Annotated in this window: 40 protein-coding genes and 3 pseudogenes (1 of these 43 cut by a window edge); 23 read left to right on the top strand and 20 right to left on the bottom strand. The window is 62.8% G+C overall.

Going from position 1 to position 47,379, the window contains the following annotated elements; translation table 11 throughout:
* Window positions 1–141: 141 nt before the first annotated feature.
* The 6 genes from GGR40_RS19170 to GGR40_RS19145 all read right to left on the bottom strand — a co-directional run bounded on the left by GGR40_RS19170 (window position 142) and on the right by GGR40_RS19145 (window position 4,422).
* On the bottom strand, window positions 142–1,488 hold the full coding sequence (locus tag GGR40_RS19170) for an ABC1 kinase family protein (protein WP_429277852.1): 1,347 nt from the start codon (window positions 1,486–1,488) through the stop codon (window positions 142–144).
* Complete coding sequence (locus GGR40_RS19165) at window positions 1,485–2,183, bottom strand: SDR family NAD(P)-dependent oxidoreductase (RefSeq protein WP_429277851.1); 699 nt, start codon at window positions 2,181–2,183, stop codon at window positions 1,485–1,487. The genes GGR40_RS19170 and GGR40_RS19165 overlap by 4 nt, the downstream gene beginning before the upstream one ends.
* 41 nt (window positions 2,184–2,224) lie before the next feature.
* The gene (locus GGR40_RS19160) at window positions 2,225–2,395 is read right to left on the bottom strand and encodes a DUF2256 domain-containing protein (protein WP_429277850.1); all 171 of its coding nucleotides are present in this window, start codon (window positions 2,393–2,395) and stop codon (window positions 2,225–2,227) included.
* Window positions 2,396–2,745: 350 nt separating this feature from the next.
* Window positions 2,746–3,012 carry a DUF3253 domain-containing protein gene (locus tag GGR40_RS19155; protein ID WP_429277849.1) on the bottom strand — a complete coding sequence of 89 codons (267 nt, stop codon included), beginning with the start codon at window positions 3,010–3,012 and terminating at the stop codon, window positions 2,746–2,748.
* Window positions 3,009–3,281: a UvrB/UvrC motif-containing protein gene (locus tag GGR40_RS19150; RefSeq protein ID WP_429277848.1), complete on the bottom strand. Its 273-nt coding sequence runs from the start codon at window positions 3,279–3,281 to the stop codon at window positions 3,009–3,011. The genes GGR40_RS19155 and GGR40_RS19150 overlap by 4 nt, the downstream gene beginning before the upstream one ends.
* 232 nt (window positions 3,282–3,513) lie before the next feature.
* The gene (locus GGR40_RS19145; protein ID WP_429277847.1) at window positions 3,514–4,422 is read right to left on the bottom strand and encodes a LysR family transcriptional regulator; all 909 of its coding nucleotides are present in this window, start codon (window positions 4,420–4,422) and stop codon (window positions 3,514–3,516) included.
* Window positions 4,423–4,537: 115 nt separating this feature from the next.
* Between GGR40_RS19145 and GGR40_RS19140 the strand changes: the two genes are divergently transcribed.
* Window positions 4,538–5,335: a type 1 glutamine amidotransferase domain-containing protein gene (locus GGR40_RS19140; protein WP_429277846.1), complete on the top strand. Its 798-nt coding sequence runs from the start codon at window positions 4,538–4,540 to the stop codon at window positions 5,333–5,335.
* Window positions 5,336–5,406: 71 nt separating this feature from the next.
* Window positions 5,407–5,700, top strand: a complete 294-nt coding sequence (locus GGR40_RS19135; protein WP_429277845.1) for a putative quinol monooxygenase — start codon at window positions 5,407–5,409, stop codon at window positions 5,698–5,700.
* Between the two features lie 234 nt (window positions 5,701–5,934).
* On the opposite strand, the pseudogene GGR40_RS19130 reads toward GGR40_RS19135, so the two are convergent.
* Window positions 5,935–6,054 (bottom strand): annotated as a pseudogene (locus GGR40_RS19130) (IS481 family transposase); the annotation flags it as partial.
* 526 nt (window positions 6,055–6,580) lie between these two features.
* On the opposite strand from GGR40_RS19130, the pseudogene GGR40_RS19125 reads away from it, so the two are divergent.
* The 5 genes and pseudogenes from GGR40_RS19125 (at window position 6,581) to GGR40_RS19105 (ending at window position 12,858) form a co-directional block, all read left to right on the top strand.
* Window positions 6,581–7,375 (top strand): annotated as a pseudogene (locus GGR40_RS19125) (tyrosine-type recombinase/integrase).
* The gene (locus GGR40_RS19120; RefSeq protein WP_429277844.1) at window positions 7,372–8,445 is read left to right on the top strand and encodes an IS91 family transposase; all 1,074 of its coding nucleotides are present in this window, start codon (window positions 7,372–7,374) and stop codon (window positions 8,443–8,445) included. The pseudogene GGR40_RS19125 and the gene GGR40_RS19120 overlap by 4 nt, the downstream one beginning before the upstream one ends.
* A 627-nt stretch (window positions 8,446–9,072) precedes the next feature.
* On the top strand, window positions 9,073–11,052 hold the full coding sequence (locus tag GGR40_RS19115) for an alpha/beta hydrolase family protein (protein WP_429277843.1): 1,980 nt from the start codon (window positions 9,073–9,075) through the stop codon (window positions 11,050–11,052).
* Between the two features lie 480 nt (window positions 11,053–11,532).
* Window positions 11,533–12,363, top strand: a complete 831-nt coding sequence (locus tag GGR40_RS19110) for a 23S rRNA (adenine(2030)-N(6))-methyltransferase RlmJ (RefSeq protein WP_429277842.1) — start codon at window positions 11,533–11,535, stop codon at window positions 12,361–12,363.
* A 174-nt stretch (window positions 12,364–12,537) separates the two neighbouring features.
* The gene (locus GGR40_RS19105; protein ID WP_271181396.1) at window positions 12,538–12,858 is read left to right on the top strand and encodes a hypothetical protein; all 321 of its coding nucleotides are present in this window, start codon (window positions 12,538–12,540) and stop codon (window positions 12,856–12,858) included.
* Window positions 12,859–13,136: 278 nt separating this feature from the next.
* On the opposite strand, the gene GGR40_RS19100 is transcribed toward GGR40_RS19105, so the two are convergent.
* A complete protein-coding gene (locus tag GGR40_RS19100) occupies window positions 13,137–13,655 on the bottom strand; it encodes an aldehyde dehydrogenase family protein (RefSeq protein ID WP_429277841.1) in 519 nt (172 codons plus the stop codon).
* Window positions 13,656–13,725: 70 nt separating this feature from the next.
* Between GGR40_RS19100 and GGR40_RS19095 the strand changes: the two genes are divergently transcribed.
* Both GGR40_RS19095 and GGR40_RS19090 read left to right on the top strand, forming a co-directional pair.
* On the top strand, window positions 13,726–15,138 hold the full coding sequence (locus GGR40_RS19095; RefSeq protein ID WP_429277840.1) for an MFS transporter: 1,413 nt from the start codon (window positions 13,726–13,728) through the stop codon (window positions 15,136–15,138).
* Between the two features lie 235 nt (window positions 15,139–15,373).
* Window positions 15,374–15,688, top strand: coding sequence for a formylglycine-generating enzyme family protein (locus GGR40_RS19090; protein WP_429277839.1), 315 nt, complete (start codon window positions 15,374–15,376; stop codon window positions 15,686–15,688).
* On the opposite strand, the gene GGR40_RS19085 is transcribed toward GGR40_RS19090, so the two are convergent.
* From GGR40_RS19085 to GGR40_RS19070, 4 genes and pseudogenes are all read right to left on the bottom strand, one after another.
* Window positions 15,640–16,716, bottom strand: a complete 1,077-nt coding sequence (locus GGR40_RS19085) for a Gfo/Idh/MocA family protein (protein WP_429277838.1) — start codon at window positions 16,714–16,716, stop codon at window positions 15,640–15,642. The two genes, GGR40_RS19090 and GGR40_RS19085, sit on opposite strands and share 49 nt — an antisense overlap.
* Window positions 16,717–16,833: 117 nt before the next feature.
* A pseudogene (locus GGR40_RS19080) lies at window positions 16,834–17,468 on the bottom strand (MlaA family lipoprotein).
* A gap of 674 nt (window positions 17,469–18,142) precedes the next feature.
* Window positions 18,143–19,273 (bottom strand): Ca2+-dependent phosphoinositide-specific phospholipase C, encoded by a 1,131-nt coding sequence (locus GGR40_RS19075; protein WP_429277837.1) that lies wholly within the window; start codon window positions 19,271–19,273, stop codon window positions 18,143–18,145.
* A complete protein-coding gene (locus tag GGR40_RS19070) occupies window positions 19,273–21,909 on the bottom strand; it encodes a TonB-dependent receptor (protein ID WP_429277836.1) in 2,637 nt (878 codons plus the stop codon). The genes GGR40_RS19075 and GGR40_RS19070 overlap by 1 nt, the downstream gene beginning before the upstream one ends.
* Window positions 21,910–22,537: 628 nt before the next feature.
* Here GGR40_RS19070 and GGR40_RS19065 point away from each other — a divergent pair.
* The 3 genes from GGR40_RS19065 to GGR40_RS19055 all read left to right on the top strand — a co-directional run bounded on the left by GGR40_RS19065 (window position 22,538) and on the right by GGR40_RS19055 (window position 25,642).
* A complete protein-coding gene (locus GGR40_RS19065) occupies window positions 22,538–23,833 on the top strand; it encodes an MFS transporter (protein WP_429277835.1) in 1,296 nt (431 codons plus the stop codon).
* 2 nt (window positions 23,834–23,835) lie between these two features.
* On the top strand, window positions 23,836–24,654 hold the full coding sequence (locus tag GGR40_RS19060) for an alpha/beta fold hydrolase (protein WP_429277834.1): 819 nt from the start codon (window positions 23,836–23,838) through the stop codon (window positions 24,652–24,654).
* 79 nt (window positions 24,655–24,733) lie between these two features.
* Entirely contained in the window at window positions 24,734–25,642 is a 909-nt protein-coding gene (locus tag GGR40_RS19055; protein WP_429277833.1) for a LysR family transcriptional regulator, read from the top strand.
* A 9-nt stretch (window positions 25,643–25,651) separates the two neighbouring features.
* On the opposite strand, the gene GGR40_RS19050 is transcribed toward GGR40_RS19055, so the two are convergent.
* From GGR40_RS19050 to GGR40_RS19030, 5 genes are all read right to left on the bottom strand, one after another.
* Window positions 25,652–26,593: an alpha/beta fold hydrolase gene (locus GGR40_RS19050; RefSeq protein ID WP_429277832.1), complete on the bottom strand. Its 942-nt coding sequence runs from the start codon at window positions 26,591–26,593 to the stop codon at window positions 25,652–25,654.
* Between the two features lie 35 nt (window positions 26,594–26,628).
* Complete coding sequence (locus tag GGR40_RS19045; RefSeq protein WP_429277831.1) at window positions 26,629–27,996, bottom strand: LLM class flavin-dependent oxidoreductase; 1,368 nt, start codon at window positions 27,994–27,996, stop codon at window positions 26,629–26,631.
* A 34-nt stretch (window positions 27,997–28,030) separates the two neighbouring features.
* The gene (locus GGR40_RS19040) at window positions 28,031–29,299 is read right to left on the bottom strand and encodes an MFS transporter (RefSeq protein WP_429277830.1); all 1,269 of its coding nucleotides are present in this window, start codon (window positions 29,297–29,299) and stop codon (window positions 28,031–28,033) included.
* A gap of 49 nt (window positions 29,300–29,348) precedes the next feature.
* Complete coding sequence (locus GGR40_RS19035) at window positions 29,349–30,521, bottom strand: M24 family metallopeptidase (RefSeq protein ID WP_429277829.1); 1,173 nt, start codon at window positions 30,519–30,521, stop codon at window positions 29,349–29,351.
* A 74-nt stretch (window positions 30,522–30,595) separates the two neighbouring features.
* Entirely contained in the window at window positions 30,596–32,956 is a 2,361-nt protein-coding gene (locus GGR40_RS19030) for a TonB-dependent receptor (RefSeq protein WP_429277828.1), read from the bottom strand.
* Between the two features lie 450 nt (window positions 32,957–33,406).
* Between GGR40_RS19030 and GGR40_RS19025 the strand changes: the two genes are divergently transcribed.
* The 3 genes from GGR40_RS19025 (at window position 33,407) to GGR40_RS19015 (ending at window position 36,234) form a co-directional block, all read left to right on the top strand.
* Window positions 33,407–34,759, top strand: a complete 1,353-nt coding sequence (locus GGR40_RS19025) for an LLM class flavin-dependent oxidoreductase (RefSeq protein WP_429277827.1) — start codon at window positions 33,407–33,409, stop codon at window positions 34,757–34,759.
* Between the two features lie 26 nt (window positions 34,760–34,785).
* Window positions 34,786–35,985: a M24 family metallopeptidase gene (locus GGR40_RS19020; protein WP_429277826.1), complete on the top strand. Its 1,200-nt coding sequence runs from the start codon at window positions 34,786–34,788 to the stop codon at window positions 35,983–35,985.
* A gap of 105 nt (window positions 35,986–36,090) precedes the next feature.
* Entirely contained in the window at window positions 36,091–36,234 is a 144-nt protein-coding gene (locus GGR40_RS19015) for a hypothetical protein (protein ID WP_429277825.1), read from the top strand.
* Between the two features lie 103 nt (window positions 36,235–36,337).
* Here the strand turns inward: GGR40_RS19015 and GGR40_RS19010 are convergent, their stop codons facing one another.
* A complete protein-coding gene (locus tag GGR40_RS19010) occupies window positions 36,338–36,832 on the bottom strand; it encodes a hypothetical protein (RefSeq protein ID WP_429277824.1) in 495 nt (164 codons plus the stop codon).
* A 94-nt stretch (window positions 36,833–36,926) separates the two neighbouring features.
* On the opposite strand from GGR40_RS19010, the gene GGR40_RS19005 reads away from it, so the two are divergent.
* A complete protein-coding gene (locus GGR40_RS19005; RefSeq protein WP_429277823.1) occupies window positions 36,927–39,041 on the top strand; it encodes a TonB-dependent receptor in 2,115 nt (704 codons plus the stop codon).
* Window positions 39,042–39,191: 150 nt separating this feature from the next.
* On the opposite strand, the gene GGR40_RS19000 is transcribed toward GGR40_RS19005, so the two are convergent.
* Window positions 39,192–40,079: a LysR family transcriptional regulator gene (locus tag GGR40_RS19000; RefSeq protein ID WP_429277822.1), complete on the bottom strand. Its 888-nt coding sequence runs from the start codon at window positions 40,077–40,079 to the stop codon at window positions 39,192–39,194.
* A 97-nt stretch (window positions 40,080–40,176) separates the two neighbouring features.
* On the opposite strand from GGR40_RS19000, the gene GGR40_RS18995 reads away from it, so the two are divergent.
* Complete coding sequence (locus GGR40_RS18995; RefSeq protein WP_429277821.1) at window positions 40,177–40,926, top strand: sulfite exporter TauE/SafE family protein; 750 nt, start codon at window positions 40,177–40,179, stop codon at window positions 40,924–40,926.
* A gap of 540 nt (window positions 40,927–41,466) precedes the next feature.
* Here the strand turns inward: GGR40_RS18995 and GGR40_RS18990 are convergent.
* Window positions 41,467–42,615 (bottom strand): Gfo/Idh/MocA family protein, encoded by a 1,149-nt coding sequence (locus GGR40_RS18990; RefSeq protein ID WP_429277820.1) that lies wholly within the window; start codon window positions 42,613–42,615, stop codon window positions 41,467–41,469.
* A gap of 114 nt (window positions 42,616–42,729) precedes the next feature.
* Here GGR40_RS18990 and GGR40_RS18985 point away from each other — a divergent pair, with 114 nt between their 5' ends.
* The 6 genes from GGR40_RS18985 to GGR40_RS18960 all read left to right on the top strand — a co-directional run.
* Window positions 42,730–43,110: a c-type cytochrome gene (locus GGR40_RS18985; protein ID WP_429277819.1), complete on the top strand. Its 381-nt coding sequence runs from the start codon at window positions 42,730–42,732 to the stop codon at window positions 43,108–43,110.
* Between the two features lie 15 nt (window positions 43,111–43,125).
* Window positions 43,126–44,169, top strand: a complete 1,044-nt coding sequence (locus tag GGR40_RS18980; protein WP_429277818.1) for a sugar phosphate isomerase/epimerase family protein — start codon at window positions 43,126–43,128, stop codon at window positions 44,167–44,169.
* A 72-nt stretch (window positions 44,170–44,241) separates the two neighbouring features.
* Window positions 44,242–45,546: an MFS transporter gene (locus GGR40_RS18975; protein ID WP_429277817.1), complete on the top strand. Its 1,305-nt coding sequence runs from the start codon at window positions 44,242–44,244 to the stop codon at window positions 45,544–45,546.
* Window positions 45,543–46,469 carry a hydroxypyruvate isomerase family protein gene (locus GGR40_RS18970; protein WP_429277816.1) on the top strand — a complete coding sequence of 309 codons (927 nt, stop codon included), beginning with the start codon at window positions 45,543–45,545 and terminating at the stop codon, window positions 46,467–46,469. The genes GGR40_RS18975 and GGR40_RS18970 overlap by 4 nt, the downstream gene beginning before the upstream one ends.
* A 16-nt stretch (window positions 46,470–46,485) precedes the next feature.
* The gene (locus GGR40_RS18965) at window positions 46,486–47,313 is read left to right on the top strand and encodes a 3-keto-disaccharide hydrolase (protein ID WP_429277815.1); all 828 of its coding nucleotides are present in this window, start codon (window positions 46,486–46,488) and stop codon (window positions 47,311–47,313) included.
* Window positions 47,310–47,379, top strand: partial view of a gluconate 2-dehydrogenase subunit 3 family protein gene (locus GGR40_RS18960; RefSeq protein ID WP_429277855.1) — the 5' end (the start) only. Its footprint extends 500 nt past the window's final position; only the first 70 of its 570 coding nucleotides appear in the window; it begins with the start codon at window positions 47,310–47,312; the stop codon falls past the right edge of the window. Before GGR40_RS18965 ends, GGR40_RS18960 begins: the two co-directional genes overlap by 4 nt.

Below are 47,379 nucleotides of genomic sequence, written 5' to 3'. Positions count from 1 at the left end.
GCACGTCCGGTTCGATGAGCAGGGAGTGGAAACGGATCGTCTGGCAAGCCCCACAGGCGCGCCGCACGACACCGCGCCACTTCCTGACTCTACCGCTTTCACGAAAACTGGACTTTCCCAGCCATGCCCATCCGCTTGAGGTCAATCTGATGTGGTCTCGGTGCCCTCGAGCAACGCCATCTGCCGCGTGACCAGCCCCCGGACATCGACCCGGGCCTTCAGCCGGGCCGCCAGCAACGCGGTCCCGCTGATCTTGCGCTGGACGAACAGCATGTCGGTCGGCGGCACATGGCAGGCGGGGCGGTCGCCCGCGACGACCATCGCTTCCTCGCGCAGCACGCCAACGAAGGATCGATCACCAAAGTCGAACGGTCCCGGCCGGTCGAACTGATCGAGGATGACATCAAGTACCCGATTGATCGCGCCGGCGTGGCGGTCCGCCGTTGCGGGCATCAGGATGCCGCCGGAAATCGCGGCCTGTTTGAGGCTTTCGCGATCCCCTGCAAGGCCGGCCGATAGCAGGTCGCGGTAGGCTGCCTGCGCGCCCGGTCCCACGGGCCGCGCCGCCCCGAAGTCGAGCAGGACCAGCCTTTCCGTTGCCGGCTGATAACGGAAGTTCGCAAAATTGGGATCGGTCTGCATGACGCCGAATTCGAAGAGCTCGCGAAGGACCAGGCCGACCAGCATCGTCATGACCCGGTCGCGCACGTCCTGCGGCGCGCTTCCGAGCGTCTCGACGGCGACGCCTTCCTCGAAGGTCATCGCCAGAACGCGCGCGGTGGTTAGGTCGGGGTCGAGTGTAGGGACGACGAAGTTAGGCGCCCCGGCGAGCAGCGCGCCGAACCGCGCCATCAATGCGCCTTCGCGCAAATAATCGGCCTCGTCGCGCAGCTGCTGCTTGGCGTCGGCCAGGAGTGGCACAATGTCGAGGCCGGTCGGCAGAAGTCCCGAGACCCGCAGGAGGGTCGCGACATTGTCGATATCGGCATCGATGCTCTTGGCGACGCCGGGATATTGCACTTTGATCGCGAGGTCGCGCCCGTCGACGGTCGTCGCACGATGGACCTGGCCGATCGAGGCGGCGGCGACCGGTGTCGGATCGAACCTTGCATAACGCTGCTGCCAGTCGTGTCCCCATTCCGTTGCGAGAACTTGCTGGAGCTGGGCGGGCGGCATGCGGTACGCACGCTCACGCAGCCGTCCCATGATCTCGGTAAGTTCAGGCGGCAGCAGGTCACCCGCATCCATCGAGATCATCTGCCCGAGCTTCATCGCCGCGCCGCGCAGATGCGCGAGCTGGTCGGCGACGCGGGCGACATTGCCGGGCGTCAGCACCATGTCGCGCAGCCGCGGACGATCGCCGCTGGCGAGCCGGCGCGCGCCTTCCGCGACCATCCCGCCCGCAATCCCGCTCGCCAGTCGGCTGAACGATCCGAGCCGCGACAGCCGGCTGCTCGGTACGCGGCGTCCCTGCTCGTCGTTGCTCATGGCGCGATCTCGGCGCCGTCCCAGGCGAAGCACTCGCCGCTGTCGCTGGGCGTGAGGGTGGCGATGACGTCCAGGAACTGCGCCGCAGCGCGCTTGGGTGAAAAGAGCTTGCTAGCGGGCACGCCGCGCTGGAACGGTTTGCTCAAGCCGGTATCGACGGTGCCGGGATGCAGCCCGACGCAGACGCAGTGCCGCCGAATGCGGGCGAGCTCTACTGCGGCCGAGCGGATGATCATGTTGAGCGCTGCCTTCGTCGCGCGGTAGCCGTACCATCCGCCGGATCGATTGTCGGAGATGCTGCCGACCCGCGCCGACAGCAAGGCGATTACCGCACGGCGGTCGCGCGCTAGCAGCGGCGCGAAATGCTTCAGGATAAGGGCCGGTCCGATCGTGTTGATCGCGAAGCTCCGCGCCAGACGGTCAGGATCAAGCTCGCGCAAGGCGCGCTCGGGGCCGTGCTCGTCATCGTGGAGCATGCCCGTGGCGACGATCAGCAGGTCAATCGGGGCGCCGATCGCGGCCGCCGCCGTGCGCACGCTAGGCTCGCTGGTGATGTCGATCGGTGCGGTCGGGACGGCCCTCATGCCCGATGGAAGCGGTTGGCGCGACAGCGCGTGGACCACGCCGCCATGCGCCTGTTGGCGCAGTGCCTCGACCAAGGCCTGACCGATGCCGCCGCTGGCGCCGATCACCACCGATGTCGTGAATGCGGGGTCACAGTTATCCAACGGGTTGGTCATCCGGTGCTGCCGACCGCATTCGAGGGGGTCTTGCCGCGGCCTGCGCGGCAACGGTCCGAGCAATAGCGCACGGCTTCCCAATCCCTCGCCCATTTCTTACGCCAGACGAACGGGCGCTGACACGCAACGCAGATCTTCTCGGGAAGATGCGGTTTGCGATGCGTCATCGTGCCCGTCGCTGCCGCTGAGAAAACTGGGTGGCTGCGCAGATAGTGCGAGTGCGAGACGTCGTCGGTACAATCATCATGGTCAAACGATCGAGACGGCAATTTGTAACACAGCGCTGTCCGGCGGCAGCTTTCGCTGCAGCCAGCCGTTCGGAGGCTCCGTATCCGGTGACGTCAACTGGTCGGCATAGGCCACTGCCGCAGGTTATCTGACGGTCCGCTGCTGGGGATCTAAATTTAGCGGCGGAACGTCTTGGAAGGATCGGGAAATCGCGGCCCTGTGTATGCCACGGGCGCGAGTGACGGCAATGCGCCCCTCGCGGCGTTTCAAACCGCCCTTGACTATCTGATTACCTGCTTTCCGCCCAAGCGATCCGATATGGCCCCGATCGCACCGACAACGCTTTGCCTTTCCAACTCAGTCTAACTTTTTTCTGAGCTACCAGAAGATCGACTGCGGCATGGACAATCGGCGTCGCAGCGCGCCAATCTGCGTGCTCATTTCCCGACCCATCTGCTGCTATCTTTCGCGCGACTTCGCTTGGGCATATTGTCTCTTTCGGCTCACCATCGGCAAGCAGGCTCAGCAGGGCTGCGCTTGCGACGTCGATCTTCACTTGCGTTTCCGACCGGAGGTCATGAGATCGGGCTTCGGTGGCGGCTTCCAACCTGGCGGAGGAACGGGTCGCTGCCGGCTCGTGCCGAGCCCCATGGCGCCCGGCCGCTGGCGATCTAAACCAGTCGTATCGGCCCGTGCGGCCGCTGTAGCGTCCGCTCCCCCTCGAATGAGGTTAATGTGGTCGCGAAGGCGCCGCGCTTCCTCGTAATCCAGAGCGTTCGCTGCAGCTTCCATCTTGCGCTGGAGATCTTCGACGGTGTCAGTCATCTCCCTCTAACGCGGCACTACGATTTTGGTTTGCATTCTGCTGATGCCAGCCCGCAGCTTCTCCCTTCAAGCCGCCAGTCGTAAAACGAGGCGAGGAACGACATGAATGATTATCACTGGGTCAAACTCGGCGTGCACGTAAGTGTAAAGAGACGGTGGGTTCGCTAGAGAGGCGACACTTCCATGATCGGCCTTCTCTTCGATCAGTGTAGAGTCGCCGCACTTGGCGGGGTCAGTCCAAGGACGACACGTTCCGCACGATCTCGGAGACCAGCCCCCGCAGCCAGCGATGGGCCGGATCTTGCCGGTATCGCACATGCCAAGCCATCTCGACGGGGAACGTGCCCAGATCTACTGGTGCGGGGAGTATCTTTAGCCGCTTATCCAGTTGCAGCCGTCTGCAGATCATCGCCGGAAGCGTCGCGCAATAGTCGGTGACCGCCACCATCTCCGCGACCGCGAAGAAATTAGTCACCGAGATCGCGACCTCGCGATGGACCTGCTGCTGCGCGAGCGCCTGAAACAGGCCGGCGCGCATCCGCCCGGGCGGTATGATGTTAACGTGCTTGAGCGCCTCAAACTGGGCGCGGGTCATCGCATCGCCCACAGTGGGATGGCCCGCCCGCACTGCACAGGCGAGACGCTCGTCCATCAGATGCTGAACGACGAGGTTGTCGGGAGGATCGACGATGCGGCCGAGCACTAGCGCAGTGGTGCCGGAAACTAAGCCGGTCTCCACCAGATCGTTGCCATAAGGAGTAAGCCGTAGCTTGATCCCCGGCGCGACCTGCTGGAGCCGTGCGACGATGGCGGGGACGAGCACGAGCTCGACATAGCCGTTGGGCGCGATGGTGAAGACCCGCTCGGCTTTGGCGGGATCGAACCCCTGCTGGCCCAGCACCGCGTCATCAAGCTTCGCCAGCGCATCGGCGATTGCGGGTAAAAGTTCCAGTGCGACGGCAGTGGGCTGGACCCCATACCGTTCGCGGATGAACAGCTGATCCTGCAGCATAAGGCGCAGACGCGAGAGCGCGTTGGATAGCGCGGGCTGCGTCATCCCGACACGTTCTGCCGCGCGCGTGACGCTGCGCTCCTCCATCAGGGCGACAAAAATCGGTAGCAGGTTGAGATCGTATCGCATGCAGACATACTCTAGAGCGTATATCTGAAATCAAGACAATAAACTTCTGGAATATGTCGGGATGGGCCACTTTCCACTCGCCCGCAGCGATTGCGGTGAGACAATGGAGGCCCAGATGACCAATACGAAAGTGCTCTTCCTCGGATCCAATGCGACACGGATCGAACTGCGCGGCGGAGGCTCGGCCACGATCGGCCAGTACCTGAACGAAACGGTTGTGCCCGCAATGGCGCTGATTGAGGCCGGCTACGATGTCGTACTCGCCACGCCCAACGGCACCAAGCCGCACATCGACGAAGCATCGGACACGGCGCAGCATTTTGGGGGCGACCAGGTCGCTTATGAGCGCGCCCGGCACTTCTTCGCGCAACACCCCGCCATGAACGAGGTTCGCACGCTGGCCTCGGTCATCGAACAGGGGCTGGACGAGTTTGCAGGCGTCTTTGTCCCCGGCGGCCATGCTCCGGCGGTAGACCTGATGCAGGACCGTGATGCGGGCGCGATCCTGCGCCACTTCCATGCGGCGGCCAAGCCGACCGGGTTGCTCTGCCATGGTCCCGTCGCGATTGTTGCCGCCATGGCCAACCCGGCCGCGTACAGGGCGGCCCTGATCGAGGGCGAAGATGCCAAAGCAGCCGACCTGGCCAAGGACTGGATATATGGTGGCTATCGTATGACGGTCTTCTCGGCGAGCGAGGAGAAGATCGCAGAGCACCTGCTGAAGGGCGAACTGTACTTCGACATGCCTAAGGCCCTGCGGCTGGCAGGGGGCGAAGTTTCAGCCGCTCCTGAAGATTTCGCCGCCAACGTGGTCGTCGATCGCGAACTGATCACCGGCCAGAACCCGGCCTCCGATCACGCGGTCGCAAAGGCAATGATCGAGGCGCTGGGCGGTCCGCAAACGGCGGCATGAGCACGCGCATGACAGGTGGCGCGCTGCGGATGCGCGCTACCGCTCCCAACCATTCGTCGGGGATTACACTTATGACCACCCCTGTGAAGATCGTCGCGGTCCAGACCGCCCGTCCCGGTGCCGTCGACCAGCTCCGCACCCTGCTCGACAGCATGCTCGCGCCGAGCCGGGCGGAAGCCGGCAATTTGCGCTATGATCTCTGGCAGGACCAGAGCGAGCCCACGCGCTTCGTGCTGGACGAACTTTACACCAGCTCCGACGCGGTTGCCGCGCACCGCGCAACCCCGCACTTCCAGGCCTATCTTGCCGCGATCGGCGATCTGGCCGAGCGGAGCGCCTTCGTCCTCGATGCCGTTTCGGCCTGAGGAGGCCGCGATGCGCAACCTGAAGTACGGATCGGCACCGCGCTCCTTGTGCAGCCTTTCTACGCAGCGGAAATCCAGATGACAGGATTTCTGGCGCAGACATGGCGTTTCGGGTTGCTGCAGCGTCTGTGAACGACGCGTTAATCCTGCAAGACCACAGTCGACCATCGCCTCCCCGCCGCGCTATCGGACCGGAAAGAGCTATGCCGTGCGCCCGCGAAAGGTACCGGCTGACTAGGTGTTTAGTCCCAGCACGTGATGGTGTGGCTTTACGATAAAGATATCTGGCTTTGATTTCCGGAGTCCCTCAACGGCTTCATTGGGCGTTTTGAACCTGAGAGCCTTGAGTTGTTGCATTAATCACGCTGGGCATCCTCAACCCGCTGCGCCTTTAACTCGGAAACGAGGTCGGCTCCCGGTTCGATATATTTGGAGAGCCTAGCGCGGATGCGCTCGAGGGCCTTGGAGAGGCGCCGCATCACAACCTGACCATCCTGCTCGAGATCAACCGTGTCACCGGCAGCAAACCCCAATTCACGGCGAAGCTACGCAGGGAGCTGTATGCGCCCGTCTGCAGTTATTCGGGTCCGCTGGATCGTCATGCGTTTCACTTACACTATGCCTGAATGGCGATGCTCGCACGTGCATAGCATTACGCGGCGAAGAACACTAATCGGAACCAAATTTTTCCTGGCCTAGTATGTCCGAGAATCCCCCCGTTTCGGTCATCAGCGAACGCCAAGCAGGCCCTCGCTGCACGAACCCGCTGCGCGGGAGTGGTGCCCGTGGTGAGCTATAGGTGACAACGGGAACGTCCCGCCTGGATTGAGCAGTGCCATTAATGGGCGGACTCCTCGGCTCCTTCAACATGAGTCGAACGATGAACGAGCTTGTTCCGATTGGCCCGATCAGCCCGCTACACCAGCGGCTGATCGACGACATGACGATGCGCCGGTTCGCACGCGAGACGCAGCGCAACTACCTGCGCGACGTCGGTCGGTCTGCGACCTGGCTGGGGCGCTCGCCGCATACCGCGACCGCCGAGGACGTCCGGCGTTTCAGATCGAGCAGCAGGACGCCGGCGTTCCGGCGCCGACCATGAACAGCATCGTTGCGGCGCTGCGGTTCTTATTCACCCACATGCTCGACCGACCCGAGCTCGCGCAAGCTGGTCCGCACCGTGCATGCCCGTAAGATCCCGGTGGTGCTGACCTTGGCCGAGGTGAAGCGGCTGCTCAGTGCCACGACCTGCCTCAAGCATCAGGCGGCACTGTCGGTCGCCTATGGTGCCGGACTGCGCGTTTCCGAGGTCTTGGCGCTCAAGGTCAGCGACGTCGACAGCAAGCGCATGCTGCTACGGATCGAGCGCGGCAAAGGCGGGCGGTACCGTAACGCCATGCTACCCAAAGGCTTGCTCGTGTTGCTACGTGAGTGGTGGCGCGCTGGTCGGCAGCAGGGGATCATGCTTCCGAACGGCTGGCTCTTCCCGGGCCGGAACGCGACAGTGCCGATCAGCACGCGGCAGCTGTATCGCATCGTCGTCCAGGCGCTGCTCGGTCAAGCCAAGCTCAACACCACCGCCTTTTACACCCAGGTAGCGACCAAGACGATGCGCGCGGTGACCAGTCCGCTCGACCGGCTGATGATCTCGAGCGGGGGAACTTCCGACGGTTGAGGCGAGGTGGGCACCTCCATCAAGGCCGCCGATATCTTCCGAACGGCAGGGTCGGCGTATCGGACTGCGGCCATTGGCGTGTCGCCTATAAAAGCTGTCGCAACCGGCACTGTCCAAAGTGCCAGGGCGCTGCCGCGCGCACCTGGCTCACCGATCGCGAGGCCGACCTGCTGCCGGTCGGCTACTTCCACGTGGTCTTCACCTTGCTGGCCGAGGTCGGCGCCATCGCCTTCCACAACAAGGCGCTGATTTACGATCTGCTGTTCCGCACGGCGTCGGACACGATGCAGATCATCGCCGCGGACCCGAAGCATCTCGGCGCACGGATCGGCATCACCGCCGTGCTCCACACCTGGAGCTGGGCGCTGACCCACCACCCGCACGTCCACATGATTGTCCCCGGCGGCGGCATCGCGCTCGACGGCACGCGCTGGGTCTCGGCGCGTCCGGCGTTCCTGTTGCCGGTACGCGTGCTCGGCGTGCTGTTCCGCCGCCTGTTCCTCACGACTGCTCGCGCTCTACGATGCCGGCCAGCTAGCCTTCTTCGGCAGCATGGCGCAATTCGCCGAACGGCGCGCATTCCTGCGCCACCTGTGGCCGGTCCGCAAAAAACACTGGGTGGTCTATGCCAAGCCGCCATTCGCCGGGCCCGAAGCGGTCCTCGCGTCGCCATCTCGAACAGCCACCTTCTCCGCTTCGACGAGGGCGGCGTCGCCTTCCGCTACAAGGACTATCGCCGCGGCGGCGCCGACCGGCAGCAGGTGATGACGCGTGGTGCCGACGAGTTCATCCGCCGCTTCCTGCTCCACGACTTGCCCACGGGCTTTCACCGCATCCGCCATTATGGCCTACTCGCCAGCGGTACGCGCAAGGACAGTCTCGAACGGGCCCGCCAACTGCTCGCGGTCGCGCCGCCTGCTGTCGATGACATGCCCGCCGAACAGTCAGATGTCCGGCCGCCGCGCTCGTGCTGCGGTGGACGCATGATCGTCATCGAGATCCTGGAACGCCGGTACCAGCCTCGCGAGCCTCCACGCTTCGCAGCATCATCCAAGAGACAGGGGTCGTGACCCGGCACGGCACATCATCGACAGACCCCGTGACGACCACGCTCCTGGGAAGGCCCGAGTCTGCTTCTCGCCTGTCGAAGAGCGGACGCCAACTGCCCGAAAGCGGACCGTCAGACTGTGAGCGACCTTCGCGACCGCCGGAAAGTAGACCGTCCGCTTTCAAATACGTCCGCTTATCCGCCGCGCCCGCCACCGCCCAAAGCCCCCAAAGTCGAAATCCCCATAGACCATCGCGCAGGGCTGGCGGGTTCGGGCACCGCCGACTTTCCGACGCTTCTCGGCGTCCGAAACTTTAGACGAGTCGCGACTTTCTGCTTCGGAGTAGCCGCTAAGTAAGCGGACCTAGCAGACCGCTTCCGGTTCACGCCAAGTCTGCCGAGAACGGGTACATCGCGAAAACCCCTCCTTCGGCGCTTCGCGCTGCCACCTTCCCATCGCTACGCGAAAAGGGAGCGCCTGATCGATAGCCGCCACGCGCAATTGCCGGCGGGACGATCCATCCTGCCCCGTTCATTCTTCCTCCCGTTTCCGGTGCGATCGACTGTTAATTATTTGAGATGAATGGATTGATTTGTTGCCGTCACATTCTAGTCTGATTTTTTGGAACAATCTGGGATCGGGGGATTCATGTCTTTTGCAACGTGGCTGTCGGGTGCAGCTCTGGCGGCGCTGGCGGTGCAGCCCGCTTCGGCCGACGAGATCGATGCGGCAGCAGCGCAGTTCGGTGCCCGGCCCGCGGTGCTCGACCTTGGTATTTCGCCTAGTGGCGACAAGATCTACATGGTTGGCACGCGAGCGGACGGCGGCGAGAATGCGATCGTCGTCGATCTCGCCACGACCAATGCGGTGCCGATCCTGTCGTCGCGCGGAGGCACCGAGAAGCTGACGCATTGCCAGTTCGTGCTCGATAACCGCGTCGTCTGCAGCCTCTACATGTTCGACCGCACTGGCGGGCGGGTGAACGCGGCGACGCGCCTCGCGACGATTTCCGCCGACGGCAAGGACATGAAACCGCTGACGCCGCCTACGCGCAAGTCTGCCTACTACACCTCGGCCTATGGTGGCGGCATCATCGACTACAATGTCGCGGGAGATCCGAAATCGGTGTTGATGGTGCGCTGGGTCGCGCCTGAAGTCACCACCAGTTCGCTCACCGCGCGCACGGACGAAGGGCTGACGGTCGAGGCGGTCGACCTTTATTCGCTCAAGCGCCGGACGATCGAACGCCCGCGCGACGCGGTCGGGTTCCAGACAGACGGCAAGGGCAATGTCCGCCTCATGGAAACGATGCCGGTCAATGCCTCGGGCTATGCAGAAGGGCGAAGCAACTATTCGGTGCGCCCGACGGTCGGCAGCGGATGGCAGGCGCTTTCGACCGTGACTTACGATGGCGGCAAGAGCAAGGGCTTCGATCCTCAGGCGGTCGCCCCGGAGCGTAACACCGTGATCGGCTTCCAAGACTACCAGGGGCGCAAGGCGCTCTTCGAACAGTCGCTTGGCGGCGGTGAGCCGCAGCTTCTGCTGGCGCACCCGATCGCCGATGTCGATGGTCTGGTGCGGATCGGCCGCGATCAGCGCATCGTTGGGGCAACTTACGCAACCGAGAAGCGCTTCGTCCAGTACTTCGACAAGGAACTCGACGCGCTCGCCAAGTCGCTGGCCAAGGTGCTTCCCGGCAATCCGCAGATCAGCATCATCGATGCCACGAAGGACGAGAAGAAGCTGATCCTGTTCGTCGGGAGCGACGTCGATCCGGGGCAGTACTACCTGTTCGACAAAACCACCAGGAAGCTCGCGCCGATCACCGGCCTGCGCGAAAATCTGGCGGGGATCAAGCTCGGCCAAATGAAGCCGATCACCTTCCCCGCTGCCGACGGGACGATGATCCCCGGCTATCTCACGCTGCCGCCGGGCAGCGACGGCAAGAACCTTCCGGCGATCGTCATGCCGCACGGGGGACCCGCCGCGCGTGACGAATGGGGCTTCGACTGGCTGGTCCAATACTTCGCGACGCAAGGGTACGCGGTGCTGCAGCCCAATTATCGCGGGTCGACCGGGTACGGCTCGGGCTGGTTCCAGAAGAACGGCTTCCAGTCGTGGAAGACCGCGATCGGCGACGTCAACGACGCCGGTCGCTGGCTGGTGGCGCAGGGCGTGACCTCTAAGGACAAGCTGGCGATCGTCGGCTGGTCTTACGGCGGTTATGCCGCGCTGCAGTCGGCAGTGCTCGATCCCGATCTCTACAAGGCGATCGTCGCGATCGCGCCGGTGACCGATCTCCAAGTGCTCAAGGACGAATCGCGCTATTACAGCAATCACCGGATCATCGAGAACTTCATCGGTGCCGGCTCGCACATCGCGGAAGGGTCACCGGCCCGCTACGCCGACCGCTTCAAGGCGCCGGTGCTGCTTTTCCACGGCGATCTCGACATGAACGTCGGAGTAGAGGAATCGCGGTTGATGAACGGCAAGCTGAAGGCGGCGGGCAAGTCGGTCGACTACGTCGAGTTCAAGGACCTTGAGCACCAGCTCGACGACAACGCGGCGCGCACCCGCTTGCTGTCGGCGAGCGACCGGTTCCTGCGGCGGACCCTCGGCATCAAATAAGGGGCTCCTAAATCCTCCCTGTTGCGGAGCAATGGGGGCAACAGTCTAGGCGTTGCTCCGGGCTTTGTTGTCGCGCAGCATGGCATTCAGCGTGGTGACGAGCTTTCTTATGGTTGCCAATATGACGAGTTTTGGCGTTTTTCCTGCACTACACAGGGCGGGAGCTGGATGTGCGATCCTTCCCCTCGCGATGCATCGTTCTGAGCGACGGAACAGACCGCCACGACAACGAACGTCGCTCCATCATCCGGTGCTGGTAAGGGGGGCGCCAGGAAACAGCTTCATGCTGCACGGATTTCGCGCAGGAGATCGTGCCAGTCGCACGCGATGTAGGACGCAGTATACGGGTACCCGATTGGTTACTTCCATTGCATTGCTCTCCGCTTCCGCGACTAACGAGAAAAGGCACGATTATAACTTCGCTTTGCAGAAGGTTCAGCAGTTCGTTTAAAGGCTGATCATCAGGATTTTTGAACCACAATGAATTATCGTCATTCCTTCCATGCTGGCAACAGCGCCGATGTCGTCAAACACAGCCTCCTCATCGCCTTGGTGCGGGCCTTGCAGCAGAAGCCGGGCGCGCTGACCCTGATCGATACCCATGCCGGCTGCGGGCTGTACGATCTTGGCGGTGACGAAGCTCAACGCACTGGTGAGGCGAGGCAGGGCGTCCTGCAGGCCTTTGCCGACCCGAACCCCTTACTGGACGACTACCGTGCCGCCGTGCAGGCGGTGAATGTAGGAGGCGAACCTCGGCTTTACCCCGGCTCGCCGCAGTTTCTGACACAGCTTTTGCGCCAGCAGGATTTCCTGATCCTCAACGAAAAACACCCGGAAGACGCTGACACCCTGCGCAGCGTGATGCGGGGCACTGGCGCTGCCGTGCATCAGCGTGACGCTTACGAACTGTGGCTGGCTATGGTGCCACCCCGCACAGCGCGCGGCGTGGTCGTGGTCGATCCGCCCTATGAACAGACAGACGAGCGCGCACGTATCACCGCCACCCTCTCTGCCGCTCACCGGAAATGGGCGCACGGCGTGACGGTGATCTGGTATCCGCTGAAGGAGCGCTCCATGCATGAGCAATGGAAGGCGCAGCTGCGCAAGCTCGACATCCCGAAATTGCTTGTGGTGGAGCATTGGCTCTTTGATAGCGAGCAGCCGGGCATCTATAACGGCGCGGGCCTCTTCATCGTCAATCCGCCCTACGCTTTCACGCAGACACTGGCGCCACTGCTGCAAGCTTTGCGCGCGGCGTTAGCCCCCGCAGGGCACGAGGGCGAGATTATATGCGATTGGTTGGACGACTGAAATGCCCCTTTTCTCCTTCTTCCAGAGGGGAATTGCCGGGCGTTGAAGGACGTTCCCTGCACAGGCAGTCACGCTATGATCGCAGCATGCCTCAAGGAAGTGGACGCACATCAGGCTACGAGCATGAGTGAAGGGTGGGGTGCAGCGCCGCCGCTGGTATGCTAGAGGCATGTCATGCTTCATAAACATGGCCGTGGCGGCACTGTCGAAATCGATGGCTTCAAATATGACTGGGAACTCCTCACCGACCCTCAATTATCCTCTTCCGATGGCTGGAAGGGCATGACGGTGTCGCTGCGTCAGCACGACATGCCACGTGAAGCAGTGCTGGAATTTCCCGCACCAAAGCGCCTGCTGAAGGGATTGCCTAAAGGGCGTTTGCATATCAACGACACGATTGCTTCGCGCGGCGTGCGGGCAGCATTATCTGCAGGTTGGGATCCGACGTCGCGAGGCAAACCAATTGTATTCATGGTCGACGCCAACGGCGATTGAATGGACGCAAATCCTGGAGTTCCACACGGCAGACAGCGACTTAGTCGGGCAATATCGGACCTTCCTACTTGGTAATTCACGAAGCGGACGGGCTGCACCTTGGGAATGAAGATCGGTGATTGAGAAGCAACTAGGGGCGATCGATGCGATGTTGAGGGTTATAGTGCTAATCTTCTGACGGCGTTGCGGGGCAAGATCACCGACAGGCCCTTGGTAGACGATTGAGGGAATAGCTTTAGAGTATCCGTGATGATCAAGCCCGAGATTGCGCCCGGCACCTATCGGCCTTGAGCAGTGCGTTTGCGGTAAACGACCAGCTTTCGCATGACGGCGGTCCAGATTGAACCGGTAAGGCCGTAGGGACCGGCATAGATACTGGCGACAACATTGCTCGGGTCATCGTAGGTGACCACCGGTATGACCGGGCAAAATTGTTCGTCGTCCATCAGCCCCGCTTCGCCAGCAAGGCCGGTGCAGGCGGCGGGTCGCATGAAATAGCCCGGGCGCTCGAACATTTCACCGCCTGCAATCACCTGCCCACTCGCAGCTTTTGCAGCGGCTACAAAGCCGCGCAGCTTGTCGAACTGCACCTTGTTCTGGTTCGGCGCCATCGTCACGCCCGGCGGAACCGTACCAAGCACAAATCCGTCCGCAGGGGCTGCCAGCTTTCCGACGACCTCCTCGACCAGTGCCGAGGGTGCGTAGATACGCTTCACGGCGGCGCAGAACTCGCCGTTTTTGTGAAGCCCGCTCCGGCGAAATGTTCCAACTTGACTTGGTGAACTTCGTCGGAGCATTACCCACCGGATTAAGTGTTCTGATAATAGGCACACGTACCTACCTAGTGACCAAATATGATGCGGAAAGATGGCAAAGTACTTTGCGGGCCTACATATCTTTGCCCCCAAATTTTTTCGAGGCGTTTCAATGTATGCCCCCCGCCTGACCAGACATCTGCTCCCCACGCATACGAAAGCGCTTTACGGCTTTGGTAACGTCGGAAACCAGCTATTCCGCGACGCACCCATGATCCTTTTGCTGTTTTACCTGACAAGCATCGTAGGAATTCCGCCCGCTATCGCCGGTGCTGCGATTTTCGTTCCCAAAGTGGTGGTCGGAGCCTTGAGTGACTTTACGATCGGGGTTGTCTCAGACCGCAATCTCTATCGTTTTGCGCGACGCAACTGGCTGCTGGTCGGAGCATGCCTCGCGCCGTTCGCGATGATCGCGACGTTCTTCGTTCCTGATGTCACGATGAGCCTGCAGGTCACGTATGTGATAGGGGCCTTTTCGTTCTACATGATTACGTTTGCCAGCTTTTCAGTTCCGTTCCTGGCCCACTTCTCTGAGATCAGTAGCGACCCGCAGGAACGTACCGTCTTGATGGCGTGGAAGCATGCCTGGACCGGGGCAGGGTTGCTGCTGGGCTCGGCGCTGGTGCCATGGTTGATTCATGAACTGGGCGCTGATCGCAGCGCTTACGTATCTGGAGCGGCACTCTTAGGTGGAATTGCCGCGATCAGCCTTGTCACCGCCTGGAACGCGGTGCGGAAGGTGCCGGTGTCGGTGCCGCTGGAGCGGGATCTGTCGCTACGCGGTCTGCTGTCCACGCTTAGGTTTGGCCCGTTTCGCATCCTGTGCCTTTCGGCCGCTGCCATGACGATTGCGGCGGGTACGTGTTCGGCGGCGATGGCGTTCTTCATCACGTACAACATGGGCCGCAGCGACGCGCTGGTGCAACTGGGCATTCTGGTTGCGATAGCGGGAGGTGTGGTTATGGTGGTGTCGCCGTTCTGGGTCATGATGGCGCGGATCATGGGCAAGCGTAATGCCTATGTCCTGGGCGCAATGGGCCATGTAGCGACGATCCTGATCTGGTCGAACCTGGGAACCGGCCCCATCTGGGTAACGTATGTATGCTCCGGTTTCATCGGCCTGTTCAACTCAGGATGGGGTCTGGTGGCTTTGTCGTTGCTGACTGATGCGATGGCGCAGGCCCGCGAAGAGACCGGGCGCGATACTGCCGGGTCCTTCGCGGCAATCTGGTCGATCGTGGAAAAAGCAGGGATCGCGCTTGGCGGCACCCTGGTGGCCAGTTCCATTCTGGCCCTTGGCGGCTTCGATTCAGCCGCCGCCAGGCGAGGAATTGCCCAGAGCGTCGAAGCGGTCGATGCGATCCGTTATGCTTTCGGAATTGTGCCTGCAGCGCTGATGGTCGTGGCCGCCTTCATTATCTGGCGCTTCGTGCCCGCTCGCGCAAATGGCGGGCCGGGGCAATGATCTGCCAAGGAAGTGCATGATTGCATTCGCGGTGGCCTGCGGGTTATCTTGTACCGGGAAGCCGCTGGCGTCCGGCATCGCAACCGTACGCACATTTCGCATGGCAAATTCCGGCACGGCACGGCACGGCACGGCACTTAAGGAAGAAGTTGTCCCGCGCCCCGTAAGGCAATGGCGTAGGCGCCTTGACCTGCTGCATCAGTGCAATAAAGTCGGTGTAAACGACGCCGCGTTCGTGCGGCCTGATCACGACATCACCGGCAATGTGGCGGAGTGGGTGGCCGACTGCCATCATGTCGATTTCATCGGCGTACCGGCTGACGGTTCCGCCTGGCTGGCCGGACCTTGCACCTTGCGCAATGTTCGCGGGGCGGGATGGAGCCTGATCGACTGGACCACCCGGGCCGCCCAGCGCATCGGCCATCCTTTGCAACAGCGCCCCAGCCACCTCGGCATGCGGCTGGGGCGGGACTTGCCTCCGGATCAAATCGATCTGCGGCCTTACTCGCGCCTTGCCGCTGCCACGATGGCGCGATTAAGGCGTGTCTGACGTAACGCCGAAGGATGCAACACGCTACGGTGGGGCTGACCGCGAACCGCCAAGGCGAATTCTCGAACCTGCATTTCGAAGTAGTGGGTAATGCCATCGTTGAACAACGCGGTGTCACCCGCTTCGGGACGGGCTGGCATCACCACGGGTTCGTCATCGATCCACAATTCTTCGCCGTTTTCGATGCGCACGGTCGCCTTCTCGAAATGAGCGACCTTGCGATTCATCATGCGGCGCTGATTGTACGATACATGGATGGAGGCGAGCACATCGTCCGGGTAGCGCAGCAGGATCATCGCTTCGTCTTCTGCCTGCCATCCGGGTTGATGGCGCGCTGCCTCCACTTGGATACGTACAGGGTCAACCTCACCCACGACGAGTTGCAGAAAATCAATCGCGTGCGGTGCGAACAGAGACAGCACAAGCCCTTCGTCCGCCGAACGCGTGGCCCACCAAGGTGCCTGCGGTCCATCCCAGAAGACGCACATTGAAATACTCACCGCGCGCAACCGGCCAAATTCCGCGCGGCGATCCTGCAAGGTGCGCACGGCCTCGACATGGCGGAAGGTGTGCCCCGCCGCCAGCACCAGTCCGGTCCGGTCCGCCAAGGCGGCAATTCGCTCTGCATCTTCCACCGTCTCTGCGAAAGGCTTCTCGACCAGTACGTGGCGCCCTGCAGAAAGCCCCTGCTGCGCCTGCATGGCATGAAGCGCATTGGGTGTGCATAGTATCACCGCGTCCACCGTATCGAGGGCAAGCGCTTCATCCAGAGATGTAAGAGCATGTTGCGCACCGAACTCTGCCGCGAATTGTGCCGCCAGCCCCGCATCCGGATCGGCCACTGCGATGAGACGCATAAAATCAGGATTGCGCACGATCGCCTTGAGGTGCAGCGGCGCAATGCGGCCGCAGCCTATGACTGCGATACCGCATGGTTGGTCAACGGCCACCAGAGCATTCTCCGTAGAGTTCAGGGTTGCCATTACGGTGATCAAGATTTGCCTGCCGAGCCACTCTCCGCTGGTCATTGATCGGCAGGTGGAAAGCCAAGAACCAAGTTCGTTTCGCAACGGGCTTTCGTCTCGACCGGGACGCTCCAGGCTTTGAAACTGTCGGTCCTTCAAGGTATTTTCTGGCCAGTAGCCTTAGAAAAGCAGATGGTCTGTACCTGAGGCGTAGGGACGCGCGTCTGAGCGTCTCATATGATGCCCTTGCGCGCGGTACTCCGAGCTGTGCAAGGCGTCGATCCCGGCCTTGCGGCGTTTCAGGTAGAAGTCGCGGGGTGCCACGTAAGGGGCGGCCGCGGCACGGTTGGCTTTGATCTGTCCGTCGAACTCGACGCGGTCGTTCATCGATTTCACGATGCCGGTGCTTAACCCGTAGGCAGGCGAACTGAACGGCTTAACGAACAATATGGGGAGCACTGACAAGTTCAGCACGCGCCCTATCAGGTCTCGCGCGGTCGTCGGCCCCAGCGCCGGCACGAACAGGTAGGGCCATTGCCGATGCCGTGATAGGCGAAGGTGTTGGCGAAGCCGTTCTGGCGATCGGGCAGCTTGAAGCGCTTTCGCTTCGCCATATCCAACAGCCCGGCGACGCCGATGGTGCTGTTGATGCCGAAGCGGCCCAGCGTTTCCATCGCTTTACCGGGCTTGAATCCCGGCAGGTAGTTCACGAAGGCGATCGGCTCGGCCAAATTGACTAGGAAATTGCGCAGGCCGTTGCGGATAGGCTTGGGCATGATCTTTTCGTATGTCCCTGCGACGGAGGCGAGCACCATCTCGTCGACTGCCTCAACCGCCGCGAAAATGGGCGCGCGGATTACGGTACGAATCCCCTGCAGCGAACCGCGACCTCCATCATCTATAAGGCCTTGAGAGATCTGCGCAGTCCAGATACCGCTGGGGCACACATAGATTAAAAGAACGGGCAGATATCTCGGCGTAGATGTGGAGGAAGACGCCTTGAGGTTGGCAGAAGCGAGGGTAATCTAAAGCTATCTGGCTCCTCGCTAAAGCGGGGAGCCAGAACCAATTGATAAAGGCTAGCCACGCCCGTTTTGCGAATGATGGATGGAAAGGACTGTTACCCACATCTGGGAGGTCGCGATCAGCAGCGTCGGTACCATCCTCCCGGGTGAGACGATGGGAGAGCTGCCGGCCCGCACCTGAAGAGCGAAATTCAAGCGCTGAGTGACGGCATGGGTCGATTTTGTGAAGTATGGCGGCCAACTCCAGGCACCTTGCCGTGCAGCGTGACGATGCTATGCGAAACGCAGCAGACCGGCCAGGGCCAATCGGTGCGCCTTCCCTCGGGCACTCCGCCGTCAAGCGGCGCACGGATGCCATGGCGCATGACCAGCACCGCCCGCTCCGTCACCAGATCGCTCGGTGCGCCGTAAGCCGCCGCCGGGATCAGCACGCCCGCACGACTAAGATGGCGCGGATGGCAATCTCAGGGTTTTACGGCACAGGGTCCGGTCACGCGCACCGGACTGCACCCCGCCATCGCGCCGTTTGGCAGGGTGACGGCGAAATGCAGGCCCAGCGGGTCGGGCGCACCGGGATAATAGTCGGTGCTCACCGCCTGAGCGCCGCTCTCTATCGCGGCGCGGACCTTGGTGAAGTCGTGGGCGCGCGCCTCGACAGTGTTGGCGTCGGTGCGGGTGCGCACGATCAGGCCGGCCTTCACCCATTCGCGGATTTTCGCGCCATCGACGAGCGGGTCCTGCACGATCTGGATCGCGCTTTCCGGCTCACCATCGGGATACCATCCGAACATCGCGCGTCCCCGCAGCGAGGGATGGCCGCCGCGGTACGCGTCGGAGACCGCCTGGCGCACGTCGAACAGGACGTAGATTCGCCCGCGCGCCGCCTTCAGCGTGGGCCAGCCCTTCGTCTTCACCGCCTCTGCGAGCGTGGCGGCGTCGCCGCGGACTTCGTCGGGGGTGATGAGCCGTTTCCCGGGCAACGCCGTGCGGATTTCCGCGTCCAATGCATCGAGCAGGCGCGCATCGTCGAGCGGCAGCGGCTGCGTGATCTCGTGCGTGTTCGCGGTATCGGCGGCGTTGAGAGTCAGCATGATCGGCAGGTGGCCGGGGTGCGCCCGCGACCACGCGTCCACTTCGGTCAGGCAGGCGACCAGGGTGAGGCACACGGCGCGATAGTCGACGTCGGGAATGTGCAGCACCTTGTAGCCGGGCTTGCGCATCGCGGCCTCATCGAAGCCCTCCTGCCTTGCGCGGACCCGCTCGGCCGGGGAAAGCAGCGCCTCGCCCCTGGGGGCGGCATAGCGGCCGCCCTCGGGATCGGCGAAGATGTCGATCTCCAGCTGACGCACGCCGGCATCGAGCTGGGCGGACAGCGGCAGGTGGTAGTAGTCCAGCGCCTCGGCCATCTTCGGATCGCGGCGGCGCAGTTCCTCCATCACGGCTGCGGGAATTCGCGTCTTGAAGCTGTTGTGCGAACCGACGACCTGGATGTCGTTCATGCGCAGGGGCCTGAAAGCCGCCGCGTCCTTCGCCGATACCGGGGAGGCCACGACCGCCCCGAGCATCAGCGCCGCGAGAACCGCAGGGCGCAGCATCAGAATTCCGCCCGCGCGCCGAACAGGATCGTGCGGCCGTAGTCGTTGATGTCGCCGTAGCGGATCGGCAGGTCGTTGTAGGTGTACTGGCGCGCCTTGGCGATGTTGATCGCCTCGAGGCTGAGCGTGACATTGCTGGACAGGCGATAAGCGATCGATCCGTCAAGCGAACCGAATGCGGCGGTATAGGTGGGCGCCTGCGTGGTGCTGCCGGTGCCCGACAGATAACGGTCGCGCCAGACGTAGGACAGGCGTGTCGAGATCGGGCCCTTTTCGAAGAAGCCGACCACGTTGAAGCTGTTCTTCGACAGGCCGATCATCTCGTCCTTGATGACGCGCGAACCGGCGGTGTAGTTCGCCTTGACCGAAGTGCGGGTGTAGGACGCCTGGAGACCCAGGCCGTCGAACGGCTGCGGCAGGAAGGTGAACACTTGGCTGTAGGCCGCTTCGAAGCCATAAACCTTGGCGTCACCACCGTTGACCTGGGTGCTGAGCTGCACCGTGCCGCGACCCGGAATGTCGATCGGGACGTTCTGCTGAGTGATGTAGTCGTCCATCGACTTATAGAACACCGCACCGGTGAGCGAACCGGACTTGTTGAAGTACCACTCCAGCGACCCGTCGAACTGGGTGGCGAGGAACGGCACGAGGTCCGGGTTGCCGCCGCTGGCGGTCGGCGCGTCGGTCGAGATGGTGATGCGGGGGGCGCTGTCGGTGACGTTCGGACGGGTCAGCACGCGGCTGGCGCTGAGGCGGCCGACGAGAGAGGGCGTCAGTTCGGCGCGCAGGTTGAAGCTGGGCAGGACGTTGTTGAACGTCTTGGGATACTTGACCGGCGTGATCGCGTTACCGCTGCGCAGGTTGCCGCCCGCGACCTGGTCGGTGTGGACGTAGCGCACGCCGATATTGCCGGTAACCGGCACCGAACCCAGTGAGAAGTCGTAGTCAGCGCGGGCGTAGGCGCTCAGGATCTTCTCGGTTGTGCGGAACGAGGCGGCGAGGTCGGCCGGAGTCAGCGCCGAGTTCTCGACCGTTGGGGTGAAGAAGGCGTCGAGATAGGCGCTTGTCACCGGCACCAGGAAGTTACGCGGGATGTTGTCGCCCAGGCCCTGCAGATAGTCGTCGAAGGGCAGCTGTTCATAGGCACCCGAACCCAGGCTCGACAGCGGGGTGCCGGCAACCGGGTTGACGATGAAGTCCCGGCGCGAATAGTCGCGCTTGCGGAACTGGTACTCGCCGCCGACCGCCAACTTGGAGATGAAGCCCTCGAAATCGTGGGCGACATCGGCGCGGGTGTAGAAGTTCCAGTCCTTGCTGTTCTTCGGCGCGATGTTGAACTGGTAGAGCTGGTAATTGGCCGGGTTGGTGGGGTCGACCGTGGTGTTGAAGTCCGGTACTTCCTTGTAGCCGCGCGTGGCGTCATACGTCAGCGGCGCGAAGAACATGGCGCGGCTGCGCACGGTGCCGACGTCGTAGCTGGGATGGTAGCTGTGCGCATAGGACCAGTTGACGGTGCCGGCGACATGCCAAGCGTCATGATCCCATGTCTGGCGCAAGCCGACGTTGAACAGGTCGTGGCGGTTGAGGCTGTACTCGCGTGAGGCCATGAAGCGCACGTCATTGATCGTGGCCTTCACCACGGTATCGCCGTCCAGCACCACGCTCCCCGGCACGATGGTGGGCCGGTGACCGGCGACACTGGTATCGTCGGGATAGATGTCGAGGCCGTATTCGTCGTATGCGACGTCGAGGCGGGTGGCGAGGACGTTCAGCGTCGTCGTCATTTCCGGATTCGGGCGCCACTGCATCGACAGCATGCCTGAGATGCGCTCGCGCTTCTCGGTCTCAACCGTCGCGCGGGTGCGCGTGGGCAGGTAGAGCCCGGTCTGGCCCAGTTGCGAAGCGAAGCGGTCCTTGTACCAGCCGGCGTTGTACCAGCGGTCGTTGCGCACGTCCTTGGCCCAGTACTGGCCGCCGACGAGGATGCCGAAAGTGTCGTCGTTGTTGACCCAGCTGCTGATGACGGTGGCGGTCGGCTTAACCTTGTCGGTCTGCTCGGTATACGTACCGCGCACGTTGAGCGTGGTCTTGGTGCCGACGTCGAACGGCTCGAAGGTCTTGACGTTGATGTTGCCGCCGAGCGCGCCCTCGGTCATGTCGCCGGTGGGCGTCTTGATAACGTCGATGCTGGAGGTGAACTCGGCCGGGAGCATCTCGAAGCGGAACTGGCGACCGGCGGCACCGCCGTTTTCGATCACTTCGTTCACCGCTACCGGGCTGCCGTTCAGCAGGGTGTTCTGGAACTGCGGGCCAAGGCCGCGCACGCTGACGTTCAGGCCCTCGCCACGCGGGCGCGTGATCGCGACACCGGTGACCAACTGCAGCGCCTCGGCGACGTTCTGGGTGGGGAACTTGCCGATGTCGGTCGAGTTGATCGAATCGACCTGGTACGATGCGGTGCGCTTCGCCTCAGTCGCGGCGCGCAGGCTGCGGGCATAGCTGCCGGTTACGACGATGTCCTCGCCATTGACGCTGGCCCCGGCATCGGACGCGGTTTGCGCGGATGCCGGAAGCACGATGGCCGCGAACAGGATAGCCGACGTCGACGACGCCAAGGCCCGCTTGGTGATACGCATGTGGGATGTGCCCCGAAGAGATTTTTATGTCCGGGGCCCACTAGAAACCACGCATGACGTTTCACCTTCAAAACCGTGACGGTTCGATGACCTTTGCAATTTTATGGAAATATATTTCAAAGTGCAGCGTCGAGGCTCCGACTTCTGGGTCGAGCGGATAAATGCTGAATGACGGGTATAGGAAGCCGTTCGATGAGCTGCGTTCCCGCTGAATGTGGTTTCGCGGTTCTAAATCAGCATCCTAATAGTCTCCCGCCGATGCGAGGGGAAGTGGGTGAAGCCGCCTGCTAAACGATCGGCGGAAGAAGGGTTGTGATCGACACGGTCGAGACAGCGGACTGTCCGCACCTGGGAATTAAGAATTGACCTGCAAGCGGCAGATCAGGGTCGGTCGAAGCAGTCCTGCAGCCGACGTGGCGATTGGCGGACAGCGGTCGAGATCCCGTCGGTTCGACAGGTTGCCTATGCGCAGGAGTGATAAGCTAATCGGCGATTTCTTCCCTCTTCCGCGCAGTGGATAATCGCTCTGTTTCTCGTGATCTTCCACACGGGTGGACTAAATCGGAAACCTTCCGATCCTACGAGAGCGACAAGGATGACGCATACCGAATTGCGCTGCGCCCGAACGATGATTAGTCCAACGGTTGCCTGGCTTACTGTCGTCACGCTGTTTGCGGCTCAAATCGTCTCCACGGTTGACCGGGGAATGCTGGCGCTGGTGATTGATCCGGTTCGTCAGGATTTAGCCATCAGCGAGATGCAGATCGCGCTGCTGCAAGGCTTCGCGTTCTCGATCTTCTACGTGACGGTTGGCTTGCCGCTGGGTGCGGTGGCGGATGTGGTAAACCGGCGGCGGCTGCTCATCGCGGGTATCCTTGTATGGAGCGCCGCGACGATTGCGGGCGGCTTTGCGCAAGGCTTCGGATCGATGTTCGCATCGCGCCTGTTCATCGGCGTGGGGGAAGCCGTGCTTGGGCCATGTGCCGTCACGATGATCAGCGATCTGTTCCCGGCGGAGCGACGCGGCAGGCCGATGGCGCTGTATGTCTTCGGCAGCATGATCGCTTATGGTCTTGGCTCCCTTGTCAGCGGGGTGATCCTGGATCTTGCTCCCAAGGGAGCCTTCGCGGCAATCCCGGTAATCGGCGACATGGCTCCCTGGCGGATTGCCTTCACGCTGGTGGGCAGTTCCGGTTTGCTGATCGTGCTATTTCTGTTCCTGCTGCGCGAACCTGAGCGACGGCTGAACCATAACGTTGACGGTGCGGCGGCGCCCAAGGTCACTTTTGCCGAGGGCCTTGGCATGCTGGCGGCGCGCAAGTCCGTGTTTCTGCCGCTTTACGGTTCGCTGGCGCTGTTCGCGATGGGCGGGTCCGTGGCGACGGGGTGGGGCGCGGTGTTCCTGACGCGGGCCTTCGGGTATCAGGTGGGCGTGGCGGGCAAGGGCCTTGGCACCAGCCAGATCGCATGGTCGGTGATCGGCGCCCTTGTGGCAGGCATCGTGGTCGACCGGGTCGGCGCGCGATCGGGCGCGGCGGGGCGCATGCGGTTGGCGGGCGTCCTGTCGCTGACCGGCATCCCGTGCAGCCTTCCGCTTCTGGCGCCAAGCGGCTCGGTGGCGACGGTCATGCTGGGCGAGGTCATGCTTGTCAGCGCGATTTACGGCACGACGATGCTGTCCGTCATTTCCGAGATCGCGCCTGCCAAAATCCGTGGGTTCGCAGTGGCGCTTTATGCCTTCGTGATGACGGTCATCGGCGGATCGCTTGGTCCCGTGGCTGTCGCATGGCTGACCGAGTCCGTCTTCGGCTCTCCTTTGGCAGTCGGCAATTCGATGGCGGTCGTCGGCCTGTGTGCCTTCGTGGTTTCGGCGCTGCTGGCGTTTCGCGCCGCATCGGCCTTTTCCTTCAAGGAGTTGTCCTGACCATGCCCCATATCCTGCGCGGTTATGCGCCCAGCCGTTTCGGCCAGCTTCATTACCGTGTAGCGGTGTGCGAGGCTGTCGATGCGCTGCCGCCGCTTCTGTGCCTCCACCAGACCCCGAGCAACAGCGGAGACTGGCTGCCGGTGATGGAGCCGTTGGCAGCCCGGCGCACGGTGATCGCCGTCGATACTCCCGGCTACGGCATGAGCGATGCCCCGCCCGAGCCAGTGGCGATCGAGGACTTCGCCCAGATCATGGCCCGGTTCATGACCGACCTTGCCGAGCAGGGGCTTGTCCCGTCCGGGCCGTTCGACGTCATGGGCTTTCATACCGGATCGCTGATCGCCACGGAACTGGCGCGCAGTCTGCCGAAACGGGTGCGGCGGGTGGTCGTGTTCGGACTGGCGGCCTACCCTGCCGAACTGCGTGAAGAGAAACTGTCGAACCTGCTTGGCGCTTTCCCACCGCCGGGGCCGGATCTTACCCACGTCGAAAAGCTATGGGCGATCATCGGCCAGTTGAGCGATCCGCGCATCTCTTACGAGGAACGGCATATCAGCATGGCCGAATGCCTGCGTCTGGGCGTGCGGATGCCGTGGGGGTATATTTCGGTCTACCGCTACGATTTCCTGGGTGCGATGGCGCAAGTGTCGCAGCCGGTGCTGGTGATGAACCCGCAGGACGACTTGTGGGAGCCGACCCTCGCCCATTCACATGTATACCCGAACGGTCGGCGCGTGGACATCGAAGGCGTCGCCCATGGCGTGCTCAAGCTGGAGAACGCACGCGTCGTTGCGGAGATCGACACATTCCTGCACTGACAGCCGGCCATAGGGGCTTGAGCACGCGCGCAGACCTGACACAGTGTGCCTTGCCAGTGGTCGGGGAGCAGAAGAACTCGTGAATCTCGTACAGCTCAAGCGGATGATCGCGATCTATGAGAGCGGCAGCTTGCGCAAGGCGTCGAAGATGGTGGGCATTACCCAGCCTGCGCTGACGCTCAGCATTCGGCAGTTGGAGGAAGAGTTCAACGCCAGCCTGTTCGAGCGCGGCCCGAATGGCGTGCGTCCGACCGAGATGTGCGAGAAGCTGGTCCAGCGCGCACGGCTGATGCTGATGGAAGAACAGCGCATTCTCAACGATCTGGCAACGGCGAACCGGGTGCCGAAGATTTCGATCGGCGTACACCCGATCGTCATGAACGACATGATGAGCCGGGCCGTGCGTCAATTCGTGGATCAGAGCGGCGCCGTCGATGTGTGGGTGCGCGAAGGATACACGACGTTCCTGCTGGACGTGCTGGCCGCAGGAGAGCTGGACTTCGCTTTTTGCGGGTTGCCCGAAGGCTATGCAAGCGAGGCTCTGACTTTCGAGCCGCTTTTCAAGCACGAATATGCTGTCGTGGCGGTTCCCGATCACCCCGTATTCGCGATGACGCCCGATGAGATGGTGCGGGGAACGGATTTCGTATGGGCGCATGTGCGCGCTTATGAAAAGGTCGATCCTCTCGACAACGACGAGGTTGCCGACAACCTTCGCCAGTTCGGATTTTCGCGGCAGAACAGGTCGGTCGCAACAACGTCCGTGGCCTTCGTGAAGACGATGATCCTGCATTCGGGCATGATCGGTCTGGTCGCGTGCGAAGCGGTTGCAGATGAACTGGCGGGCGGCGTCCTGCGGCGTCTGCCGGGGTCGGTCACACCGGCGCTGGCCTTTGGCTTCATCACGCTGAAGGACCGCTACGAGACGCGCACTGTACGCCAGCTAAAAGCCATCATACGCCAGTGCTGCGCCCGTAGATCTGATTGACCACAGCCCTCAAGTCTCGTTCAGAAACGCCTTGAGCACGCGCCCGGTGACGGGCGGATTGTCCTGCATCACGAAGGCGCCGGCATTCTCCACCACCGCGGTCTTGCCGCGTTTCAGAGTGGCTTCGGCGGCGGGACGGAACTTGGGATATGCCTTGTCGAACTCGCCATAGACCAGCAGTGTCGAGGCTTCGATCCGGCGCATGGTGCCAGCGATCTCGGTAATGGCGACGCCACGCTCCGAGGGCTGAATCCACTTGCCCGCCGCCTTGCGGCTCAGGATGCCATCGGCGTTGATCGGCCCGGTGTTGACGATGCCGAAGATCTGCGAAAGCAATTCGGGCGGAGTGGGAACGGGATCGCCGTTGCTGTCGAACAGGGCGCCCTGCTTGTCATCGACCGCAGCCTTGATCTCGGCCAGAGTGCGGCGATGGCCCAGAGCACAAGACACCAGCGCCAGCTTGTTGATCCGCTCTGGCCAGAACGCTGCCAGTGGCACGGCCAGGCAACCGCCCAACGAGGTGCCGATGAGGTCCACTTTGTCGAAGCCCAGTTCATCGAAAGCGCCGACCAGCAGGGCTGCCGTTTCGCCCAGAGACTGAATGTAAGGCGCGGGGCCGTCCCATCGGGAACCGCCGTGGCCGGGCAGGTCGAAAGCATAGACCTGCCGCCCCTCGGCAAGCATCGGCGCCACGAAACGCCAGTCCGACAGCCAGCCGCCCAGCTTGTGCAGCAGAACAACCGGAGGTTGCCCTGCCACCGGCTCACCGATCACCGCGTAATGCAGGACGCCCCCAGCGCGCCGCAGATCGCCTTGTCGGGTCCACGGACCTTTCGGCGGAAGCGGGGCAGCTGTTGGTTCAGGCGCTGGTTTCGGGGCCGCAAGGGCGGGGAGCGCGGAGGCCGCCCCGGCAAGCCCGATGGCGCTGGCGATCTGACGACGGCTGAACATGGCGGTGTCCTCTTCTGGGCAGGCGATGGATACGATCAGGCCCACATCCGGGGTTCGCACCCCAGCGCAGGATTGGTGACGAAGGCATTTTCCGGATGGGGCAGGCCAAGGTTCTCGCGCAGCGTATCGCCTTCGTACTCGTTACGGAACAGGCCGCGCTTCTGAAGGATGGGGATGACCTGATCGACGAAATCCTCCAGCACGCCGGGCTGGTAGTTCGGGGAGAGGGAGAAGCCGTCCGCAGCGCCCGCACGGAACCAGTCTTCGCACAAGTCGGCAACCTGTTCGGGCGTGCCGGTGTAGGAAAAGCTGGCTCGTGACACGACTACCCGGCGGGCAAGCAGGCCGATCGGCAGATCCTCTTCACGCGCCATACGGATGATCGATTGCTGCACCCACTTGCCGCCATTCGTCTCGGGCAGGTCCGGCAGCCTGTCGTTCACCGACAGGCGCGACAGGTCGACGCCAAGCTGCAGGCCAAGCGTGCGCAGGGCGAGTGCTTCCGGAACCAGATCAAGCAGTTCCTCGTCCGCCCGGCGGGCTTCGGTCTCGCTGGCGCGGACCATCAGCTGGACCGAGGGGATGATCTTCACATGATCGGGATTGCGACCCAAAGCGGCGGCGCGGGCGCGCATGTCGTCTCGAAATTCCTTCGCCACGTCCAGCGAACTGGCGGCGGTGAAGATCATGTCCGCCGTGCGTGCGGCCAGCGCGCGGCCCGGTCCGGAACCGCCCGCCTGCACGATGATCGGATGGCCCTGCGGGGGGCGGGCGACATTGAGCGGCCCGGCTACCGTGAAATGCTCCCCCTTGTGATCCAGTTCATGGACTTTGGCCGGATCGAAGTAGCGGGCGGCTTCGCGGTCGCGCAGGATGGCGCCGTCCTCCCAGCTGTCCCACAGGTTCCGGCAGACGTCCACGAACTCTTCGGCGCGGGCATAGCGGGCGTCGTGATCCATATTGAGATCGCGCCCGAAATTGCGTGCCTCTCCATCGCTGGCCGAAGTGACGACATTCCAACCCGCACGCCCTTTTGAGATGTGATCCAGCGAGGCGAAGCGGCGGGCGATGGCGTAAGGTTCGTTGTACGTGGTGGAGGCAGTGGCGATCAGGCCGATATGCTTCGTCACCACGGCCAGCGCGGCCAGCAGGGTGGTCGGCTCCAGCTTGCCCGCATAATCGGTGGCCGCAAAGGCATGCTTGCCGGAAATATGCGGGAAGCCCTGGGAATCGCCCGAGAAATAGCAGTGCATCTTGCCGCGCTCTGCCGTCTGGGCAAGATGCGCGAAGTGAGCGAAGTCGTGCTGGTCGACGGCAGGGGCGCCCGGCCAGCGCCAGCCTCCGGGATGCGCGCCGCTGTTGTGGATGAAGGTGGCGAGGATCATCTGATTGGGGTCGGGCATGGTACAGGCTCCGAAGGGATCAAGAGTAGCGGCATCACGAATGGCTGGCGCCAATCACGCGCGCCAGTTCGCCGTCCGCCGAAGCGGTACGATAGACGCGCGAGGCAGCCGCAAAGCAGGCCGCTGCCAGCAACAGGCAAGGCAGCACGACGAGGACGAAGGATGCGGCGATGCGCGAAGGATCGCCCAGCACTTTCTCCGATACGAAGGCGATGGCGAACGGCCCTCCCGCGCCCGCTGGCAATGCCGCGACGACGCTGAGGAAGGCGTAGGAAAAGCCACGCATGTCATTGGGCACGATTTCCTGCACGGTCGCGTTCATGGCGACGTTCAGCATGGGCGTGGTCAGGCTGATGGTCGCCAGCGCCGCGATGGCGAGGCCGACGCCGGGCGCGTAGCCTGCGAAGGCGGTCGGCAAGGCGATCAGCGGTAGCACAGCCATCAGTCCGATGCGCCCGGACTTGCGACTATCGGCAGCGAAACCGCCCAATATATAGCCGGAAATGCCCGCGATCATCATGCCCAGCCCCAGCAGGTTGGCGATTTGTGGCAGGGTCAGCCCATAGGTCCGCATCAGCAGCGGAGCCGTCCACGATGTTACGCCCACGAACGCCAGATAATAAAGGCAGAAGCCGCCGAACAGCGGCGCGATCAACTTGCGTTGGCGCAGCAGGTAAGCCAGCTTCTCGCCAACCCGTGCGGGAGCCTTGCGTTCGGGGGATATCCCCCGGCGCACTGGTTCGCGGATCGTCAGGAAAGCGATGCCGACGATGGGACCAACGATCCCGCATAGCAGGAACGCACTGCGCCACGGGATAACCAGCCCATAACCGGGCAGCGTAATATGCAGGTTGGTGGCCAGAATGGCACCGGGAACGACAGACGACAGCGCCGTGCCGATCGTCGCGCCGATCAGGTACGCGCTCAGCGCACGCCCACGCCGCTCGGGCGGAAACATGTCTGCGATCAGCGACATCGCGGCAGGGGCGACAGCTGCCTCGCCAAGCCCCACAAGCGCGCGGAAGACGAAGAATGTCGCGAAGTTGGGGGCCAGGCCACCCAGAGCGGTGGACAGGCTCCACACGATGATGGCGCCGCCCAGCACGCGCTTGCGGATGTGCCGGTCGATCAGTGAGCCAAGCCACAGCCCGCACACGCCGCTTAGCAAGGAATAGGCAAGGCCCATGAGCAGGCCCATCCGAATGTCGTCGATGCCGAGGTCGGCCTTGATCGGATCGGCCAGGACGCCGACGATGGCCTTGTCGATACTGTAGAAGATGGCTGCCAGAAACAGTAGCAGCATGGGCCAGAAGGTCTGCCGTACGGGCGGGAAGGGGGGCATCGCAGCAGCCTCAGTCGACACGGACGGTACGCCCGTCGATGCAGGCCATAAGACGGCCGTCGGCATCGTTGAGAATTTCGACCCTGTCACCGTCGAGGTAGATGATGTCCTCGAAATGGAACTTGCCGATTTCGGGTCCGATCCATGGCAGATCGCAGCTCAGAACCATGCGGTCGACCAGCTCGAAGCTGTGCATGCCGCCGCCGGGATGGGGGTGATCGGTATGCTCAAGGCCGACCGAGTGCAGCCCGCAAGCCCGAAATTCCAGATTGCCGTGCGCCTGGATGGAGGCGACGACAGCCTTCTCCACATCGGTGGACAGGCGCCCTGCGCGAAATTCCGGCAAAGCGGCTTTCCAGCCAAGGCGCGTGGCATTGTATCGCTTCAACTGTTCGGGAGATGGTTCGCCGATCACGGCAGTACGGCCGATATCGCTGGTGTAATGGGAGAACTCCGCGGTGGCGTCGAACGTCACCATATCGCCCTGTTGCAGCTCCGCGATCTTGGGCAGGCGGCCAAAGCCCGGACGGTACGGGGTGATCAGCAGGAATACCGGGCGCCCACCGGCCAGAGCGGCGGCGGACCAGAATACGCGCTCGGCCTCGGCGCAAGTCGCACCGGCGGCCAGCGCTTCGGCGGAAATCTGCAACGCGAGTTCGGTCTTGCGCGCGGCGGCCCGCATGTGGGCCATCTCAGCCGACGTCTTGACCATACGCATGTCGCGCAGGAGGTCGCGGGCCTGAACGACATCCGCGGTACCGCCCAGCACAGCATTGACGTCCAGGCCCAGTCCGCGATCCTCGAAGGCGATGCGGGATTTATCGAGGCCCAGCTCTCGCAGGTATTGCGCAACGGCTTCCTGATGATTTTGCGGCAGACCTTCTGCGGTCAGGGCGCCTTGCACGCCGCCAGCGCCGATACCCGGCTTGCGGGCATAGCCGCGCACCGCCATCCATGTGCCTTGTCCCTGCTGGGGCTGGCCCATGTCGACTTCGACGGTCAGCACGGCCGCGTCCAGCGCATGGTCGCGCGGCAGGATGGCCAGAGCCAGATCTGCGAAGCCCCAACTGGCGTCCGTGGCCCAGCTTGACAGGTAGTACGTGTTGATCGGCGTGGACGCGACGATGGCGGCAATGTTCTCGCGGTCCATCAGGGCGTCGGCGCGATCTCTGTTGATGAGCATGATCTCTTTTTCCGGTTTGGGAATCATCTGGCGCGCGGGAGGGGAAAGGCCCTGGCCCCGCGCGCCGGTGCTCATCAGAACTTCACGGTCGATCGCACGCCGAACGTCCGCAGGTCGCGCAGTGCCACCGCAACGCCGGAGAACGGCGAGAGATAGGCGTTGGTGCGGTCCAGCAGCGTGAAGTCGATACCCGCCGGATAAGCCTTGTTGTTGAACACGTTGGTGACGAAACCTTCCAGCGTGAAACGATCGTCGCCGAAGCCTGCGCGCAAGTTGACCTGCGTCATGTCGGGCGTGCGCGTCAGGTTCGAGGCATTGGTGTAGACCCCAGATTTGTACGTGAAATCGGCACGACCAAAGGCTTCCAGATCCCCGCGCAGAGGGGCGGTGTAATTGGCCGAGACCGAGCCGGACCAGCGCGACGCCAGCGGATTGTGCTTGCCGCTGAAGTCGCTGATGCCGGTAAGGGCAGTAACGGTCGGCGCGCTGAGCCTGCGGATATCGCTTTCGTTGTACGATCCGTTGGCGGACAGTGTCAGGCGATCGCTGAGTGCGAACGAGAAGTCACCCTCAAGGCCATACATCCTGACCTTGCCGGTGTTGAGCTGTGCCTGGATGTTGTAAACCACGCTGCTGGCCGGATCGATCAGGGTGATGACGTTGGCGTTCAGCTGGTCCTTCCAGATGCCGTAATAGGCGGACACGGCATAGCGCAGGCGATTGCCCATCGCGCGGCCCTTGGCGCCGATTTCGAAGTTGTCCAGCTTCTCGGGCTCCACCGCGATGCGCAGTCCCGCATCGGCGGCCAGGATCTGTGCCGCCGGGCTGAGGTTGGACAGGAAGACGGTGTTGAACGCTGCCGGGTTCACGCCCTTGGAGTAGGAGGCATAAACCATCATGTCAGGCGTGACGTCGTAATTGACGATCACGCGCGGGGTGAAATTCTTGTAGGTCTGCTTGGCCAGAACAGAGCCTTCGGCGTAGAAACCGGGCGTCGCGAAAGCATCCGACGCAATGGTCTGTCCACCCGGACGGGCATAGGCATACAGCGTATCGATCTGATAGCGGCCATCGAAGTTGATGCTCAGGCCCGGTGTGATCTTGTAGCCAAGACCGAAGAAGGCGCCGAACGTGCGGTTGCGGGTCTTGCCCGAAACGACGCTGAACTGGCTGATGCCCAGCGCGCCGTTGTTGCCGCCGCCGCCGCCCTGGAAGGTGGCGTTCAGGTAGCTGCCGCCCAGCGTCGCGGTGAAAGGTCCGCCGTCATCATAGCTGGCGCGCACTTCCTGCGAGAAGTCCTTGCTGATCGCTTCAACCAGATAGGGATAATCGAAGTAGCTTGGCGCTCCCGGAGCCGTGCCGACTGCATTCGATGAATTGGGTGCAGTCGTGTTGTAGTACAAGTCGAGGTCTGACAACTGGCTGCGCCGCTCGTTGTTGTAACCGGTCAGCGATGACAGCGTTACGCCGCTGCCGATCTCCCAGTCGACATTGAAATGCAGATGGTAGAAGCGGCTGCGCAGGCCATATCCCTGTACGCCGTCTTCCGGGTTGATCAGCCTGCCGCGCGGGTTGGCGAGGAAGTCCTGAATGAACGGTGTGTTGACCGTGTTCATCGAAGGCGCGCCCGCAGGCAGGCCGGGCAGGGTGCCGCAGAAGTAACGATTGCGGCCGAATGCGCAGTTCGAGGAATCGGGGACGATCACCGCGCCGTTCGACGGGTTGGTAAGAGTATGGGCTGCAAGCAGGCCAGTTGCGTTCGGACCGTCATCGTTCTTTGAGATCATCGCGAAGGCTTTCGCCTTCAGGTTAGATGCAGGCGTGAACTCCATTGCCAGCGTGGCTGCGCGGGTGCGCTGATCGCCCAGGGTCTGACCGGGAACGCCCTGGTTCTTCCATGACCCACCCTTGGCGGTTTCCTGCACCGTGGCGCGCAAGCCCACCAGCCCTTCGATCAGCGGAGCGCCGATGGATGCCTGAATTTCGTGGTTGTCGCGCGTACCGATCATGCCGGTGATCTGGGCTTCAAGCCGGTCCGGCGTGGACCTGGTCACGACATTGACCGCACCTGCAAAAGTCTGACGCCCGAAGTAGGCGCTTTGCGGGCCTTTCAGGACTTCGATGCGCTCAGGATCGGAAATGGTCTGGATCGCAGTCGCGGTGGAAACCGGGACGCCGTCGATGAACATCGATGCCGTCTGCACCGTGCCACTGGAAGGCGTGAAGCCACGGATGATGACCTGCTGGAAAGAACGGTCGTTGCGCCCCGATGCGCTGGACACGATTTTCATGCTGGGCGTGAACGAAGACAAGTCGGTGATCGACTGCACGCCGCGCTGCTGCATATCCTCACCCGACAAGGCGGTGACGGAAATCGGCGTCTTGAGGATGTCCTCGCCACGCTTGCGCGCCGTTACGACAATATCGCCCGGCATGCTGGGCGCCGTCTGTGCGGCATCGTCCTGCGCCTGCGCACTTGCGGAAAAACCAGTTACTGCAAATGATGCACAAGACATAAGAAGGGCGCCGCGAAGCGCCACCTTGCTGGTCATGATTGCTTCCTCATTTCGATCCCTGACCGTTATTGGCCTGAGTATTTGAGATCGTTCTTCCTGCGAGAATTAGGATTTTGTTTTCTGCATTCTCAATTTTTGTGGCGGACTGTCATCAATTCGCCGTTCGACGGGTGCACCGTAACACTGGTTTTTTTCGCTTCGGAAATCAGAACCCCTTATCACCTTCAACAAATCCTGATTGGCGTATTCCGCGCGGGCGTGCTGGTTAGAAAGCCCGTTCCGATGGACGCGATGTGGTCCACCTGTCGCCTCTGCGGGGACGGGTCAATCGAACACGCACAATTTGCTGATGAGGCGCGAAAAGACGTCATGAAACTGCTTGCTTTCCTCATGCAGACCGGCGGCCATATCGCAGGCTGGCGCCATGAGCGTGCCGCCGAGAATGCCCTTTGCGATGCAGACTATTTTCGCGCGCTTGGCCGCACGGCGGAGAAGGGGCTGTTCGATGGCGTATTTCTGGCGGACTATGTCGGTTACCACCCGGTCAAAGGCGCATCGGTCTTTGCCGGGCTGGAGACGCCCAAGCTAGATCCGCTAGTCGTGCTCGCCACGATCGCAGCCGCAACCAGCAAGCTTGGCCTGATCGGCACGGCGTCCACCACGTACAGCCATCCTTATGATCTGGCGCGTCGGTTTGCCTCGCTCGACCACATGAGCGGCGGGCGGGCGGGGTGGAACATCGTGACGTCGACGATGGAAAACGAAGCGCACAATTACGGTTTCGATGCGCATCTTGCCCATGCCGACCGGTATGCCCGCGCAGAAGAATTCGTCGCACTGGCCCGCAAGCTCTGGGATAGCTGGCAGGAAGGTGCCGTCATCGCGGACAAGGCCAGCGGCGTTTACACCGATCCGGCCCGGATCAGCGGGGTGAACCATCAGGGCACCCATTTCCGCGTCGCCGGTCCTCTGACGGTCCCGCGCCCGCCGCAGGGACATCCGGTGCTGGTTCAGGCGGGCGCGTCCGCTACCGGGCAGCAGTTCGCTGCTGCGAACGCGGAAGTGATCTTCACCTCGCACCCGACAATCGCCACGGCGCAAACATTCCGAAAGGACATGCACGCGCAGCTGGAGCGGTTTGGCCGCAGCGCGGGCAGCCTCAAGATCATGCCTGCCGTCACTCCGGTCATAGGCCGCACCCGAACGGAGGCGGAAGATCTGAAGCGCCGGTTAGACAGCCTCATCCCCGCAAGAATTGCGATAGCGAAGCTGGAGGCCCTGTTGGGCAACATCGACTTGTCCGGCGCAGACCCGCAAGCTCAGCTCCCGCCTCTGCCCGCCGAAGCGCTGGAAGGTCAGAATTCCACACGCGATCGCGTGCTTGAACTTGCAGAGCGTGAGGGATTGGCCATTGCGGAACTGGCGCGAAGGGTTGCGGCCGGGCGGACCGGTCACACGATCGTGGGCACGGCACAGGATGTCGCCGAAACGCTTATTGCCTGGAAAACGGGCGGTGCGGCAGACGGGTTCGTGATTTCCGCGCCCTTCCTGCCCGGCGGTCTGGAAGACTTCGTCGATATGGTCGTACCGATACTGCAGGAGCGTGGCCATTATCGCCGCGAATACGAAGGATCGACGCTGCGCGAAAATCTGGGGCTGTCGCGGCCGGTAAACTGCTTCGAGGCCGATCCCGCTTCGCGTTCGCAACCGGAAATCTGGTGAGGCTTATGAATACGCTTGCTCCCCTAATGAACCGTATCGAGGCCGAGCGCGTGCTTGGTGCAGCCGGTGTATCGGCGCTTGTTCTTGCGGACCCTGTGAACGTCTACCATGCCACCGGTTTCTGGCCGCAGATGGTGACGATGGGGCAGTCGGGCGCCGTTCTTGCCGTGGTCCCGGCATCTGCCGATGAACCGGTGGTGCTCATCACCAGTCAATTCATCCACTATCTGCACGATGTGGATGACGTGGCGCGTGAAGATCCGGTCCGCATTCTGCTGTATACCGCGCCGGATGGACTGGAGGGCGCCGCTGCGCCGATCTTCCTGAACGAAGCTCCGGGCGGCAGACCCGATCCCCTGGACGCAATCAGCCGCGCCGGGACGAAGCGCGTGCTGGAACGTCGTCCTGCTTACCCGACTGCCGCTGCGGCAGTGAGAGCGGCAGCCGCTCCATATGCCGGACACATCTCCGTCGACACGTTGAATGCGGCGGCTGCGCTGGGGATGGACGGGCCTTGTCGCCCCGCCGAGCCATTGCTGCGCTGGATCCGCATGATCAAGTCGCCTGCCGAGATCGCCCTGATGCGTCATGCTGCAGCCAGCAACGCCGCTTCTGCGCGCGAGGCGATCCTTTCGATGCGGGTGGGCAACACTTACGAAGACCTGCGCCTCGCCTTTTTCGAGGCTACGGGCCGGCGAGGCGGTATTCCGCTATTCATGTCAACGGACAGCATGGCGATGCGCCGCGATGGCGTCTTGCACGAAGGCCGCAGTTTTCAGATCGACGCCGTCAGTAGCTATGCGGGCTATCATGGTGATTTCGGGCGGACGGTATTCGTCGGACAGCCCGAAGCTATCGTGGTGCGTATGGTGGAGGCGGCGGCATGTGCGAATGACGCCATCGCCAGCGCTCTTCGGCCTGGACTAAGCTATTCCGACGTTCGCCGCATCGGGCACGATGCGGTTGTGCAGGCGGGTTACGACGTGGCGGTCGCCTGCGGTACGCACAGCGTTGGTCTTTATCATACGGATGAGGCGTTCAAAGATGGCAGCCCGAACTTCGCCAAAGACGATCATATCCTGCGCACGGGCATGGTGGTCAGCGTCGATTGCCCGGTATTGCATCTAGATGCAGCGGGCAATGTGCATCTTGAGGATTTATGGTTGATCACCGAGGAAGGGTGCGAAGCTCTCAATCAGAGAGATGAGGTTTTCATCCAAATTTGATAGGCTGCACGCAAGGCTGCGGAAGCTGTACGCCTGAGCACCATCTCACCCGAAGCGCAAACCGGGAAACTCGCCGATCTCATCCGCAATACGCAATCAATCGTCATGGGCAGTTCCGGGATCGCCAAGGTCTATCTCCGCGAAAAGCTGCAGATCCTCGCCACCATGACCGAAGGTGATCCGAATTTGGATGATCGGACCATGGCATTGATCGAGCATGCCGAGACAAGCATAGGCTTGCGTCCGTGAGGTAATCTGCTCTGCCTCCAGAGCTTGCAATTGCTCAGCTTCCACCATGGCAGGGAATCGAACCGTCTGAAGGGGGGACGGCGATACCTTGACCACCTACACTTTACTCAACGCCCACATCGAACGAGAAACGCCGCAGGGCTGGCCCGTCCATGCGATGAGGCACAACATCGCCAATAAGGTCTACTTTCCGGAAATGGGCTGCGCACCGCGCATGGTCAGAATGAGCGAGCGAGTGAAAGCGAGAGGACAGTACCGGATTGCTGATTGCGCCGTTCACTGCCGCTGAAGGTGCCCGCCCGGCTGGGGGTGTAGAAATGGCGCGTCCGAGAATTGTCCTTGCGTTGAAGGCGGTGGCGCGCAGGGTGGCCTTGAAGCCGGCCAGCGCCGTCGGTTCGACATAGGCGCCCCACAGGGCATGGTCGCGCCAGTGCAGGATTTCGCCGGTATAGAAGACTTGCGCTTCCTCCGGCGCGGTCCAGGTAACGCCCCAGGACGACTTTAGCTGGGGTATGTCGTGGCGAAATTCCATCGTTAACGAGGTAAATGCCGACGCCGCAACCGAGTTCGCATAAGGGCAACGGCCGAGATTTGCCACGCGCGGGATGGGAGGTGCCGAGATGCTATTGCGAAGCGTTCTCATCGTGTGTAGGCGGCCTGTCGCCTGAAAGTTTGCCATACGGGGGTCGCGCATGAGTTACTGGTTGATCGCGGCTTCTGCCGCAGCTGCTGCCGCAGGAGATGCTGGACCAGCGGCTGAGGGGCAGTCCGAGCGCAAGCTGGACGAAGAAATCGTCGTTAGCGGAGAGCGGAGCAGCTTCAAGACGGACGTGGTCCAGGTCGGTGCGTTCCGCAACCAGTCTATCCTCGATACTCCGGCGACGATCGCGGTGATCTCCCGCTCGTTGCTCGACGCCCAAGGCGCGGCCGGGCTGGAGGAAGCGCTGCGCAATACCCCAGGCGTCACCCAGCAGGCGACCAGTCCCACCACCAGCAACAACTTCGTTTCGCGCGGTGTCCTGATGAATGCGCGCACGAACTATCGCCTGAACGGCGCGCTGCAGATCATCAATCTCAGCCCCGTGCCGATCGAGAACAAGCAGCGCGTGGAGCTGTTGAAGGGCGTCTCGGCGCTTTATTACGGCATCGCCACCCCGTCCGGCATCGTCAACGTGGTGGCCAAGCGCGCTGGCGATCGTCCGGTGACAAATGTCTACGTCAACGGCGACGCCGAAGGGAGCGTCGGCGCGGGCGTGGATGTCGGGCGCAAGTTCGGGCCCGACAGGCAGTTCGGCGTGCGCCTCAACGGCTATGCCAGCCACGTCGAGACACCGATCGACGGCATCAACGGCCACCGCTACCTGGCCAGCGGCGCGTTCGACTGGCAGGCAACAGACAGGCTCTCCCTCAAGCTCGATGTTGAGCACTACCGCCGCGCGACGGACGAGCCGGGTGGCATTTCGCTCTCGGCTTTCCAGTTGCTGGGCGATGTAATCCCCAACCCGCGCAACCGCTATGCGCCGGTCAACGCCCCCTACCGCACCTGGTCCACCAACGTGCTGGGCCGCGCCGACTATGTGCTGGGCCGCGACTGGTCCGTCCGCGTGGAAGGTGGCCTGGCTACCTCGCGGCGCCAGCGCAGCCGCGCCGATTTCAGCTTCACCAATGCCGCCTCGGTGACGGCAGGCGCCGGGCGGATAACGGGCAACTACACGCCGGACCAGAGCTATCGCAACGAGTATGCCCGCGCGGAGATCGCGGGTCGGCTGGATACGTTTGGCATCCGCCACGAACTGCTTATCGGTGCCGCGCGCAACCGGCAGGTGCAGGACGACCAGCACCAGCGCAACTATGCCTCCACGGCCAATACGCCGGCCACGCAGCAGAACATCTACAACCCGCGCCCGATCGATTTTGACGCGCTGAACTTTACCTCGGTGCGCACGCTGCCGGGCAGCGTGAACATCGATACCGGCTTCTACGTTCTGGACACGGCGCATATCGGAGAGAAGCTGCTGCTGATCGGCGGTGTGCGCCGGGTCCTCTACGATACCGAAAACCGCGATGGCTCCGGCCGTACCCGGATGACGGCATGGACGCCGACCGGGGGCGTCGTGTTCAAGCCGGCGCCGAAAAGCAGCCTCTATTTTACCTATATCGAGGGGCTGGAAAGTGCGGGCACGGCGCCAGACGGCACGGTGAACCAAGGCTCGATCATGCCGCCCGTAGTCAGCAGGCAGATCGAGGCGGGCGCCCGCGTGGAAGTGCTGGGCGCCCTGGCCAGCCTGGCCTATTTCAATATCGATCGCGGCCTGAGCTACACCGATATCCCGACCAACACGTTCGTAACCAACGGTCGCGCGCGGCATGAGGGCGTGGAGGCGGCAGTGCAGGGCAATCTGACCCGGACCGTGTCCGTCGCGCTTTCGGGCCAGTACCTTCGCGCCGTTCAGGAGCAGACCGGCAGCGCCCTGCAGGATGGGCGGCGCGTGGACAACACGCCCCGCTGGTCCGGCTCCGCCTTTGTGGAGTACCGTCCGCCGATCCTGCCGGACTTCGGCATCAACGCGGGCATGTACTATACAGGAATGCGCTATGCCGATGCGCGCAACCTCTATGTCATGCCCGGCTTCACCACCTATAGTGTTGGCGCCAACTACAAGCTGCGCCTTGCCGACGACCGCGCGGTAACGCTGCGCGTCAATGGTGACAACATCACCAACGAGCGGTACTGGTCCACCGGCGGCACGGTCTTCTATGTCGGCCTGGCACGGCAGGTGCGTTTCTCGGCAAGCATGGATTTCTGACGGGCAGATCGCAGAACGGAAACCTGCTATGAACCCATCTTGTCCTGCTACCCGCGATCGACGTCGACACCTGCCTGATTAGCGCACGGTCTGCATGTGGGTCGCGATTTTAGCGGTGAGCGTCCACACAAGGTCGGCGGCAACCGGAAGCTATTCGCTCACTTGTGACAGATGATCGAAAAGTGCCCGGGCGGGCGGTGTGAGTTCGCTTTCGTTACGTATACATACTGACAGATGGCGAGTGGCCCAGTCGTCATTCAGGCGGATGATCGCAATATCCATTGATCGGCGGTAACGTCGCGCGGCAGATTCAGGGACGATCCCGACGCCCGCCCCGGCACCCGCCATCTGACAGATGCCATCGAAGCTGCGGAGCCGAACCCGCATCTTCAACCTTGCCCCGGCGCGCGATGCATGCCCGTCGATATGGTCCTGCAGCGCCCCGCCCGTCAGGCCGATGAAATGATGCCCGAAAAGGTCGCCGAACCTCACCCGCGTCTGTTCTGCCAGCCCATGGCTCTTGGCCGCAACGACAACAAGGCGATCAATCGCGAACGGCCGCAAGGTCAAATCACTTGTCTCGATCGTGCTTGACAGCACGCCGATTTCGGCGAAGCCTGCGGCGATGCTTCTCGCAATGTCGGCGCTCTGCCGCTCCTTCAGGTCGATGTCGATCTGAGGGTGGCTCGCCATCCAGGGCGCCAGTCTCCTGGGTAGAAACTCGGCAATGGCGGCGGTGTTCGCGAAGATGCGAACCGAAGCGCGCAACCCCTTGGCATATTGGCCAATATCGCCCCGCATCTGCGCCATCTGGTGCAGGATCGTGCGGGCATGATGTGCCAGCATCTCTCCGGCTTGCGTTGGCGCTATGCCGCGGCGCCCGCGATTGAGCAGGGTTACTTCCCCGGTTGCTTCCATGTCGCGGAGCCGTTCACTGGCCGCTGGAAGGGACAAGCCTATTTCGGCGGCACCATGGGTGATGCTCCCAGCATCCACCACCGCGAGAAACAGGCGAAGGTCGGTCAGGTCGAAGCGCATGGCAGTCTCCTAGCGTGTTTCCTGCCTTCGCTCCAGCCGAAGCCACAGTTTGGGCCTCCCGCATTGTCAGGCGCAGAGCGGTCGCTACCCCACACGCATGTCTGACCATTCATTCCCTATAGTCGCCGTGATCATCACGACCTTCTTTGCCGCGGGCATCGTCAAGGGCGTGACGGGCATGGGGTTGCCCACGGTGGCCATGGGCGTGCTGGGATCGCTGCTATCGCCGCTGGCTGCTGCTGCGCTGCTGCTGGTGCCATCGCTCGTCACCAACGTCTGGCAGCTTCTGGGACGCGCGAAATACGGGACGCTCATCCGCCGCCTTTGGCCCATGATGCTGACGATCATTATCGGGACGGTCCTCGGCTCTGAGGTGCTGACGGGCGGGCAGGCCAACCTTACGACGACGGCCCTTGGCATCGCCCTGATGATCTATGCGGCATATACGCTGCTGGCCAGGTCTCTTCGCGTTTCTCCTAAATGGGAGCCGTGGCTGTCGCCGGCGGTCGGGCTCGCTACTGGAGTGGTTACGGGTGCGACGGGCGTGTTCGTGATACCGGCCGTGCCCTACATCCAGTCGCTTGATCTGGAGCGCGACGATCTGGTGCAGGCGCTGGGTCTTTCGTTCACCGTGTCGACGATAGCGCTTGCGATCGGGCTGTTCTGGCATGATGCATTGCCGGTCGGGAACCTGCTAAGTTCGACGCTTGCGGTCGTTCCCGCGCTCCTCGGCATGGCAGCCGGGCAGTTGATCCGGACACGGATCAGCCCTCAGCTATTCCGCCGACTTTTCCTGATCTTCCTGCTGTTTCTGGGCTTGGAAATGGCCCTTCATGGCCTGCGTTGACAGAAGTCTCTTCCATTGCGCACTGCTGCGTCTTGCTTTCGTGGGTTTGTCGGCGGCGTTTGTCATCACCACGCGACAAATTCTGTCAAACTACTAACGGTGGCTTTGCCCCCAACGACTCCTCGATCTGGCCGAAAGCCTTCGAGGCAGCTGACTTTCCGGACCTAAGGGATGCGAAATTAGCACCTGAACGGCAAAATAGCGTCGGGATAGACTGGTGGCTTTTGAGGCAGCAGCCCAACCGAGATGTAGCTTCATAGAGCGCCCGAAGATTGGGCATCGCCCGACAGGAGCTCACGAATTGGTGCCCTCGTAAGCTTGTACCGCGTACGACCGACAACGCTGGGGGTGGGTCCCTCGCTATCTTGGCACTTCATCGGCCGGATCTGCTGAGCAGCTCGCTGGCCCAGAATTAACTGTCCGTACTCAAGGCCAGACCGTCAACCGAATGTACCAGGCACTCGGGCCGGCGGGGTGATCCGGGCGGCTCGCGACATCTGCCGCACAGTCGCTCGAACCGGCTTGGTGCCGGTTCCAACGTCATTCGTCAGAGAGCTTTGTCCATTTCACGGTGGATGCGTTGTTGGCGACGACGTTCTCTACGAAGGCCATCGTCCGCAGGCCTGCATCGACCGTGGGAAACGCGGCATGGCTAGCCGCCCCGCCGCCGCTCAAGATTTGCGACGCGAAGGCGCGGTAGAGGTTGGCGAAAGCTTCGATGTAGCCTTCCGGATGCCCTGCCGGTGTACGCAAAAGTCGCATTGTGGTTTCCGCCAGACCCGGTCCACCTGCGCGGATTTCTTCCGCCGGACGGTCCAGCCAGCGCAATTTGAGAGTGTTTGGCTCCATCTGAGCCCATTCCAGTCCACCATGTTCGCCGTGGATTCTCAGCTTCAGTCCGTTCTCTTCACCCGCTGCCACCTGGGTAGCCTTGAGGACACCGCGCGCTCCGCCATCGAGGCGCAGCAGGACGCTGACATCGTCGTCCAGCAGTCGACCGGGAACGAAGGTGGAAAGGTCGGCACAGAGTTCCTGCACCTGCAATCCCGAGACATGTTCCGCCAGATGGAAGGCATGGGTGCCGATATCGCCGAGGCAGCCGCCCAGGCCGGCGCGCAGCGGGTCGGTTCGCCATTCCGCCTGCTTGTTGCCTTCCCGGTCTATCGCCTTGCTGAGCCAGCCTTGCGCGTATTCCACCTGTACCAGCCGGATCCTGCCGAAGTCGCCGCGCGCCACGCGCACGCGGGCTTCTTCCACCAGGGGGTAGCCGCTATAGGTGAAGGCGAGGCCAAAGTAGCGATCGGATCGGGACGCGGCCTGTGCGATCAGGCGTGCCTCCTCCATGTTGAGGGCCATCGGTTTTTCGCAGAAGACGTGGAAGCCCGCATCCAGCGCGCCAATGGCCATGGGTGCGTGGAGGTGGTTGGGCGTGACGATCGCCACCGCATCGACACGCTCGTTGGCTGGCAAAGCCGCTTCCGCCGCGAGCAATGCGTCCAGCGACGGATACGTACGGGCGGGTTCGATGCCCAGCGTTTCCCCGGATCGTCGGTTGCGGTCCGGATCGCTGCTGAACGCGCCGGCGACCAGTCGCCAGTCTCCGTCGAGCGCGGCTGCCGCGCGGTGAACCGCGCCGATGAATGCGCCTTCGCCGCCTCCGGCCATGGCAAGACGCAAGGTGCGTGACATGTCCCTCTCCCTTTTTCCCAATCCACACCCAGCCCTTATTTCAGGCCTTGATCTGCTATGATTTACCGGTAAACGTTAAGCAATAAGAAAATCGATGGAGAGTCGAGGATGCGCATGACAGCAGCCCTCATCCGAACACAGACCACTGCACTTGTTGCGGCCATGTTCGCATTACCCCTTTGCGCGCAATCTGTCGCAGCGCAGGCCGCGCCGCCTGCATTCAACGCCTGCAAAGCCTGCCATACCGTGAACAAGGGCGGTAAGAACGGCATTGGGCCTAATCTCAACGGTGTTTCGGGCCGTCAGGCGGCTTCGGCTGCCGGGTTCAACTATTCGGCGGCGCTCAAGGGCGCCAAGCTGCGCTGGGACGATCAGAGCCTCGACAGCTTCCTGGCGGCACCGGCCAAGAAAGTGCCCGGCACGCGCATGCCCATCGGCACGCCCGATCCGGCCAAGCGCGCGGCGATCATCGCTTATCTCAAAAGCCTGAAGTAAGGGGACGGCAAGGCCATGCGGGGTCCGGCAGTATTCCTGGCGCAGTTCATGGGCAACGATGCGCCGTTCGACACATTGGACAATGCCGCGCGGTGGATGGCGCAGGCGGGATACCAGGGCATCCAGGTGCCCAGCAACGATCCGCGCTGCATGGACCTATCGCTGGCCGCGGAAAGCCAGGACTACTGCGACGAACTGGCCGGGCGCTGCCGGGAGGCAGGCGTGGAGATCACGGAACTGTCCACGCACCTGCAAGGGCAGCTGGTCGCGGTTCACCCCGCCTACGATACGGCATTCGACAACTTCGCCCCGGCGCAACTGCGCGGCAAGCCCGCAGAGCGCCAGGCCTGGGCCGTCGATCAACTGAAACTGGCGGCCAGGGCGAGCCGCCGTCTTGGGCTTGCGGCACATGCGACATTTTCCGGAGCGCTGGCTTGGCCCTTCGTCTATCCCTGGCCGCAGCGTCCGGCGGGACTGGTGGAAGACGCATTCGCGGAACTGGCGCGTCGCTGGCGTCCGATCCTGGACGCTTTCGATGAAGAGGGCGTCGATCTCTGCTACGAACTCCATCCCGGCGAAGACCTGCATGACGGGCTGACGTTCGAGCGATTCCTGGATGCGGTGGGCGGCCATCGCCGCGCCAATATCCTCTACGATCCCAGTCATTTCGTGTTGCAGGCGATGGACTACCTCCAGTTCATCGACATCTATCACGAGCGCATCAAGATGTTCCATGTGAAGGATGCGGAGTTCAATCCCACGGGGCGGGCTGGCGTCTATGGCGGCTATGCCGACTGGATCGATCGCCCCGGTCGGTTCCGTTCACTAGGAGACGGGCACGTTGACTTCACCGGCATCTTCTCGCGCCTCACCCAGTACGGTTACGAGGGCTGGGCGGTGCTGGAATGGGAATGCTGCCTGAAGCATCCAGAAGACGGCGCGCGCGAAGGTGCCCCCTTCATCGAAGCGCACATGATCCGCAGGCCGGAACGTGCCTTCGACGATTTTGCGGGGGGCGGTGACCCGGCCAACAACCGCCGCTGGTTGGGACTGACCTGACAGCGGAGCACGCACGCCCCCGATCGGAAACATCAGGCGGGGCATAAGAGGCTAGGGGGAAGAGGATCGGACATGACGGGCGTAAACCGGCAACGACTATTCTGGCTGAGCGTTCTGGCGCTCTTCACGGCGTCCATGAGCGCATCCCTGCGCGCCGCCGTCGCAAGCAGCCTCAAGGCGGGATGGATTGATCCCATCGCGCCGATCGCGGCGGGCGAGATGATCGGCGCAGCGCTGGGTTCGGCGTTCCTGGGCTTTTCGATCACCGTTTTCGTGGTCAGCGCCGTGCTGGACCGGATCGGTATCCGCCGGGTGCTGATCGGCTGCGGCGTGGCTTTCCTGATCGGCACGACGCTGATCGTCACGGCCGGCCTGTTCGCAACCGGCATGGCGGTCTATCAGGTGGTGTGGCTGGGGATGCTGCTGAGCGGCATCGGCTGGGGTTTTGCCGAAGCCTCGATCAATCCGCTGACCGCCCGGCTCTATCCCGAAGACACGACGCATCGCCTGAATGTCCTTCATGCCTGGTATCCCGGCGGACTTATCGTCGGCGGTCTGGCCGGAGTGTTACTGGCGCCGCTGATGCCCTGGCAGGCGATCATGGCGCTGGTGTTCCTGCCCGCGCTCGGCGTCATCCTGATCGGCGCGACGACCCGATTCCCCGAGCCCCCCGCCGCCGCCGGTGACCGGACGACGAAGGACATGATGCTGGAGGTGGTGCGCCGTCCCAGCTTCTTCGTCTGGTTCGGCGCGATGTTCCTCACCGCTTCGTCGGAACTGGCGCCGGGCCAGTGGATCGACGTCGCTCTCAGCAATCGGGTGGGAATGCGCGGCATCCTGCTGCTGGTCTACGTCAGCGCGCTGATGTTCGTGTTCCGCCATTTTGCCGGACGGATTGCCGGACGCCTCTCCAATCCAGGGCTGCTCTGGGTGTCGAGCCTGCTGGCGGCCATCGGCCTGTTCCTCCTGTCACAGGCCCAGTCGCCGGTTTCCGCGATCCTTGCCTCGACCGTTTGGGGGCTCGGCGTCTGCGCGATGTGGCCGACCATGCTGGCTTCCGTTGCCGAGCGCTATCCGCGCGGAGATTCGTGGGCGCTGGGGCTGGTGGGATCGGCGGGTGCGCTTGCCAGCTTCTTCGTGCTGCCGCGTCTGGGCGAGATGTTCGATGAGGCGAAAGTGGAGATTGCCGGCGGGCCAGAGGCCTTCACCCGGATGAGCGGTGCCGCATTGCGCGCCGTGGAGGATGCCGCCGCGTCGCAATCCTTCGCCCGCCTGGCGTTCGTGCCGCTGACGCTGCTTCTGGTATTCGGTGCCATCTGGTTGGCGGAGAGGCGCTCCGGGCGCCGAACCGCTCGCTTGGCGGAGGGCGCGGCATGAGCCTGACGAGACGCACCATGATCGCCACCGGCCTTGCCGCCGCCGCTGCCCCGGCCCTGTCGGCGGCGGCCCGGAACGCCGGCGGGGAAGGCGGTTCCAACGCCGCGCACTTCTCGCTGGGCTACGCCCCGCACGAGGGAAGCTTCGCCAGCCGGGGCGCTCTGCTCGAACAGATCGCGTTCGCCGCTGACCAGGGTTTTCGCGCCTGGGAGGACAACGAAGCGCGCAAGCGGACGGTCGCCGAGCAGGAAGCCATGGCCCGCGCCTTGTCGCAGCGGAACATGACCATGGGCGTCTTCGTCGCCAGTATGCCGAAGTGGGCCGATTTCCGGCCGGTCCTGGGCAGCAACGACGATGCCGACCGGGATGCCTTCCTGGCCGATATCCGTAGCTCGATCGAAGTCGCGAAGCGGCTGAATGCCAGGCACATGACGGTGGTCACCGGCTTCATGGACCGCAAGGTGCCCGAAGCGATCCAGACCGGGCGCATCATAGACTGCATGCGCCGCGCCGGAGACATCGTTGCGCCGCATGGGCTTGCGCTGGTGATGGAGCCGCTCAACACCCGGACCAACCACCCCGGCGTATTCATGCAGTCGATCGCGCAGGGCTATGCGGTTGCGCGCGGAGCCGACAGTCCGGGCGTGAAGATTCTGGCGGATCTGTACCATGAGCAAATCCAGTCGGGGAACCTCATCCCGACGCTCGAAGCCTGCTGGGCGGAAGTCGGCTATATCCAGTTCGGCGACAACCCCGGCCGCAAGGAACCTGGCACCGGCGAAATCAACTACGCCAATATCGTGCGCTGGCTGCGTGGCAGCAACTACACCGGCGTGATCGGCATGGAGCACGGCAATTCGCTCGCGGGCCGCGAGGGCGAGGAGCGATTGATCGCTGCCTATCGGGCCATCGATAAAACCTGAAGAAGGGAACCAGAGGATGAAGTACATCCCTATCGGCCTAGTGCTGGCGAGTGGTATCGTCGGCTGCACGCTGCTGGAGGCACAGGACAAGCCGGGCTTCAAGGACACGCCGATGCTGCCGGGCGGCCAGTGGCATGTGCATGACCCGGATCGCCCAGCGCCGGCGGTAGTGACGCCAAAACCTGCTTCCGGTGGCGCGCCATCCGATGCCGTGGTGCTGTTCTCCGGCACTTCGCTCGACGCGTGGCGCGGCGAACGCAGCCCGTGGAAGGTCGAGAACGGCGTCATGACCGTCCCCTCCCGAGCGCAAAGCGGCGGCGAGAACAACCTGATTTCCAGGCAGGAGTTTGGCGACGTCCAGCTGCATCTGGAATTCCGCTCACCCAATCCGCCGGCAAAGACATCCCAGGACCGTGGAAACAGCGGGATCTGGTTCATGCAGCGCTACGAGGTCCAGATCCTCGACAGCTATCGCAACCCGACTTATGCCGATGGCACTGTGGGCGCGGTCTATGCCTGGAAGCCGCCGCTCGTTAATCCCTCGCGCCCGCCGGGGGAATGGCAGAGCTACGATATCATCTTCGAACGTCCGCGCTTCGATGCGAATGGCGGACTGCGCCGCCCGGCCTATGTCACGGTATTGCTGAACGGCGTGCTCGTGCAGAACCATCAGGCCATGCTGGGCACCACCGCCTGGCGCAAGGTCGCCCAATATCAGGCGCATGGCGACAAGGCGCCGATCCAGTTGCAGGACCACGATTCGCCGGTGTCCTTCCGCAACATCTGGGTTCGTCCGTTACCGGAAGAGGCTATCGCTCAGGATCTCAAGGGGGGAGCACGATAATGGATCGCAGAAACGCGCTTGCGGGCATGGTCGCCCTGTTCGGTGCCCAGGTATTCGCTCCGCTTG

The sequence above is a fragment of the Novosphingobium gossypii genome (assembly GCF_050433305.1).
Classification (GTDB): Bacteria; Pseudomonadota; Alphaproteobacteria; order Sphingomonadales; family Sphingomonadaceae; genus Novosphingobium; species Novosphingobium gossypii.
This window is presented reverse-complemented; position numbering and strand designations above follow the sequence as displayed.

Coding starts and splice junctions, on each gene's coding strand:
- GGR40_RS19005 (WP_429277823.1), top strand. CDS start 36,927: ATGAGTTACTGGTTGATCGCGGCTTCTGCCGCAGCTGCTGCCGCAGGA.
- GGR40_RS19150 (WP_429277848.1), bottom strand. CDS start 3,281: ATGACTGACACCGTCGAAGATCTCCAGCGCAAGATGGAAGCTGCAGCG.
- GGR40_RS19145 (WP_429277847.1), bottom strand. CDS start 4,422: ATGCGATACGATCTCAACCTGCTACCGATTTTTGTCGCCCTGATGGAG.
- GGR40_RS18985 (WP_429277819.1), top strand. CDS start 42,730: ATGACAGCAGCCCTCATCCGAACACAGACCACTGCACTTGTTGCGGCC.
- GGR40_RS19020 (WP_429277826.1), top strand. CDS start 34,786: ATGAACCGTATCGAGGCCGAGCGCGTGCTTGGTGCAGCCGGTGTATCG.
- GGR40_RS18975 (WP_429277817.1), top strand. CDS start 44,242: ATGACGGGCGTAAACCGGCAACGACTATTCTGGCTGAGCGTTCTGGCG.
- GGR40_RS19135 (WP_429277845.1), top strand. CDS start 5,407: ATGACCACCCCTGTGAAGATCGTCGCGGTCCAGACCGCCCGTCCCGGT.
- GGR40_RS19115 (WP_429277843.1), top strand. CDS start 9,073: ATGTCTTTTGCAACGTGGCTGTCGGGTGCAGCTCTGGCGGCGCTGGCG.
- GGR40_RS19100 (WP_429277841.1), bottom strand. CDS start 13,655: ATGCTCCGACGAAGTTCACCAAGTCAAGTTGGAACATTTCGCCGGAGC.
- GGR40_RS19040 (WP_429277830.1), bottom strand. CDS start 29,299: ATGCTGCTACTGTTTCTGGCAGCCATCTTCTACAGTATCGACAAGGCC.
- GGR40_RS18970 (WP_429277816.1), top strand. CDS start 45,543: ATGAGCCTGACGAGACGCACCATGATCGCCACCGGCCTTGCCGCCGCC.
- GGR40_RS19000 (WP_429277822.1), bottom strand. CDS start 40,079: ATGCGCTTCGACCTGACCGACCTTCGCCTGTTTCTCGCGGTGGTGGAT.
- GGR40_RS19025 (WP_429277827.1), top strand. CDS start 33,407: ATGAAACTGCTTGCTTTCCTCATGCAGACCGGCGGCCATATCGCAGGC.
- GGR40_RS18980 (WP_429277818.1), top strand. CDS start 43,126: ATGCGGGGTCCGGCAGTATTCCTGGCGCAGTTCATGGGCAACGATGCG.
- GGR40_RS19075 (WP_429277837.1), bottom strand. CDS start 19,273: ATGCTGCGCCCTGCGGTTCTCGCGGCGCTGATGCTCGGGGCGGTCGTG.
- GGR40_RS19015 (WP_429277825.1), top strand. CDS start 36,091: ATGGGCAGTTCCGGGATCGCCAAGGTCTATCTCCGCGAAAAGCTGCAG.
- GGR40_RS19170 (WP_429277852.1), bottom strand. CDS start 1,488: ATGAGCAACGACGAGCAGGGACGCCGCGTACCGAGCAGCCGGCTGTCG.
- GGR40_RS19060 (WP_429277834.1), top strand. CDS start 23,836: ATGCCCCATATCCTGCGCGGTTATGCGCCCAGCCGTTTCGGCCAGCTT.
- GGR40_RS19030 (WP_429277828.1), bottom strand. CDS start 32,956: ATGCCGGGCGATATTGTCGTAACGGCGCGCAAGCGTGGCGAGGACATC.
- GGR40_RS19140 (WP_429277846.1), top strand. CDS start 4,538: ATGACCAATACGAAAGTGCTCTTCCTCGGATCCAATGCGACACGGATC.
- GGR40_RS18990 (WP_429277820.1), bottom strand. CDS start 42,615: ATGTCACGCACCTTGCGTCTTGCCATGGCCGGAGGCGGCGAAGGCGCA.
- GGR40_RS19045 (WP_429277831.1), bottom strand. CDS start 27,996: ATGCCCGACCCCAATCAGATGATCCTCGCCACCTTCATCCACAACAGC.
- GGR40_RS19050 (WP_429277832.1), bottom strand. CDS start 26,593: ATGTTCAGCCGTCGTCAGATCGCCAGCGCCATCGGGCTTGCCGGGGCG.
- GGR40_RS19160 (WP_429277850.1), bottom strand. CDS start 2,395: ATGACGCATCGCAAACCGCATCTTCCCGAGAAGATCTGCGTTGCGTGT.
- GGR40_RS19065 (WP_429277835.1), top strand. CDS start 22,538: ATGATTAGTCCAACGGTTGCCTGGCTTACTGTCGTCACGCTGTTTGCG.
- GGR40_RS19070 (WP_429277836.1), bottom strand. CDS start 21,909: ATGCGTATCACCAAGCGGGCCTTGGCGTCGTCGACGTCGGCTATCCTG.
- GGR40_RS18995 (WP_429277821.1), top strand. CDS start 40,177: ATGTCTGACCATTCATTCCCTATAGTCGCCGTGATCATCACGACCTTC.
- GGR40_RS19035 (WP_429277829.1), bottom strand. CDS start 30,521: ATGCTCATCAACAGAGATCGCGCCGACGCCCTGATGGACCGCGAGAAC.
- GGR40_RS19095 (WP_429277840.1), top strand. CDS start 13,726: ATGGCAAAGTACTTTGCGGGCCTACATATCTTTGCCCCCAAATTTTTT.
- GGR40_RS18965 (WP_429277815.1), top strand. CDS start 46,486: ATGAAGTACATCCCTATCGGCCTAGTGCTGGCGAGTGGTATCGTCGGC.
- GGR40_RS19110 (WP_429277842.1), top strand. CDS start 11,533: ATGAATTATCGTCATTCCTTCCATGCTGGCAACAGCGCCGATGTCGTC.
- GGR40_RS19105 (WP_271181396.1), top strand. CDS start 12,538: ATGCTTCATAAACATGGCCGTGGCGGCACTGTCGAAATCGATGGCTTC.
- GGR40_RS19085 (WP_429277838.1), bottom strand. CDS start 16,716: ATGACCAGCGGAGAGTGGCTCGGCAGGCAAATCTTGATCACCGTAATG.